We start from the raw sequence: 57,044 nt of genomic DNA, 5'->3' as shown, positions 1-57,044 counted from the left end.
GAACAGGTCGCCGACGGGCTCGGCGATGACCCGCAGGCCGCGATGCCGGGCCGCGGCATGCGCGGCCGGGTCCGGCACCGGGAACGGCAGCCGCGTGCCCTCCCAGGGCCCGTACCGAGACTCCAGCAGGTCGCGAAAGGCGGGCTGGGCGTCGTGGCAGACGCCGAAGCGATCGCACACGGCGGCCCCGCCGCGGCCGGCGGCGCCGCCGACCCGTCCCAGGTGTACCGAATACCCGAGCGACATCGCCTGCATCAGGTGATAGACCGCATGCTGCTGACGCTCGCGCTCCCCGGACGAGAATCGGCGCGCGCGGTCGAAGCGGAACAGCACCACCAGCCCGTACAGGCCGGTGCGGGGATCGCGGTAGCTGGTGCCCAACACCCGCTGGATGTTGAACGGCTCGCAGATGCGGCGATAGATGTCGCAGCGGTAGAACCGGTCGTCGGGGATCAGGTCGGCGACATCCACGGCGGTGTTCGGCCGGCGCACCAGCGCCTCGAACATGGGATTGATGTCCTTGGTCCGCTCCAGGGTCCGCGAGAAACGGCGGTTGAGGCCGACCAGGGTGAGACTGTGGAAACGGTCGGCGTCGACCTCGCCGGTGCCCCAGAGCGCGGCATCGAAGGGGATCAGACGGCCCAGGTCCGACAGCGTGCTCTCGCGGAAATCCGGCAGGGGCACGTTCAGGGCCGACCAGTAGACCTTCCAGACCAGCGCGTTGACGCTGTTGATCGGGCCCGTCTCCTCCATACGGTCATCCCTGGCTTTTATTCGTTGGGCTCCGCCAACATAGCGAAGGCGGCCTGACACGTCCACAGCCCTCAACCCCCCCGCGATACCGCCGATACATACAGGGTCGGGACGGGGCGGAGGCACTATAGGTGATTTTTACTATTGCCGATCCTGCCGCGACCCGCGAAATATGTCTAGATTAACTGGTGGTGCACCGGCTGCCCGTGGCCGGCAACGGTAGGACACAAAACAAGACCCGCACCGCCTCGGTCGACCTTTAATCGGTCTGTGTGAGTGGAGAGAGATATGACCCTTCGCAACAGCGTATTCACCGCTGCCCTCTGCCTGTTTTCCGCCGGTGCCCTCGCGGGTGTCTCCCAGGACCAGGCCAAACGCCTCGGCCAGGAACTGACCCCGCTGGGCGCGACCAAGGCGGGTAACGCCGAGGGCACCATCCCCGCCTGGGACGGCGGTCTCACCGAGGCACCGGCCGCCTGGCAGGGCCCGGGCAACCGCTACATCGAGGCCTTCCCGGACGACGAGCCCAAGTTCGTGATCACCGCGGACAACATGGATCAATACCGGAAGCACCTGACGCCGGGCCAGATCGCCCTGTTCGAGAAGTGGCCCGAGACCTACAAGATGCCGGTCTACGAGACCCGCCGTACCGTGGCCAAGCCGCAGTGGGTCTACGACAAGATCCGCGAGAACGCGGTCACGGGCGAGCTGGTGCACGACGGCGAGGGCGTCGCGGGCGCCACCGGCGGCATCCCCTTCCCGTTCCCGAAGGCCACGAGCAATCCCGCCAAGGCCATGATCTGGAACCACAAGCTGCGCTTCCGCGGGATCGCGGTGCAGGGCATCAACACCCAGATCACGACCACGCCCGGCGGCGACATGAGCCTCAACAAGCTGCAGCAGGACGTGTGGTTCAACTACAACCGCCAGGGCATCGAACCGGAGGATCTGCACAACATCGCCATCTACTTCCTGCAGATCGTGCGCGAGCCGCCGCGTCTGGCCGGCACCATCCTGCTGGTCCACGAGACCATCGACCAGGTCCAGGAACCGCGCGTCGCCTGGACCTACAACCCCGGACAGCGGCGCATCCGGCGCGCCCCGAACGTGGCCTACGACAATCCCGGCACTGCCTCCGACGGCCTGCGCACCAACGACCAGCTCGACATGTTCAACGGCGCCACCGACCGCTACGAGTGGAAGGTACTGGGCCAGAAGGAAATCTACATCCCCTACAACAGCTACGCGGTGCACAACGAGACCGACTACGACAAGATCGTGGGCAAGGACCACGTCAACCAGGACCTGACGCGCTATGAACTGCACCGCGTCTGGGTCGTGGAGGGCAACGTCAAGCCCGGCACCTCGCACATCTACAACAAGCGGGTGTTCTACATCGACGAGGACAGCTGGCACATCTCGGCTGCCGACCACTACGACGCCCGGGGCAACCTCTGGCGCGTGATGGAAGGCCACACCATCCAGAACTACGGGCAGCATTACCAGCAGCCCGTGATGGAGGCCCAGTACGACCTGTTCTCGGACCGTTATCTGCTCATGGGCATGAACAACGACTCGTTCGAGATCCGCCACGACATGGATTTCGACCCGAGCCACTTCAATCCGCGCAACGTGCAGCGGATGTCCGTGAAGTAAGCCGGCACCGGCGACACAGCAGATACACCGGTATTAAAAGACTCTAGAGGAGCAGAGACCATGGAGTTTCGCAGCATCATCCGCCGGGCGGCCGCCTACTGCGGCGCCGGCGCACTCTTGGGGGCCGCGATCCCGGCACAGGCGCTGGACTTCCAGTTCGACGAACTGGACATCAGCATCGAGACCGCGGTGTCGGCGACCACCGGCGTGCGCACCAGCAGCCGAGACAGCAATCTGGTGGGCAAGGCCAACAACCTCGACACCGGCGTCAACGCCGCCAACACCGACCGGGGCGTGTTCTCGGTCAACGGCGACGACGGCAACCTGAACTACGACAAGTGGGACTTCTTCTATAGCCGCGTCGGCATCATCAGCGACATCACCGTCCAGCAGGGCGATTTCGGCGTGTTCCTGCGTCCCAGCTACCTCTGGGACCCGCGCCTGATCCACGACAACTTCGCGGACTCGGGCGACTATGGCCCCGGGCGCACCCGCTCCTACGCCGATCTCCGCCGCAAGAACGACGAGATTACCAACGAGGTCGCGGACAACGCCGAGCTCTACGACGCCTACGTCTTCGGCCGCTTCGAGCTGTTCGACCGCAATGTCGCCTTCAAGATCGGCAAGCAGGTGCTGAACTGGGGCGAATCCACCTTCGTCCAGAACGGCATCAACAGCATCATCGCGGCCAACGCCAACCGCGCCTATCCCGGCGCCGAGGTGAAGGAGATCTTCATCCCGACCTCGATGGCCTGGTTCAGCTTCGACATCACCCGCAACATCGCCTTCGAGGGCTTCTGGCAACTCGAGCACGAAAGCTCCATCCCCTACGCCACCGGCACGTTCTTCTCCACCAACGACCTGGTGACCCCCGGCGCGCAAGACGCCATGCTCTCATTCGGCCGTTGCGACGAGAACCTGCCTTCACAGTTCACCGGCATGTCCCCGAGCTGCGGCGCCACCGGCGGCACCTTCCCGCGGGCGGCGGCGGACGAGCCGGACGACTACAACCAGTTCGGCGGCCGCTTGAGCTTCTACATCCCGCAGCTCAACAACATGGAGCTGTCACTGTATGCCATGCGCTACAACAGCCGCCTGCCGCTGTTTGCCGGTCGGACAGTCTCGGAAGGCAGGGTCGCTCCGCTGCCCGGCGTGCCCACCACACCCGGCCTCCCTTGCACGCCCGGCACTCCCGCCTGCATCGGCCAGGGCACTTCGGGCAACTACCAACTCGTGTACCCCGAACGGATCGACCTGTACGGCATCAGCTTCAACACCTACAGCGATTTCCTGGGCGTCGCCCTGCAGGGCGAGTACAGCGTCAAGAGGGACCAGCCGCTGAACATCGCCGGTCCCGAGCTGATCATGTTCGCCCTGGGTCTGGATGACGCATTCGCTCCCATCTTGTTCTCCACTGGTGACGGCTGTATCACCAGCGTCTGCCGCAGTGAATTCGCCGAGTTCGAGCCGGACACCCGATTCGAGGGCTACGACCGCTTCGACGTCCACCAGGCGGACGTCAGCTTCACCAAGGTCATGGGACCGGGCGACTTCATCAACGTCCTGGGCGCCAACCAGATGGTGCTGGTGGGCGAATTCGCCGCGACCTACGTCGAAGACCTGCCCAGCACCGGCGACCTGCCCTTCGGCGGCTCGGGCGACTACGCGCCCAACCTGATCGAGGCCGCCACCGCCGTCAGCATGCCGGCCCAAGACCGCCGCGCTTACGGCGACGACCTGTCCTGGGGCTACCGCCTGCTGGCCTCCATGCGCTACAACAACGTCTTCAACATCGTGAACGTGGTACCCAGCCTGCGCTTCTTCCACGACGTGGACGGCACTACCCCCTCGCCGCTCGGCAACTTCACCGAGGAGAGCAAGCTTCTGGGCTTCAACGTGACGGTGGAGTATCTGAGCAACCTGGAGTTCGGCGGCGGCTACACCGTGTTCTGGGGCGGCGAGCACTCGACCCTGAGCCAAACGCCGACCTGCGGCCTAGATACCCTGTTGGCGGTGCCCTGCCAACGCGAGAAGGGCGAACTCACCAACAACTTCCGCGAGGACCGCGACTTCGCGAACCTGTTCGTGCGCTACACTTTCTGACCCCCGCTCAACGCGGACCGGTATCGGGCGGGCCCTCGGGCCCGCCCTTTTTCTTGTCCGGCAGCGGCGGCGGCGCCGCGTCGGAATCGATGCTGCGGCGCTCGCCCAGGTACTTCGGCCGCTTGAACAACACAAACAGGTCCAGCACCGCCTTGCCGCGGGCCAGATACTCCCGCGCCTCGGTGCGCAGCGGCTGCCGCGGGTCCTCCTCGGGGCGGGTGTAGGCCACGGCTTCCAGGCCGCGGCGCCGGGCGATGAACACCGCCCGGTAATTGTGGAAGCGCTGGGAGATCACCGTGACCCGTTCCAGGCCGAATATCTCCCGGGCGCGCACCACCGAATCCAGGGTGCGGAAGCCGGCGAAATCGAAGGTCATGGCCTCCGGCGGCACGCCCAACGCCACCAGAGCCTGGTACATCTTGCGCGGTTCGTTGTAGGTCTCGTCCGGGTTGGCCCCCGACAACAACAGATGGCGGACCTTGCCGGCATCGTAGAGCTCGGCCGCGGCCCGCATGCGATGCCGGAACAACAGGTTGCGGTTGCCGCGGCGGGTGTAGGGACTGGTGCCCAGCACCAGCCCGACCTCGTTGACCGGCAGGCGTTGGATATCGTCGTAGACGTGTTCCCGGGCGGCGCCGATCACCCAGGCATTGGCGGCCAACAGCAGAAGCAGCAGCACACCGGCCGCCGTGGCCACGGCCAGCGCCACGGCCCGGATCATGGTCCGGACCGGGCGGACGGCATGCGCCGCCCGCCCGGCTCCGTCGGCCGCGCGATCAGATCAGTCCGGCGAGTTGCCATAGCCACCAGAACAGGATCACGACCTGGATCAGGAACAGCGGGAACCGGACCAGGAACACCATCCAATGGTTCACCGCGATCGCGTGCGACACGAACTGTCCGACCCGCGCGAGCAGGAACCACGGCGCCAGAGCTCGCGTGATCTCGCCGGCCCCCGCGACCTCGGCCGCCAGGATCACCGCCGCGAACACCGGCAGCATCTCCAGGCAGTTGGCGTGCGCGTCGCCGATGCGCTTGATCACGCCCGGATCGGCCACGGCGCGGCCGCGCGTCCAGTCATCCGCCCGCCGCTGGCCGGTCAGGACCAGGACGCCGCGATAGGCGGTGAAGATCACGATGGGCAGCAGCGTGAGCGCGGCAAACCCCACAAGACTCGCGAGTGATGCGTTCATCTCCCTTCCTCCGAATGTTGTTTTTGAATCGCCGTTACGGCGCGCCGTAGCTTAGCAGCTAAAATTCGGAAGGATGAAAATGAAACCACAGAGGCACAGAGAGCACGGAGTGTCTTGAAGTTACTCCGTCTTGCACTCTTCCCGGTTTCTCTGTGTGCCCTGTGTCTCTGTGGTTAATCAACCCAGTTCGGACTTCAGCGGCTCAGGTATTCGATGCCACGCTCGAGACCGGCGAGGGTCATGGGGTACATGCGGTCGCCCATGAGCTCGCGGGTCATCTCGATGGAGGGGGTGTACTCCCAGTGCTTCTCGGGCTCGGGGTTGAGCCAGACGGCCTTGGGGTAGACGTCCAGCAGGCGCTGCAGCCAGACGGCGCCGGCCTCCTCGTTCCAGTGCTCGACGCTGCCGCCGGGATAGGCGATCTCGTAGGGGCTCATGGTGGCGTCGCCGACGATCACCACCTTGTAGTCGGCCGGGTACTTGTGCAGCACGTCGAAGGTGGGGATCTTCTCCGAGTGCCGGCGGTTGTTGTCCTTCCACACGCCCTCGTAGAGGAAGTTGTGGAAGTAGAAGTACTCAAGGTGCTTGAACTCGGTGCGGGCGGCGGAGAACAACTCCTCGCAGACGCGCACGTGCGGGTCCATGGAGCCGCCCACGTCGAAGAACAGCAGCACCTTGACCGCGTTGTGCCGCTCGGGACGCATCTTCAGGTCGAGATAGCCGGCGTTCTTGGCGGTGGAGCGGATGGTGTTGTCCAGGTCCAGCTCCTCGGCCGCGCCCTCGCGGGCGAAGCGCCGCAGCTTGCGCAGCGCCATCTTGATGTTGCGGGTGCCGAGCTCGCGCGAGTCGTCGAGGTTGCGGAACTCGCGCTTGTCCCAGACCTTGACCGCGGAGCGGTTGCGCGAGCCCTCCTGGCCGATGCGGATACCCTCGGGGTTGTAGCCGTAGGCCCCGAACGGCGAGGTGCCGGCGGTGCCGATCCACTTGTTGCCGCCCTCGTGGCGCTCCTTCTGCTCCTCCAGGCGCTTCTTCAGCGTTTCCATGAGCTTGTCCCAGCCGCCCATGGCCTCGATCTGCTTTTTCTGCTCCTCGGTGAGCTCGAGTTGCGCCATCTTGGCGAGCCACTCGTCGGGGATATCGTCGAGCAGACCTTCGGTGGCCTCCTCGATACCCTTGAAGTAGCGGCTGAAGATGCGATCGAAACGATCGAACTGGGTCTCGTCCTTCACCAGCGTGGCGCGGGACAGGTAGTAGAAGTCCTCCACGCTGCACACGGCCACCCGCTTGTCCAGCGCCTCCAGCAGCGTCAGGAACTCGGTGACGGACGGCTTGAGTCCGTACTCGCGCAGCTCGTAGAAAAACTCGATCAGCATGATTCAATAAACCACAGAGGCACAGAGAACACAGAGCAGAAAAACATTAAATGCATAAAGACTCAAAGAAGGCCAAGCGCATCGGCAAGAGCCGGGAGTACCGCCTCTCCGGCAGGTTCCTGCGATTATTTCAGCTTACCTTTGTGTGCTCTGTGTCTCTGTGGTTAGTCTGTCTTATTGACGCCGCGACATGAAGGCGAGGCGTTCGAACATGTGCACGTCCTGCTCGTTCTTGAGCAGGGCACCGTAGAGCGGCGGCAAACTCTGGCGCACATCGGAGGAACGCAGGGCGTCGGCCGGGATGTCCTCGGCCAGCAGCAGCTTGAGCCAGTCCAGCAGCTCGGAGGTGGAGGGCTTCTTCTTGAGGCCCGGCACCTCGCGCAGGTCGTAGAACAGCTCCATCGCCTCCTTGAGAAGTTCCTTCTTGATGTCCGGGAAATGGACATCGACGATCGCCTGCATCGTGTCCTTGTCCGGGAAGGCGATGTAGTGGAAGAAGCAGCGGCGCAGGAAGGCGTCCGGCAGCTCCTTCTCGTTGTTCGAGGTGATCACGATGATCGGACGGTGCTTGGCCTTGACCGTCTTGCGGGTCTCGTAGACGTAGAACTCCATGCGGTCGATCTCGCGCAGGAGATCGTTGGGGAATTCGATGTCGGCCTTGTCGATCTCGTCGATCAGCAGCACCGGCTGCTCGTCGCTCTCGAAGCATTCCCAGAGCGGACCGCGCAGGATGTAGTTGGCGATGTCGTGGACCTTGTCGTCGCCGAGCTGGGAATCGCGCAGGCGCGAGACCGCATCGTACTCGTACAGGCCCTGCTGCGCCTTGGTGGTGGACTTGATGTGCCACTCGAAGAAGGGCTTACCCAGGGCCGCCGCGACTTCCTGCGCCAGCAGGGTCTTGCCCGTGCCCGGCTCGCCCTTGATCAGCAGCGGGCGCTGCAGTGTGGCGGCGGCGTTGACCGCCATCTTGAGGTCGTCGGTCGCTACGTACTTGTCGGTGCCTTCGAATCGCATAGTCATTATCTCATTGAAAAGAAAAACCACAGAGGCACGGAGTCACAGAGACTTTCAATTCTTCTTGGTTACGAATACTCCACCGGCTAAAGCCGGTGGCTTCAGGTTACGGCTCAAAGCCGGATCGGTCGGCCCTACGGCCGACTTTCCCTCTCCCCTCCGGGGAGAGGGTAGGGTGAGGGGGACAGCATCACCAACCCCTCATCCTGACCTTCTCCCCTCAGGGGAGAAGGAACCAAGAAATTACCGCCTGAAGACGGGGGATTTACTGATCCCCTATTCATGACTTTAAATCACAAGCCTTCTTGCTCTGTGCCTCTGTGTCTCTGTGGTTATCTCTTGTCCGCAGCGCGTTGTTCGAGCGCGGCGATGGCGGGCAGGGTCTTGCCCTCCAGGAACTCCAGGAAGGCGCCACCGCCGGTGGAGATGTACGAGATGCGATCCTCGACCTCGAACTTCTCGATCGCGGCCAGGGTATCGCCACCGCCGGCAATCGAGAAGGCCTCGCTCTCGGCCACGGCCTCGGCCAGCGCCTTGGTGCCGGCCCCGAACTGCTCGATCTCGAACACGCCGAGCGGGCCGTTCCAGAGGATGGTGCCGGCATTGCGCAGCAGGGCCGCGATACGGTCGGACGAGGCGGGGCCGAAGTCCAGGATCATCTCGTCGCGCTCGACGTCCTCCACCGGCCGGATCTCGGGGTGCGCCTCGGGCGAGACCTCGGTGGCGCAGACCACATCGCGCGGCAACGGAATCTCGCCGCCACGCGCCCGGATCTCGCGATCGACGTGGCGCGCGGCGCCCACCAGGTCGCGTTCGTAGAGCGAGGCGCCGACATCGTAGCCGGCGGCCGCCAGGAAGGTGTTGGCGATACCGCCGCCGACGATCAGTTCGTCGGCGACATGCGCCAGGTTTTCCAGCAGCTCCAGCTTGGTGGAGACCTTGGAGCCGCCCACGATCACCACCATCGGCCGTTTGGGCTCTTCCAGCGCCGCGGTCAGGGCCTCGACCTCGGCCGCCAGGAGCGGACCGGCGCAGGCGACGGGCGCATAGCGCGCCACGCCCTCGGTCGAGGCCTGAGCGCGATGGGCGGTGCCGAAGGCGTCCATCACGAAAACGTCGCAGAGATCGGCCATGCGGCGCGCCAGCACCTCGTCGTTGGCCTTCTCGCCGACGTTGAAGCGCACGTTCTCGCACATCACGATCTGGCCCGGCTCGACGTCCACGCCGTCCAGCCAGTCGGCAACCAACGGCACGTCGCGCCCGAGCAGGCCGCCCAGGTACTCCGCCACCGGGGCCAGGCTGTGCTCGCGGTCGGGCGCGCCCTCCTTGGGACGGCCCAGGTGCGACATGACCATCACCGCCGCACCGGCATCCAGCGCCTTCCGGAGCGTCGGCACCGAGGCCCGCAGGCGCCCGGCCGAGCTGACCCGGCCGTCGGCGTAGGGCACGTTGAGATCCTGCCGGATCAGGACCCGCTTGCCGGCCAGGTCCACGTCGTCCATCTCCAGGAACGGCAGTGTCTGCGGCCGCAGCCGCTTCTGGTCGTGAACGCCCGCGTGTTCGGTCATGGTTGGTTGCTCCGGGTCATGTCTCTGGCGGCCTGCCCGGGCCGGCGCGCGAAGCTCCAGCGCCACTGGCAGGCTGTGAAACGGAAGACGGAAAACGGGAAACGCAGCCGTGAATCCTACCTGAATGGCTCTCTCGTCAGGACGCGTAACAAGTTGTTCAGCTTGGCGAACAATCGCTCCAGTTCACCGTCCAGCTCGCTGTCCGGTGAACATAGGCCCAAGTCCCTGGCCAACAGGATTTGTGTCTCCAGCTCGGATAAGGAACCGCGGGCAATGCGCACGAAGTTCGCAAAATCCCTTCGGGTGCTTCTGGCCGCTCCTTCCGCAATATTCGAGGGTATGCTGACAGCAGCCCGTCGAATCTGAGCTGTCAATCCAAATCGTTCATCGGCCGGAAACGTCGCCGTCAGGAGGTACACCCGTTTTACCAAACGACGACTTTCCCGCCATACATCCAGGTCGTGATGACGACGCATCCCTGCCTCCATCCCACGTCCTCGGACTCGCTGTGAAGTCCGTCCTCAATGTTTGCGTCTTCCGTCTTCCGTCTTCCGTTTCCCGTTTCCCCCTACCGAATCACGCCCGCGCCAGGGCCAGCGTGGTGTCGAGCATGCGGTTGGAGAAGCCCCACTCGTTGTCGTACCAGGCGCAGACCTTCACCAGGCGGTCGCCGACCACCTTGGTCAGCAGCGAATCCACCGTCGACGAGGCGGGGTCGTGGTTGAAGTCGACCGAGACCAACGGGTCCTGGCAGTAGTTGAGAACGCCCTTGAGCTCGCCCTCGGAGGCGCTCTTGAGCACCTGGTTGACCTCGTCGGCCGTGGTGGCGCGCGACGCGGTGAACGTCAAATCCACCATGGACACGTTGATCGTGGGCACGCGCACGGCGAAGCCGTCGAGCTTGCCGTTGAGGTCCGGCAGCACCAGCCCGACCGCGGCCGCGGCGCCGGTCTTGGTCGGGATCATGCTGTGGGTCGCGGAGCGGGCCCGGCGCAGGTCCTTGTGGTAGACGTCGGTGAGCACCTGGTCGTTGGTGTAGGCGTGCACCGTGTTCATCAGGCCGTGCTCGATGCCGATGGCGTCGTGCAGCGGCTTGACCAGGGGCGCCAGGCAGTTGGTGGTGCAGGAGGCGTTGGAGACCACGTCGTCGTCGGCGGTCAGGCTGTCGTGGTTCACGCCGTAGACGATGGTCGGCAGGTCGCTGCCGGCCGGGGCCGAGATCACCACCTTCTTGGCGCCGCCCTTGAGGTGCGCGGCCGCCTTGTCGCGGGAGGCGAACAGGCCGGTGCACTCGAGCACGATCTCCACGCCGAGCTCGCCCCAGGGCAGCCGGGCCGGATCGCGCTCGGCCAGCACCTTGATCCGGTCGCCGTTGACCACCAGGTGCTCGCCCTCGACCGAGACCTCGCCCGGGAACTTGCCGTGGGCGGTGTCGTAGCGGGTCAGGTGGGCGTTGGTCTCGGCGTCGCCGAGATCGTTGATCGCCACCACCTCGATCTCGTCGGTGCGACCGGCCTCGTAGAGGGCGCGCAACACGTTGCGTCCGATGCGGCCGTAGCCGTTGATCCCGACCTTCACTGCCATGCCTTACTCTCCGAATCTGGTGATTGGTAATTCATGATTCGTGACTCGCGAGAGTGATTGGTGCCAATCACCAATCACGAATCACGTGACTTCTGCCGTCCTGGGCTGTGCCTGGCCGCCCGCCAACACCGAAGTCACGGCCTCGGCCACGCGATCCGCGGTCACGCCCAGGTACTCGTACACGGCCGGCCCCGGGGCCGACTCGCCATAGCAGTCCACGCCCACGACGGCCCCGGCGTCGCCGACATAACCGCGCCACAGGGGCGTGACGCCGGCCTCGACCGCGACCCGCGCGCGCACCGCCGACGGCAGCACCCGCTCGCGGTATTCGGCCGGTTGCGCCGCAAAGACTTCGAGACAGGGCATGGAGACCACGCGCACGCGCCGGCCGTCGGCGGCGAGCCGGTCGGCCGCCTCCAGGGCCAGGCCGACCTCGGAGCCGGTCGCGATCAGGATCGCCTCGGGGCCGCCCTCCGGCTCGCGCAGGATGTAGCCGCCGCGCGCGATGTCCGCGAGCTGCTCGTCGCTGCGGTCGAGGTGCGGCACGTTCTGGCGCGACAGCGCCAGCGCGACCGGGCCGTCCGCGCGCTCGATGCCCGCCCGCCAGGCGGCCGCGGTCTCGACGTCGTCGGCCGGGCGCCACACGTGCAGGTTGGGGATCAGACGCAGGCTGGCCAGGTGCTCCACCGCCTGGTGGGTGGGACCGTCCTCGCCGAGACCGATGGAATCGTGGGTGTAGACCAGGATATTGCGCACCCGCATCAGCGCCGCCAGACGCACGGCATTGCGGGCGTAGTCGGAGAACGTCAGGAACGTGCCCGAGAACGGGACGAACCCGCCGTGCAGGGCGATGCCGTTGCCGATGGCGGTCATCGCGAACTCGCGCACGCCGTAATAGATGTAGTTGCCGGCGTAATCGCCGCCGTGCAGGGTCTGGTGGCCCTTCCAGGCGGTGCAGTTGGAGCCGGACAGGTCGGCGGAGCCGCCCAGTAGCTCCGGCAGGTACGGGGCATAGCCCTCGATCGCGCCCTGCGAGGCCTTGCGCGTGGCCTGCGTCTTGCCCTCGGCCTGCACGCGGGCGACGAAGTCGGCCGCGACGCGTTCCCAGTCGTCCGGCAGCTCGCCGGCGACCCGGCGATCGAATTCCGCCGCCAGCTCGGGGTACTTCTCGCGGTACTGGGTGTGCAGCGCCCCCCATTCGCGCTCCAGGTGCTCGCCGGCGGCGCGCTTGTCCCAGGCGTCGTAGATGGGCTGCGGGATCTCGAACTCGCCGTGCGGCCAGTTCAGCGCCTCGCGGGCGGCCGCGATCTCGTCGTCGCCGAGCGCGGCGCCGTGCACGCCCTCGGTGCCCTGCTTGTTGGGCGACCCCCAGCCGATCACCGTCTTGCAACAGATCAGGGTCGGCTTGTCGGTCTCGCGACGGGCGGTCTCGATCGCGGTCTTGATCTCTTCGGCGTCATGGCCGTCGACATTGCGGATCACCTGCCAGCCGTAGGCCTCGAAGCGGCCCGGCGTGTCGTCGGTGAACCAGCCGGCGACCTCGCCGTCGATGGAGATGCCGTTGTCGTCGTAGAACACGATCAGCTTGCCCAGGCGCAGCGTACCCGCCAGCGAGCAGGCCTCGTGACTGATGCCCTCCATCAGGCAGCCGTCGCCGGTGAAGCAATAGGTGTAATGGTTCACCAGCGGCAGGCCGTCGCGATTGAACTGCGCGGCCAGCGCCGCCTCGGCCACGGCCATGCCCACGGCGTTGGCCAGGCCCTGCCCCAGCGGGCCGGTGGTGGTCTCCACGCCCGGCGTGATGCCCACTTCCGGGTGCCCCGGCGTCTTGGAGTGCAACTGGCGGAAATTCTTGATCTCTTCCAGCGGCAGGTCGTAGCCGGTCAGGTGCAGCAACGCGTACTGCAGCATCGAGCCGTGACCGTTGGAGATCACGAACCGGTCACGGTCCGGCCAATCGGGATTGGCCGGGTTCACCCGGATGAAATCGTTCCAGAGCACCTCGGCGATATCGGCCATGCCCATGGGCATGCCGGGATGGCCGGAATTGGCGCGCTGCACCGCGTCCATGGCAAGCACGCGGATGGCGTTGGCGAGTTCGCGTCGAGCGGGCATGAATCGTCCGGACGGGGGCGGAAAAGGGCGCATATTGTCCATTAAAGCGCCACGCGCGGCAACAAAGCCGGTGTCAGAAATACGCAATCCAGGCGTCATCGAACGCTAATCAAGGCGTCATCGGGCATCGCTAGCGTTGGCCCATCCGGCATCCCAGCCAGCCAACGCAAGCGAGAGGAAACCCGATGACCCGCAATCGAACCCGCCTGGACCTGGCCAAGGTGGTCAAGGACGCCGAGCCGTCCCTGTCCAACAGCGCCAGCCCCAGCTTCGAGAATGTGCTCGAGGCGCGCCTGTCCCGCCGCGACACCCTGCGCGGCGGCCTCGGGCTGGCCACCACCACGCTGTTCGCCGGCGCCGGTCTGTCGGCCTGTGACAGTGACAGCAACGGCAGCAGCGACGGTGGCGGCAGCGCCGGCGGCGACAGCGTACCGACCCTCTCCTTCAGCTCGATCGAGGGCTTCAGCGGTTCGGACGTGCGCGTGCCCGAAGGCTATCTGACGCAGATCCTGATCCCCTGGGGCACGCCGATCCTGGGCGACTTCCCGGCCTTCGAGCCGGACGCCGGCAACACCGCCGCCGAGCAGGCCCAGCAGATCGGACAGAACCACGACGGCATGACCCTGTTTCCCCGTGCCCGCGGCGGCGACAATTCCGAGGGCGGGCTGCTCGTGATCAACCACGAGTACAGCAACGGCACCCTGTACCCGGGCGGCAGCCGCAGCGAGGACGCCCAGGGCCGTCCGACCGACGCCGACCAGGTGCGCAAGGACATCAATGCCCACGGCGTGGCCGTGGTCGAGCTGTCGCGCCAGTCCGACGGCCAGTGGCGCGCCGTCAACACCGGAATGAACCGTCGCATCACCGCGGCGACCCCGATGCGGCTCAGCGGCCCGGCCGCCGGCAGCCCGTTCATGGTCACCGCCTACGACAACAGCGGCATGACCTCGCGCGGCACCGTCAACAACTGCGGCCGCGGCTACACGCCCTGGGGCACCTACCTCGCCTGCGAGGAAAACATCCAGGGCTACCTGACCACGAGCGAGGCCGACCCGCCCCGCTCCAAGGCCCGCTACGGCCTCAGCGAGACCGGCTTCGGCTACCTGTGGAGCGCGGTCGCCGGCGACCCAAGCGAGATCGACGGCGAGTTCGCCCGCTGGGACACCACGCCCACCGGCGCCGACGCCACCCAGGATTACCGCAACGAGGCCAATACCTTCGGCTGGCTGGTCGAGATCGATCCCTACGATCCCTCCAGCACGCCCACGAAACGCACCGCCATGGGCCGTTTCCGCCACGAGGGCGCCCAGCCCGGACTGATCGAGGCCGGCAAGCGCATCGCCTTCTACATGGGCGACGACGCCCGCGGCGAGTACATCTACAAATTCGTGACCGCCGATGCCTGGGATCCCGACAACCCGGACGCGGACATGCTCGACAAGGGCACCCTGTACGCGGCCCGCTTCGACGCCGACGGCACCGGCGAATGGCTGCCGCTGGACTACGCGGCCAACGCCGCGCTGGCCGCGGACTTCGCCGGCCAGGCGGACGTGCTGGTGAACACCCGCGCCGCCGCCGACGCGGTCGGGGCGACGCCCATGGACCGTCCGGAGTGGTCGACCACCGACCCGGTCACCGGCGAGATCTATTTCACGCTCACCAACAACACCAACCGCGACGCCGGCGAGACCGATGCCGCCAATCCGCGCGGCCCCAACACCCACGGCCACGTCATCCGGTTCCGCGAGGACGGCGACGACCCCGCCGCGACCGGCTTCACCTGGGATATCTTCGTATTCGGGGCCAACGCCAATGCCGACCCGGCCTTCAACCTTTCCGGCCTGACCCTGGACAACGAGTTCGGCAGCCCGGACGGCCTGTGGTTCGACCCGCGCGGTGTGCTCTGGATCCAGACCGACAACGGCGCACCGCTGGATTCGGGCACCAACGACCAGATGCTGGCCGTGATCCCGGCCGGGCTGTCCGGCGACCGCACCGTCAACCCGGACACCCAGGCGCAGCTCAAGCGGTTCTTCGTGGGCCCGGCCGGCTGCGAGGTCACCGGCGTCGAACTCACGCAGGACGGCCGCACGCTGTTCGTGAACATCCAGCATCCGGGTGGCGACTGGCCCGACGGCGGCGGCAATCCGGCGCGCTCGGCCACGGTCGTGATCCGGCGCGAGGACGGCGGCGAGATCGCCCTCTAGGGGACTGCCGAGTAGAACAGGACAGGCCTGTTCCGGCATCGCCCCATACGCTTTATTCTCACCCCTCTGCCACGAGGCTTGGGCCCGGTATCCGCCGGGCCCTCATTTATTGTCCGCCGGTCCACGTACCGCGCCGTCCTGCGCTATCATGTCCGCAGGCATTCGCAGAGGCACAAGGACCCGTGCCCGAGGCAGGAACCGATGGATACCGCGTACCCAGACCCGGAACTGGCGCCCGGGGCGCGCCCCGAGTTCTCGATCGACGAGCTCGCCCGCAAGGCCGGCACCACCGTCCGCAATGTGCGGGCCTACCAGGACCGGGGCCTGCTGCCGCCGCCGCAACGCCGCGGGCGCAAGGGCATCTACGACGACGCCCACCTGTCGCGCCTGCGCATCATCGGCCGGTTGCTGGAACGCGGGTACACCCTGGCCAATATCGGCGAACTGATAGAAACCTGGGAAAAGGGCAACAGCATCTCGCAGCTCCTGGGGTTGGAAACGGCCCTGGCGAGCCCCTGGACCGACGAGGTCCCCGACTACATCGACCTGCCCGGTCTGCTGGCGAAGTTCGGCGCCTCCATCAAGGGGCCGGCCCTGGACAAGGCGGTGGCGCTGGACCTGATCCAGCCCGAGGGACCGCGCTACCGGGTCCCGAGTCCGCGCATGCTCTACGCCGGCGCCGAGCTGGTGAAGGCCGGTATCCCGCTGGAGGACATGCTGGACGTGGTGGCCTCGCTGCGCCAGAACGTGGAGGAGGCGGCCAATGTCATGGTCAGGCTCGTCGCCACCCACGTCTTCGACGCCAAGTACGGCGAGGATTTGCCGCCCCCCAAGGACATGGAGGAACTCGCCGACCTGGTCTGGCGCCTGCGGCCGCTGGTGGAGATGGCGGTGCTGCCGGAGGTGGCGCGCGCCATGGAGAAGTCCGCCAACCGCGTGCTGGGGGACCGGCTGGCACAGGTCCTGGAACACATGCACGACCGGTGACGCGCCGGTCCGTCCCCCCGGGGGAATCCCTCTTGAGCACCCTGGAGCGCATCCGCACCGGCGACGTGTCGCTGGCCGTCCGCCGGTGGGGCGACCGCACGCACCCGCCGATACTGCTGGTCCACGGCTACCCCGACAACAGCCGCGTCTGGGACGGCGTCGCCGAGCACCTGGCCGACCGCTACCACGTGGTCGCCTACGACGTGCGCGGGGCCGGCCGCTCCAGCGTGCCCCGCCGCACCCGCGACTACCGGCTGGAATACCTGGCGGCCGATCTCGCCGCCGTGGCCGACGCCGCGACCGCCGACCACCGGCCGGTCCACCTGGTCGGCCACGACTGGGGCTCGATCCAGGCCTGGGACGCGGTGACCGAGCCGCGCCTGGCCGACCGCTTCGCCTCCTTCACCTCGATCTCCGGCCCTTGCCTGGACCATGTCGGCCAGGGACTGCGTGAGGGCCGCGGCAAGGCCGGCGGCCTGTCGCAGTTGCGGCGCTCCTGGTACATCGGCGCCTTCCACCTCCCGTTCCTGGCGCCGTTGGCCTGGCGGACCCTGCTCGCGCGACGCTGGCCGGAGATGATGCAACGCTTGGAGGGCGTGCGCCCGCCCGCCGACGACACCCGCGCCAGCGACGGGGTCCACGGCATCAAGCTGTACCGCGCCAACGTCGCCCGCCGCCTGCTGCACCCGCGCGAACGCCGCACCGACCTACCCGTCCAGCTCGTCGTCCCCACGCGCGACCCGTTCGTCGGCCCGGACCTGACCCGCGGCGTGGCGCGCTGGGCCCCGGACCTGCGCCGCGTCGAGATCGAGGCCGGCCACTGGCTACCCCTGGCGCACCCGGCGGATACCGCCGGGCTGATCGACGGGTTCATCGGCGACCTCGCGGCCCGCCGGTAACCCCGGCCCGGCGGGCGCCGCAAGGGCGCGCGCCATCCGGAAAGAATCCTTTGACCACCATTTTTTATTGTGCCATCGTTCAATGTAACTATTGAGCGCGGCTATCCCGCCGCCAGGAGGCAACGATGAGCACGACAACGGCACGGAACGAGACCGAGGCTTCCGGCGTCGCGGTCATGCCGGAACGGCGCGACCTGCATTTCCTGCCGCCGGCCGACCGCATCCAGGATTGGCACGCCCTGGGTCCGCACATGACCCAGTTCATGAACACCCTGTCCCTGTTCTTCCCGGCGGGCGAGCGGATGTTCATCGACGCGGTGCGCAGCTACCGCGACCAAGTGCCGGACCCGGACCTGAAGAAGGCCGCCACCGCCTTTATCGGGCAGGAGGCCATGCACAGTCGCGAGCACGTGGAATACAACAAGCTCATGGCCGAGGCGGGTCTGCCGGCGGACAAGCTGGACGAATTCGTCTGGGACCTGCTCGACTGGCTCAGGGACAACACGCCCCGGTCCTTCCCCCTCAGCGCCACCATCGCCCTGGAACACTTCACCGCCCTGATGGGCAACGCACTGCTGGACAAGCCCGAGGTGATCGCCGGCTCGCAGGAGGACTACGAGCGCATGTGGCTCTGGCACGCCCTGGAGGAGGTGGAGCACAAGGCGGTGGCCTACGATGTCTACGAGAAGACGATCGGTCGCGGCCCCCTCGCCTACCTGCTGCGCAGCGGCGGCATGGTGAGCGCCACGGTCATCTTCTGGCCGCTGGTGCTGGCGTTCTACCTGCGCATGACCGCCGCCAGCGAGGCCTGCCGGAAGGTCGGCTGGCGCGGGCACCTGAAGGTGGCCAACACCCTGTTCGGGCGTCCCGGCATCTTCCGGCGCCTGATCCCCGAGTGGCTGGGCTACTTCCGCTACAGCTTCCACCCGTGGCAGCAGGACAACAGCCACCACCTGGCCATGATCGACAAGCTCGCCGCGGAGGCCGAGGCCGCCTACGACACCACCCGGCACTGACCGGCGCGTCCGGCCCCGGTCCGGGGCCGGACATCGCCCCCGGCAGCGGCGGGAAGCCGCCGCTACCGCCGGACGATCACGCCGCCTTCCACTTGATGTTGCAGCCCTGACTGGGCGTCTGCATATCCTCGGGCACGATCTCCCCGTCCAGTATGGCGTCCAGGGCCGCACGCAGGTCGGCGCCGGTCACGGGCTCGTCGTTGCCGGGCCGCGAATCGTCGAGTTGACCGCGGTAGGCACATTTGAGGTCCGCGTCGAAGACATAGAAGTCCGGGGTGCAGGCCGCATCGTAGGCCTTCGCCACGCTCTGGGTCTCGTCGTAGAGATACGGGAAGGGATAGCCCTGCTCGGCGGCCACCTGCTTCATCTTGTCGGGCGCGTCGTCGGGATACTCGTCGGCGTCGTTGGCCGAGATCGCGACGAAACCCACCCCGCGGTCGCGGTAATCGTTGGCCAGCCGCACCAACTCCGCATTCACGTGCTTCACATAGGGGCAATGATTGCAGATGAACATGACCACCGTGGCGCGCTCGCCGCGCACGTCGGCGAGCGAGAGCGTGCGCCCGGAGACCGCGTCGGGAAGCGCGAAATCCGGGGCCTTCGTGCCCAGCGGCATCATGTTGGAGGGCGTCAGACTCATGTCCGTCGATTCCGGTTGGGATTGAGGCCGCCAGTCTAACAGCGACTTGCATCCGGGCTCGTTATCTGTACGGTAGTACGCTTATACTAAGTTCATCCGCCTATCCGGATAAGAGGATAATACAGCTATGAGTCGTGGTTACCTGTTCACTTCGGAATCCGTGTCCGAGGGGCACCCGGACAAGCTTTGCGACCAGGTCTCGGACGCCATCCTGGACGCCCATCTGGCGCAGGATCCGATGGCCCGCGTAGCCTGCGAAACCGCCGCCAAGACCGGCATGGTGCTGGTGTTCGGCGAGATCACGTCGACCGCGCAGTTCAACACCGAGCATCTGGTGCGCGACGTCGTGCGCGACATCGGCTATACCGATTCCTCGATGGGGTTCGACGCCAACACCTGCGCCGTGCTGGACATGCTCGGCCAGCAGAGCCCGGACATTAACCAGGGCGTCGACCGGCAGAAGCCGGAGGATCAGGGCGCGGGCGACCAAGGCCTGATGTTCGGCTACGCCTGCGACGAGACCGACGTCCTGATGCCGGCCCCGATCACCTACGCGCACCGGCTCGTGCGCAAGCACTCCGAGCTGCTGAAGGCCGGCAAGCTGGATTGGCTGCGGCCGGACTCCAAGTCGCAGGTCACCTTCCGCTACGAGGACGGCGTGCCGACCGAGATCGACGCCGTGGTGCTCTCCTCCCAGCACGCCGAGGAGATCGGCCAGAAGGATCTCCAGGAAGCGGTCATGGAAGAGATCATCAAGCCCGTGATCGGCGACTGGCTCACCGACGACCCGGTGATCCACATCAACCCGACCGGGCGTTTCGTCACCGGCGGCCCGCTGGGCGACGCCGGTCTCACCGGCCGCAAGATCATCGTCGACACCTACGGCGGCATGGCCCGCCACGGCGGCGGCGCCTTCTCCGGCAAGGACCCGTCCAAGGTCGACCGCTCCGCCGCGTACGCCGCGCGCTACGTGGCCAAGAACGTGGTCGCCGCGGGCCTGGCCAAGAAGTGCGAGATCCAGGTCTCCTACGCCATCGGCGTGGCCGAGCCCACCTCGATCTCGGTCGAGACCTTCGGCACCGGCCGCATCGACGACAACAAGCTCACGGCCCTGATCCGCGAGCACTTCGACCTGCGGCCGTACGGCATCCTCAAGATGCTGGACCTGCAGAAGCCCATCTACCGCGCCACCGCCGCCTACGGCCACTTCGGCCGGGACGACGTCGACCTGCCGTGGGAGCGCACGGACAAGGCCGAGGCGCTGGCGGACGCCGCGGGCATCCAGGCCGCGTGATCGTCGATGCGCGATCCGCGGCCGGCGGGACGCCGCTCCCGCCGGTCGCGGATCACGCCGACCGAATCACGAATCACCAATCACGAATTACCGATTTACGGAGGTAAATCCATATGAGCGCACCTGCCGAAAAGGTCCAGGACTTCGCCGTCGCCGATCCGTCGCTTGCCGGCTGGGGCCGGCGCGAGATGGCGATCGCCGAGACCGAGATGCCCGGCCTGATGGCCCTGCGCGAGGAATTCCGCGATTCGCAGCCGCTCAAGGGCGCGCGCATCGCCGGCTCGCTGCACATGACCATCCAGACCGCGGTGCTGATCGAGACGCTGGCCGAACTCGGCGCCGAGATCCGCTGGGCCTCCTGCAACGTGTTCTCGACCCAGGACCACGCCGCCGCGGCCATCGCCGAGAGCGGCGTGCCCGTGTTCGCGTACAAGGGCGAGACCCAGGACGAGTACTGGGAGTACTGCCACAAAATCATGGAGTGGCACGACGGCGGCGCCCCGAACCGCATCCTGGACGACGGCGGCGACGCCACCCTGCTGGTCAACCTGGGCGCCCAGGCCGAGGAGGACCCCTCGGTGCTCGACAACCCGGGCAGCGACGAGGAGAAGGCCCTGTTCGCCTCCATCCGCAAGCGCCTGAACAGCCAGCCGGGTTACTACGCCAAGCTGAAGGAATCGATCAAGGGCGTCACCGAGGAGACCACCACCGGCGTCCATCGCCTCTACCAGATGGAGCGTGACGGTGAGCTGAACTTCCCGGCGATCAACGTCAACGACTCGGTCACCAAGTCCAAGTTCGACAACCTCTACGGCTGCCGCGAGTCGCTGGTCGACGGCATCAAGCGCGCCACCGACGTGATGGTGGCCGGCAAGGTCGCGATCGTCTGCGGCTACGGCGACGTCGGCAAGGGCTCGGTGCAGTCCCTCGAAGGTCTGGGCGCCAGCGTCTGGGTCACCGAGATCGATCCCATCAACGCCCTGCAGGCGGCGATGGAAGGCTATCGCGTGGTCGACCTGGAGGACCCGGGCGTGGTCGAGGCCGCGGACATCTTCGTCACCGCCACCGGCAACTTCCACGTGATCAATCACGATCACATGAAGCGGATGAAGAACCAGGCCATCGTCTGCAACATCGGCCACTTCGACAACGAGATCGACGTGGCCAGCCTCCGCCAGTACGAGTGGGAAGAGATCAAGCCGCAGGTGGACCACATCACCTTCCCGGACGGCAAGAAGATCATCCTTCTCGCCGAGGGCCGCCTGGTGAACCTGGGCTGCGCCACCGGCCATCCGAGCTTCGTGATGTCCAACTCCTTCACGAACCAGGTGCTGGCGCAGATCGAGCTCTGGCAGCGTCCGGACCAGTACGAGAACAAGGTCTACGTGCTGCCCAAGCACCTCGACGAGAAGGTCGCCAGCCTGCACCTCGGCCGCATCGGGGCCCGCCTGACGAAGCTGACCAAGGAGCAGGCCGACTACATCGGCGTGCCGGTCGACGGGCCGTACAAGCCGGATCATTACCGGTACTGATGTGATCCGTGATCGGTGATTGGTGATCCGTGAACAAGGACGTTCGACGGACACACCGACATCTCGACGTCTGGCGCGACGGGATCGATCTGGTCCGGGCGGTTTACGAATTGACCGCTCACTTCCCGCGGGGAGAACAGTTCGGTCTCGTCGCCCAATTGCGTCGGGCGGCCATCGCGGCACCCTCGAACATCGCGGAGGGCGCCGCTCGCGGCTCCCGCAAGGAGTTCGCGCGCTTCGTGGCGATGGCGCGAGGCTCGGTCGCCGAAGTCGAGACGCAACTGGTGATCGCGGCCGAATTGGGATATTGCGATCATACGGAGACGGTCGACGCGGTACTCAACCGACTCTACGCCAGGCTCAACAGGCTTCACAGCAGATTGATCCATCATGACTAGCGAATCACGAGTCACGAATCACGAATCCCGCTCGTACAGCATCGAGTTCTTCCCGCCGAAGGGCCCGAAGGGCGCGGCCCGCCTGAGCGAGGCCCGCAAGACGCTGGCCGCGCTCGGCCCCGAGTTCTTCTCGGTGACCTTCGGTGCCGGGGGCACCACCCGCTCGGGGACGCTGGAGACGGTCGAGGCCACGATGCGCGAAACCGGCATCGAGGCGGCACCGCACCTCTCCTGCATCGAGGGCACGCGCGATTCCATCCGCGAGCTGATCGACAACTATCGCGCGGCGGGCGTCAAGCGCATCGTCGCCCTGCGCGGCGACATCCCCGAGAACATGGAGAGCCCGGGCGTGTTCAGCTACGCCAACGAGTTGGTGGGTTTCATCCGGGAGGAATACGGCGACGCCTTCCACCTGGAGGTCGGCTGCTATCCCGAGACCCACCCCGAGGCGCCCACGCCCGACGCCGACATCGACAACTTCGTGCGCAAGGTGAACGCCGGCGCCGACTCGGCGATGACCCAGTACTTCTACAACGCCGACGCCTATTTCGACTTCGTCGAGCGCGTCGAGGCGCGCGGCGTGGACATCCCGATCGTGCCCGGCATCATGCCCATCCCCAACTGGGCGCAGATCGCCAAGTTCTCGGCCATGTGCGGCGCCGACATCCCGCGCTGGATCGAGCAGCGGATGAGCGCCTACCACGAGGCGGACGACCAGGACTCGGTGATCGAGTTCGGCGTCGACGTGGTCACCGACCTGTGCGAGCGCCTGCTCGCCGCCGGTGCGCCCGGCCTGCACTTCTACGCCCTCAACCGGGCGGAGCCGACCGCGCGCATCTGGCGCGATCTCAAGCTGCCGGCCGCGGAGAGCGCCCCGCTCGCCACCGCCGGCTGACGATCCCCTGCCGCGGCGCGACACCATCAACGGGGCGGATATCGGTCCGCCCCGTGCTCCTCAAGCGGCCGCTTCTATGTGATAATCATTCTCATTAATTCGAGCATCGACCGACACAATGAGAATGACCGCCCCGCGCATCGCGCTCGCCTGCCTCGTGGCGGGCTCGGCGTGGCTCGCCGGCTGCGCCGACACCGGTAGCGACGACGAGATCACCGTCTACTCGTCCCGCCAGGAACACCTACTCCAGCCCCTGCTGGACCGCTACAGCGAGGAGACCGGCACCCCGGTGCGGCTCGTGACCGACAGCGCCGGCGCCCTGCTCCAGCGGCTCCAGGCCGAGGGCGAGAACACCCCCGCGGACATGCTGATCACGGTGGATGCCGGCAATCTCTGGCAGGCCGCCGACCTCGGCCTGCTGCGGGCGATAGAGTCACCGACCCTGGCGGACAACATCCCCGCCCACCTGCGCGACCCCGAGGGCCGCTGGTACGGCCTGTCGGTGCGCGCCCGCACCATCGTCTACGCCACCGACCGGGTCGACCCGTCCGAGCTGTCGACCTACGCCGCCCTGGCCGGCGACGAGTGGCGCAACCGCCTCTGCCTGCGCACCTCGAAGAAGGTCTACAACCAGTCCCTGGTGGCCATGATGATCGTGCAGCGGGGCGAGGAACGCACCGAGGAGATCGTGCGCGGCTGGGTGGACAACCTGGCGGCGCCGCCCTTCGCCAACGACGTCGCGGTCATGGAGGCGATCCGTGCGGGCCAGTGCGACGTCGGCATCGTCAACAGCTACTACTTCGGCCGCCTGCAGAAGGAGGAGCCGGATATCCCGCTGGCCCTGCACTGGGCCAACCAGGACGCCGAGGGCCGGGCCCGCGGCGTGCACGTGAACATCTCCGGCGGCGGCGTGGTCCGGCACACCGGCAATGCCGAGGGGGCCACCGCACTGCTGGCATGGCTGTCCGCGGGCGAGGCCCAGCACCTGTTCGCGGCGCTCAACCTGGAATTCCCGGCCAATCCGGCGGTGGCCCCGGCCGACCAGGTCGCCGCCTGGGGCGAATTCACCCCCAACCCCATCAACGTCGCCAAGGCGGGCGAGCTCCAGACCGAGGCGGTCAAGCTGATGGACCGGGCCGGGTACCGGTGACGGTCCCGAACGCGGCTTGAGCCGCCCCGCCCGCACCCTGCTGCCGGGACCGCCGCCCGCGGTCCGGCGCGTCCGCGGCAATGCCGCGGGCGGCCGGGCGTGGCTGCTGGCGATGGCGGTCATCGCCCTGCCCGCGGTGCTGCCGCTGGCCGCGGTGGCCACGGGCTTCTGGGGCCCGGACGGCGACGTCGTCGCGCACCTGCGCGAGCACGTACTGCCGCGCGTGGCGGTCAACACCGCGATCCTGGTGACCGGCGTGGTCGTCGGCGCCGGGCTGCTGGGCACGTCGCTGGCGTGGCTGGTGGCGGTGTTCGACTTCCCCGGGCGACGCCTGTTCTCCTGGGCCCTGCTCCTGCCGATGGCGGTGCCGGGCTACGTGATGGCCTTCGTCTATATCGGCCTGCTGGACTACGCCGGTCCGGTCCAGAGCGCCCTGCGTGACTGGCTCGGCGAGGGCGCCGCGTTGCCCCCGATCCGGTCCACGGGCGGCGTGATCGCGGTGATGACCCTGACGCTGTATCCGTATGTCTACCTGATCGCGCGCAATGCCTTCCTCACCCAGGGACGGCGGGCGCTGGAGGTCGGCCGCTCCCTGGGCCTGTCCCCGGCCCGCGGCTTCCTGCGGGTGGCGCTGCCGATGGCCCGCCCCTGGCTGGCCGGCGGCCTGCTCCTGGTGGCCATGGAAACCCTGGCGGACTTCGGCACCGTGGCGGCCTTCAACTACGACACCTTCACCACGGCCATCTACCAGGCCTGGTTCGCGATGTTCTCGCTGGATGCCGCGCTACATCTGGCGGCCTTCCTGATCCTGCCGGTGCTGGCGGTGGTCGCGCTGGAGCGCCGCCTGCGCGGTGGCGCGCGCTACACCCCGACCGACGCCCGTGCCGGGCTGCTGCGACTGCCGGGCCTGCGCGGCTGGCTCGCCGCCGCCGCCGCGGGCGGCGTGCTCACCGTCGCCTTCCTGCTGCCGTTCGCCCAGCTCCTGGTCTGGAGCCTGCCGTCCCTGGCGGCCGTCGATGTCCGTTTCCTGGAGGCCACCGGCAACTCCCTGTTCCTGGCGGCCAGCGGTGCCGTCCTGATCGTCGCCATGGCCCTGCTGCTGAGCTACGCCCACCGGCTGCGCCCGGGTGCCGCCGGCTCGACACTGGCGCGGGTCGCCACCCTCGGCTACGCCCTGCCGGGCCCGGTGCTGGCAGTGGGGGTGTTCGTGCCCCTGGCCCTGCTCAGCAACCGGCTCACCGGCTGGCTGCCGGCGGACTGGGGCACGATCTCGCTGCAGACCACGCTGGCGACGCTGCTGCTGGCCTATGCCGCGCGCTTCCTGGCCGTGGGCCACACCCCCGTGGACGCCAGCATGCAACGCATCACCCCCAGCCTGGACGATGCCGCCGCCAGCCTCGGGGTCACCGGCCTGCGGCGCCTGGCGCGTATCCACCTGCCGATGTTGAAGACGGGCCTGCTCACGGGCGCTACGCTAGTGTTCGTGGATGTCATGAAAGAGATGCCGATCACGCTGATGACCCGTCCCTACGGCTGGGACACGCTCGCCACCCGCGTGTACGAATTCACCGCCGAAGGCCAGTGGGAGCGCGCCGCCCTGCCCGGCGTCGCCCTGGTGCTGGCCGGCCTGCTGCCGGTGGCCCTGCTCACGCTGCGCGCGGACCGGAGGGCGGTATGAGGCTGGAGCTGGAAGGCATCGCGCACGAATACGGCAGCACGCGCGTCCTCGACGACCTATCGCTGACCCTGGAGGCCGGCCGCATCGGCTGCCTGCTGGGTCCGAGCGGCTGCGGCAAGACCACCGCGCTGCGCTGTATCGCCGGCTTCGAGCCGATCCGCGCCGGCGCGATCCGGATCAACGGCGAGACCGTGAGCACGCCGGCCCACACCCTGCCGCCCGAGCGCCGGCGCATCGGCATGGTGTTCCAGGATTACGCACTGCTGCCGCACCTGACGGCGCTGGACAACGTCGCCTTCGGCCTGCACCGCCTACCGCGGCGCCGGCGCCGTGACAAGGCACGCGAGTTCCTGCGGCTGGTGGGCCTAAGCCGTTCCGACGACCGCTATCCCCACCAGCTCTCCGGCGGCCAGCAGCAGCGCGTCGCCCTGGCACGGGCCCTGGCGCCGGAGCCGCGCCTGGTCCTGCTGGACGAGCCCTTCTCCAGCCTGGACGTGGATCTACGCGAGCACCTGGTGCGGGAGGTGCGCGACATCCTCAAGCGCTGCCGGGCGACCGCGCTGATGGTCACCCACGACCAACTCGAGGCCTTCGCGATCGCCGACGAGGTCGGCGTGATGCGCGCCGGCCGCATCGAGCAGTGGGACAGCCCCTACAACCTCTACCACCGCCCCGCGACCCGCTTCGTCGCCGACTTCGTGGGCCAGGGCGCCCTGGTGCGCGGCCGCATCGCCGAGGACGGCGCGGTCGAGATCGAGCTCGGCCGTCTCCAGGGACGCCTGGTCCACCGGCCGCCGACCGACGAGATCAGCGTCCTGCTGCGCCCCGACGACGTGGTCCACGACGACACCAGCCCGCTGCACGCCACCGTCCGCCACAAGGCCTTCCGCGGCGCCGAGATCCTGTACACGCTGGCCCTGCCCTCGGGCGAGCACGTCCTGGCGATGGTCCCCAGCCACCACAACCACGCCATCGGCGAGCGCATCGGCATCCGTCTGGAGACGGACCACATCGTGGCGTTTCCCCGCGACTAGCGCGGCGCAGAGAGACCCGGCGAAGCTTTCCCGGCATTCCCGGTGCGAGGCATCCGCCGGCCCAGCCCGCTCGACACTGGAAACCGCACGCGAAGCGTGCTCAGCGCTTGCGCGCCAACGTCACCCCGTCCGCGATCGGCACCAGCGACAGGTCCACGCGCTCGTCGCCGGCCGCATGGTCGTTGAAGGCACGGATCGCCAGGGTGTCGTCATCGGTGTCGTCGGGGTCGGCCACGCGGCCGTGCCAGAGGGTGTTGTCGACGGCGATCAGACCGCCGGGGCGCAGCAGAGCCAGGCAGCGCTCGTAGTAGTCGACATAGCCGCCCTTGTCGGCGTCGATGAAGGCGAAATCGTAGCGACCCAGGTTGCCGGCGCGCACTTCCGCGTCCAGGGTCTCCAGGGCCGGGGCCAGACGCAGGTCGATGCGGTCGGCGACCGCGGCGCGACGCCAGTAGCGCTGGGCGGTATCCGTGGTATCGGGATCGATGTCGCAGGCCAGCACGTAGCCGTCGGCGGGCAGGGCCAAGGCCGTCACCAGGGCGCTGTAACCGGTGTAGACCCCCACCTCGATGGTCCGCCGGGCCCCGATCAATTGCAGTAGCAGCGCCAGGAACTGACCCTGCTCCGGGGCGATCTGCATGCGGGCGTCGGCGCGCTTCGCGGTCTCCGCGCGCAGTTCGCGCAGCAGGTCCGGCTCCCGCAGGGACACGTCGCGCAGGTAGGTCAGCACGGTCTCCGGCAAACCCAGGGTCTCGGTGGTCATGGCGTCTCCGCATGGCTGCCAGGGGGCGCCCACGATACGATCGCGGCATGTCCGCGTCCATGCGACAAGCACGGCCTCTCACGCTGGTCCAGCTCACCGATCCGCACCTGCTGGCCGACCCCGCCGGCCGGCTCCACGGCTGGCGCGTGGCGGCGGCGTTCGATGCCGTGGCCGCCGCCGCGCGAACGCGCTTTCCGCATCCGGACGCCCTCCTGCTCACGGGCGATCTGGTACACGACGAGTCCGGGGCCGGCTACCGGTGGCTCGCGTCGCGGCTGCGGGGCTGGGCGCCGGTATTCGCGATCCCCGGCAATCACGACGACCCGGCAACCCTGACGGCCGCGCTGCGGCCGGACGCCGGCGTCGGCGAGACCCGCCTGGGCGACTGGCGGCTGCACCTGCTGGACAGCCGTATGCCCGGCCGCGACGACGGCCGCGTCGGTCCGGCACAGCGCGCGCGGCTCCAGGCCGCCCTGACGGCCACGGACAAGCCGGCCCTCGTGGTCGTGCACCACCCGCCCGTCGCGGTCGGCACGGCCTGGATCGACGCGCTCGGCCTGACCGACGGCGAGGCGTTGCGCGCCTTGCTGCGGCAAGGCCCCACCGTACGCGGCGTGGTCGCGGGACACGTGCACCAGGCCGTCGACCGCTGCGTCGATGGCTGGCGGCTGCTCACCACGCCCGCCACCTGCCGGCAATTCCGGCCGGGCAGCCGCGACTTCGCGGAGGACCGGCGGCGGGCGCCGGGCTACCGGGCACTGCGCCTGTACCCGGACGGCCGCCTGACCAGCCGCGTCTTCCGGGTACCGGCGGCCCTCGCCGCCCGCGGATAGGCCGACGGCGGAAATGGCGCGGACCGTCCGCGGACACCTGACCGCCGCGGAATGGCCACCACCGAGAAGCGCGTTGAAGATATGCCGCTAAGCGATTGACTTTCACCCGGATTCGCGGGGTGTTCACAGATGCTGTGGATAACTTTGTGGAAACAATCGGCGAGAATCGCCGAAGCGGGCATGCCGTCAAGGGTTTACGCAATCCGGCGATTTTGTAACCAGTAATTCATAATTATTCAAAAACAATAATTTAACGGACGACCGGGGCTTAGAGCGGAATGCGACAAGACGCTTGACAAGACATCCTGTCACTTGTTTGGCGATTGTGCATAACAGCAAGCGGGGCGAATCCCGCGACAATGCTAGAGTTGCGCCATGAATACCCGACCCAATGTGCTTTGTCTGTCCGGCCACGACCCCAGCGGCGGCGCCGGCATCCAGGCCGACATCGAGGCGGTCGCCGCCCAGGGGGCGCACGCCGCCGTCGTCGTGACCTGCCTGACCCGTCAGGACACGCACAACGCCTACAGCGTGACTCCCCTGGACGACGCGGAGTTCGAGGCCCAGATCCGCACCCTGGAGGCGGACATGCGCTTCGCGGCCTTCAAGGTCGGTCTGGTCGGCAGCCCCGGACAGGTCGACGCGATCGCGGCCCTGGCCTCGCGCCATCCCGACGTGCCGCTGGTCGTGGACCCGGTCCTGCGCGCCGGCGGCGGCGCCACCCTGGCCGCCGATCCGATCGCGCGCGCGCTCAAGGAGCGCCTGTTCGGGCATGCCCTGTGCCTGACCCCGAACGCCGCCGAGGCGACCCTCCTGTGCGACGGCGAGACCGATCCGGACACCTGTGGCGCGCGCCTGAGCACGGGCCACACCCGGGTCCTGCTCACCGGCGGCGACCTGCCGGGCGACGAGATCGTCAACCGGCTCTACCGCGGCGGCGAGTGCGTCGCGCGCCAGACCTGCACCCGCCTGCCGGGCCGTTTCCACGGCTCCGGCTGCACGCTGGCCTCGGCGCTGGCCGCGCGGCTCGCGCAGGGCGAGGATGTGACAAGTGCCGCGGACGCCGCCCAGGACTACACGTGGCGTTGCCTCAAGAACGCGTTCCAGGCCGGCACCGGCCAGTTGATCCCGGACCGCTGCCGCCGTTTCCGATGACAGTGCCGGGCCGCGGCCTGTACGCCATCCTGGACGCCGGTCTGGTGCCGCCCGCGGCGCGCGCGGAGGCGGCCCGGGCCGCCATCGCGGGCGGCGCCGTCATGCTCCAGTACCGGGACAAGACCGCTGACGCACGGACACGCCGCCGCAGCGCCGATACACTGCAGACCTGCGCCCGCGAGGCGGGCATCCCCCTGCTGATCAACGACGACGTGACACTGGCCGCCGCGGTGGGCGCCGCGGGCGTGCATCTGGGGCAAGGCGATGCCGGTATCGCGGCGGCGCGCCGGCACCTTGGCGCCGACGCCATCGTCGGCGTCACCTGCCACGACCGGCTCGAACTGGCGCGCGCCGCCGACGCCGCCGGGGCCGACTATCTCAGCTTCGGGCGCTTCTTCCCCTCGGCCACGAAGCCGGGCGCGCCCGGCGCCGACCCGGCCGTGCTCACCGCCGCCCGCGCGGCCTTCGACCGCCCCATCGTAGCCATCGGCGGAGTGAATGCGGACAATGGGGCGACGCTGCTGGCCGCCGGCGCCGATCTGCTGGCCGTGGCCGGCGCGGTCTTCGCCGCCGGCGACGTGCGCGCCGCCGCCGGCCGCATCACCGATTTGTTCAGGAGATATCCGTGACGCTGGAGCGCTCGAAGCAACTGTTCGCCGACGCCGCCGGGGTGATCCCGGGCGGCGTGAACTCGCCGGTCCGCGCCTTCGCCGGGGTGGGCGGCACGCCGCCGTTCATCGAGCGCGCCGAGGGCGCCTGGCTGCACGACGTCGACGGCAACGCCTATATCGATTACGTCGGCTCCTGGGGCCCCATGATCCTGGGCCACGGCCACCCCGACGTGATCGCGGCCGTGCACGCCGCGGCCGCGAAGGGACTGTCGTTCGGTGCGCCGACCGAGGGCGAGGTGCGCTTGGCCTCGCTGATCCGGGACCTGGTGCCGTCGATCGAGTCCGTGCGCCTGGTCAACTCCGGCACCGAGGCGACCATGACCGCCCTGCGCCTGGCGCGCGGCGTCACCGGCCGCGACAAGGTGATCAAGTTCACCGGCTGCTACCACGGCCACGTCGACGCCCTGCTGGTCAAACCCGGCTCGGGCGCCCTGACCCTGGGCATCCCCGGCTCGCCGGGCGTGCCCGAGGCCGTGGTCCGGGACACCCTGATCGCCGACTACAACGACCTGGATTCCGTGCGCGCCGCCTTCGAGGCGCATCCGGACGAGGTCGCCACCGTGATCGTGGAGCCCGTGGCCGGCAACATGAACTGCGTACCGCCCCGCGAGGGATTCCTGGAGGGCCTGCGCGAGCTGTGCGACGCGCACGGCGCGCTGCTGATCTTCGACGAGGTGATGACCGGCTTCCGGGTCGCACCGGGCGGCGCCCAGCAACGCTTCGGCGTCAGTCCCGACATCACCGCCCTGGGCAAGATCGTCGGCGGCGGCATGCCGGTGGGCGCGGTCGGCGGCCCGCGCCGGATCATGGACCAGTTGGCCCCGGCCGGCGGCGTGTACCAGGCCGGCACCCTGGCCGGCAATCCGCTGAGCACCGCCGCCGGCGCCGCGACCCTGGCGGCCCTGCGCGAGCCCGGTCTCTATGAGCGCCTGGAGGCGAGCGCGCAGCGGCTGACCGACGGCTTCCGGGAAGCCGCCGCCGCGGCCGGCGTGCCGCTGACCACCAACCGCGTCGGCAGCATGTTCGGGCTGTTCTTCACGGAATCCGACACCGTGGCCGGCTTCGACGACGTGGCCGCGTGCGACTCGGACCGCTTCCGGCGCTTCTTCCACGCCATGCTCGAGCGCGGCGTGTACCTGGCCCCCTCGGCGTTCGAGGCCGGTTTCGTCTCCGCCGCCCACGGCGATACCGAGATCGACCGCACCCTGGACGCCGCGCGCGACGCCTTCGCCGCGGTCGCCTGACGGCGCAACCCGATGGATACCGCCTGGCTGCAGGCCATCCCGGTCTGGGTCGAGGCGCATCCCGTGGCCGCGCTGGCGCTGGTGTTCGCGGCCGCCCTGGCGGAATCCCTGTTCCTGGCGGGCCTGCTGGTACCCGGCGCCCTGCTCATGTTCATCGCGGGCATGCTCATCGGCACCGGCAGCCTGCCCGCGATACCGACCCTGGCATGGGCCGTCGCCGGCGCCGTCGCCGGGGACGGCGCCAGCTATGCCCTGGGGCGGTACGGCCGCCGCCGTCCCTGGTTTCGACGCGGCCCGCGCCTGGCACGAACGCTCGCCAGGGGCGAAGCCTTCTTCGCCGCCCACGGCGGCAAGAGCGTGATCCTGGGGCGCTTCGTGGGCCCCTTGCGGGCGGTGATCCCGACCGTGGCCGGGGCCGCCGGCATGTCCTGGCGGCACTTCCTGGTCGCCGACGTGATCGCGGCCATCGGCTGGGCGCCCGTCTACATCCTGCCCGGCGCGGTGTTCGGCGCGTCCCTGGAAATCGCCGCCCGCGTCGCGGGGCGCCTGGCGGTCCTGCTGCTGCTGGCGCTGGCCAGTCTCTGGGGCCTGGTCTGGCTGTCGCACTGGCTGCTGCGCCTGGGGGGCGCCTGGGGCCGCGAGCATGCCCAGGGGCTGCTCGCCTGGAGCCGTCGCCACCGGCGCCTCGGCCTGCTCGGGCCCGCGCTGGCCGATCCACGGCAGCCGGAGATGCCGGCGCTGGCGATCTCGGCCGTGCTGCTGCTGATCGCCGTGTGCGCATTGCAGGCGTTCTTCTGGGGGCTGGGGGCGGACGGCTATCCGCTGCGTGCCGACGCACTCGTGCACCATGCATTGACCCAACTGCATACGCCCTGGTCGGATCGCGCCGCGCGCGTGATCGCCGAGCTGGGATCGCCCGCCGTCTACCTGCCGCTGGCGGTCGCCGTGACTGCGGCCCTGGCCCTGCTGGGCAACTACCGAACGGCCGCGCACTGGGCGGCCGCGGTGACCTTCGCGGGCATCCTCGTGCTCGGCCTGTGGTGGCTGGTGCCGGTGCCACCACCGGCGGTCTACTATCGCGAGATGCCGCTGAGCGCGGTCGGTGCCGGTCACCTGATCCTGGCCGGCACCGTCTACGGCTTCCTCGCCGTGGTCCTGGCCGCACGCCGGCCGCCGAACCACCGCCAGCTCTATTACAGCGCGGCCACCGCCCTGGTCGGCGCCATCGGCCTGGCCCGGCTCTACCTCGGCCTGGCCTGGCTGTCCGACCTGCTGGTCGGCCTGAGCGCGGCCTTCCTGTGGCTGGCGCTGCTCGCCCAGGGCTACCGGCGACAACGGCCGCAGTTCGTGCGCACGCGCCCCGTCCTGAGCATTCTCGGCGCGATCCTGGCGGCGGCCGCCGCCTGGCAACTCGCACAGCCGCTGGACCCGGTCTCGCCGGTGGCCCGGCCGTTGCCGCGCACCATGGTCGAGGATTGGTTCACGGCCGGGTACCGCACGCTGCCCGCGAGCGTGGAGGACCTCGCGGGTCGCCGGCGCGACCCGCTCAACGTCCAGGCCGCCGGCTCGCTGGCGTCCCTCCGGGAGACGCTCACGGACGCCGGCTGGTACGCGCCGCCGGCGCTGACGCCGGCCCGCGCGCTGCGCTGGCTGCAGCCCGACGCCGGCATCGACGCCCTGCCCCTGCTACCGCGCATGCACGACGGGCTCGCCCCCGTCATCACCCGTGTCCGGGCCGGCGGCCCGGATACGCGTTTCGTACTCCGGCTCTGGCCCACCAACCAGGCCCGCGCCCCGGACGGGGCGCCGTTGTGGGTCGGTCAGGCGACGCGCCAGGTCATGGCCCGGCCGCTGCCGCTGACGCACATGCCCGTCGACACCGACACCTACGACGCCGCGCGCACCCTGCTCGCCGCGACCCTCACCGCGGTCCCGCGCGTGGTCCGCCGCCATCCCGACGCCCGGGACCGCGGCGACGGCCGGGTGCTTCTTTTATCGCTTCGTGATTGGTGATTGGTGATTGGTGATTCGTTGGTGACAAGGGAGAGCGCTCTTTACCAATCACGGCCTTCCCGGATCACAACGCCGGCGACGGTCGCCCTCGCCGATCATTCGGGCTAGCATACGCCGCGTTTTCCATTTCACGGACCGAGAACGGCAACGCCCATGAGCCGACCCGCCGCCGTACGTCAGCCGGGGTTCCTGACCCGGATGCGCGCCCGCCTGAACAAGGGCGATTCCTGGCTCACCTACGACCTGCGCAACCTGCTGCCCGGCGATACCGTCGACCAGGACGCGCTCGACGAGATCGAGACCCAGTTGCTTCTGGCCGACGTCGGCGTCGAAGCCACGCGCCGAGTCATGGACCGACTGCAGACGCTCTACGACGGCGGCGCGCTGCGCACGCCGCGCGACCTCGGCAAGGCGTTGCGCGAGCACCTGGGCGCCCTATTGACGCCCTGCGAGGGGCCGCTGGAGATTCCCGAGCACACCCGACCCTTCGTGATCCTCATGGTGGGGGTCAACGGCGCCGGCAAGACCACCACCATCGGCAAGCTCGCGCACAAGCTGCGCGACGAGGGGCTGTCGGTGATGCTGGCCGCGGGCGACACCTTCCGTGCCGCCGCCGTCGAACAACTCCAGGACTGGGGCGCGCGCAACGAGGTACCGGTGATCGCGCAGGGCAGCGGCGCCGATCCGGCGTCGGTGGCCTACGACGCCTATGCCGCGGCCAAGGCGCGCGGCACCGACGTGCTCATCGTGGACACCGCCGGCCGCCTGCACACCCAAGGCAACCTCATGGAAGAGCTGAAAAAGGTCCGCCGGGTGATCGCCAAGCACGATCCCTACGCCCCGCACGAGGTGATGCTGGTGGTGGACGCCACCACCGGCGGCAACGCCCTCCAACAGGCGGTACAGTTCCACGAGGCCGTGGGCCTGACCGGCATCACCGTCACCAAGCTGGACGGCAGCGCCCGCGGCGGCGTGGTATTCGCCATCGCCGAGCGCCTGGCCCTGCCGATCCGCTTCATCGGCGTGGGCGAGGGCGTTGAAGATCTCGGACCGTTTCAGGCCGAGGCGTTCATGGACGCCATGTTCCGTGAATGACCGTGATACGTGATTGGTGATTTGTGATCCGTCGGGAAGAAGGCGGTACGCTCTTTGCCAATCACCAATCACGAATCACCGATCACCACCCATAACCAATGACGGACATCCTGGAATTCCACGAGGTCAGCAAGCGCTACCCCGCCGGCCAGATCGCGCTGGAGGGGGTCTCGCTGCGCCTGGCACGCGGCGAGATGGCGTTCCTGACCGGGCACTCCGGGGCCGGCAAGTCGACCCTGCTGAAACTGATCGGGCTGATCGAACGCCCCACCCGCGGCCAGGTGGTGGTCAACGGCAAGAACCTGGCCCGTATCGGGCGCCGGGGCATCCCCCGGTACCGCCAGCGTCTGGGCCTGATCTTCCAGGAATACAACCTGCTTCACGACCGCTCGGTGTTCGATAACGTCGCCCTGCCGCTGGTGATCCGCGGCCTGCGCCACGCCGACCTGGCGCGCCGGGTGCGCGCGGCGCTGGACACGGTCGGCCTGCTCGCCCACGAGCGCAAGCGGCCGGTGACCCTGTCCGGCGGCGAGCAGCAGCGGGTGGCCATCGCCCGGGCCCTGGTCGGACGGCCCCACATGCTGTTGGCGGACGAGCCCACCGGCAATCTCGACCCGGCGTTGTCGGCCGAGATCATGCGCCTGTTCGAGCGGCTCAACGAGACCGGCACCAGCGTGCTGATCGCCACCCATGACCTCGCGCTGGTGGCCCGCCTGGGCCACCGCCGCATCGACCTCGACCACGGCCGCGTCGTCGCGGGGGCGGCCTGATGGCGCGCGGACGCGGCGATCCCGGCCGTGCCCCCTCGGCGCCGCGGCGGCTGGCGCGCCAGCACGCCCGCGACCTGGTGGACAGCCTCGGCCGGCTCTACCGGGCGCCGCTGTCCAGCCTGCTCACGGCCGCCGTGATCGGCATCACGCTCGTCCTGCCCGCGGCCCTGCACGTGGTCTTCAAGAACCTCGACGCCCTGTCCTACCGCTGGGAGGGGACCGTGCAGGCGTCGCTGTTCCTGGCCGAGGACCTGGACGAGCGCGACGGCCGCCGCCTCGCCGAACGCATCGCCGCGCGCGAGGGCGTCGCCGGCACCGAGTTCGTCTCCCGGGCCGAGGCATTGGCCGAGTTCCGCGAGCTGTCCGGCCTGGGCCCCGCCCTCGACGCCCTGGAGGACAACCCCTTGCCGGCGGTGATCGTGGTCCGGCCCGAGACCGACCGCCCGGCCGCCGACATCGACGCCCTGGTCGACACCCTGGCGGCCGAACCGGGCGTCGCGCGCGCCCAGCTCGACCAGGCCTGGCTGCGGCGGCTGTACGCGATCCTGGACGTGGCCGAGCGCGGCGTGACCCTGCTCGCCGCCCTGCTGGCACTGGCGGTGCTGTTCATCGTCGGCAACACCATCCGCCTGGACATCGAGAACCGCCGCGCCGAGATCGAGGTGATGAAGCTGGTGGGCGCGCCGGACGATTTCATCCGCCGGCCCTTCCTCTACAGCGGGTTCTGGTACGGCCTGGCCGGCGGCCTCCTGGCCTGGCTGCTGCTGGGCATATGCCTGCTCGCCCTGGCCGGGCCGGTGCGCGAACTGGCCGGCCTGTACGGCAGCGACGCCGGGCTCCAGGGCCTGGGTCTGCGCGGCTCGCTCTGGCTGATCGCGGCCGGCGTCGCCCTCGGCTGGCTGGGCTCGGCCGCGACCGTCGCGCGCCGCCTGCGGGCCATCGAGCCCGAGTGATTATCCCTTTCAAGCCAGGAGCTTGCGGGTGGGCGACCGGGGAACTTCCGGCGCCGCGCGTGGTCTCAGGGACGTAGCCAGAACGGGCCCGGATTGGTATCATCGGAGATGTACCAATGGGTCGAAAGTCAAGGGAGGCTTTCAAGACCATGAACGAGACCACCGCACTGACATTGCGAGCCGGACAGTTGCCCGCACCGGCGTCGGGCAGCCTGGATGCCTACATCCAGGCGGTCTCCGGCATCCCGGTGCTGGAGGCCGACGAGGAACAGCGCCTGGCGTACGCGCTGCGCGACGACAGCGACCTGCAGGCGGCACAGACACTGGTGCTGTCCAACCTGCGCTTCGTGGTCCACGTCGCGCGCGGTTACACCGGTTACGGCCTGCCGCTCGCCGACCTGATCCAGGAAGGCAACATCGGCCTGATGAAGGCGGTCAAGCGCTTCGACCCGGACGTGGGCGTGCGCCTGATCTCCTTCGCCGTGCACTGGATCCGCGCCGAAATCCACGAGTACATCCTGCGCAACTGGCGCATCGTCAAGATCGCCACCACCAAGGCCCAGCGCAAGCTGTTCTTCAACCTGCGCAGCGCCAAGAAGCGCCTGGGCTGGATGAACGACGCCGAGGTGAAGGCGGTCGCCGACGATCTCGGGGTCAAGCCCGAGACCGTGTTGCAGATGGAGCGCCGGCTGTCGGGCAACGATGCCTCGTACAACGCCCTGCCGATCCCGGGCGATGACGAGAGCGCCTACGCCCCCGAGGACTACCTGGCCGCGGACGACAGCTTCGACCCGGCCGCGGGGGTGGAGTCCGAGGACTGGCAGACCTACCAGCACGCCAACCTCGGCCACGCCATCGCCGCGCTCGACGACCGCAGCCGCGACATCCTGGAGAGCCGCTGGCTGCGCGAGGACGGCAAGATCGGTCTGGCCGAGCTGGGCGACAAGTACGGCGTATCCGCCGAGCGCATCCGCCAGCTCGAGAACGCGGCGATCAAGAAGCTGCGTGGCGCCATGACCGCGGCCTGACGCCGCGACCGCCGCCGAACCGAGGACCCGGGCCACGGCCCGGGTCTTTTTCGTTGCGCGCCGGCAATGTGCGCCGCGGCGCCGCCACTCGTATAGAATGTCATCACGCACGGGGGTACGGACCGGCTCGCACCAGAGGAGGTCTCCGTGCGTACCACCCTGAACCGGCGTACCCTGCTGCGCGCCCTGGCCGTTCTCCCGATCGCTTCCGGCCTCCGCCTTGGCGACGCCCTGGCGGCACCGGCCAAGGATCTCGGCCCTGCCGCGCCCTTCGATTTCGCACGCCTGATCGAGCGCGCCCGCGCCCTGGCGGACGAACCGCCGCGCGAGACACCGCCGAAACACCCCGACCTGTTGGAACGGATCGACTACGACACCTACCAGACGATCCGCTTCAACCACGAACGCGCGCTCTGGGCGGACACTCCGAGCCCGGTCGAGTTCTTCCACCTCGGCCGTTACGCCAAGCGCCCGGTGGCGATCCACCTGGTGGCGGACGGCGAGGCCCGGCGCCTGCGCTACGACCCGCGCTTCTTCGACACGTCGGAGACGGGCCTGTCCGAACGCCTGCCGGACGACCTCGGCTTCGCCGGTTTCCGTGTCATGAACCCCGGCGGCGAGACCGACTGGCTGGCCTTCCAGGGCGCCAGCTATTTCCGCAGCGCCGGCGAGCTGGATCAGTACGGCCTGTCCGCGCGCGGCATCGCCGTCGACACGGCCCTGCCGGAAACCCCGGAGGCATTCCCCCGCTTCACCGCCTTCTGGCTAGAACGGCCCGCGGCCGACGGCTCCCTGCGCCTCCACGCCCTGCTGGAAGGCGACAGCGTGACCGGCGCCTACCGCTTCGACTGCCGGCCCGGGGACGCCGTGGTCATGGACGTGCGTGCCGAGCTGTTCCAGCGGCGGGCGATCGAGCGCCTGGGCATCGCGCCGCTGACCAGCATGTACTGGTACAGCGAGACCAATCACCGGCGTGCCCCCGACTGGCGGCCGGAAATCCACGACAGCGACGGCCTCGCCCTCTGGACCGGGGCCGGCGAGCGCATCTGGCGGCCGCTGAACAATCCCCCGCGCACCCAGACCACCAGCTACGTCGACCGCGACCCCAGGGGCTTCGGCCTGCTACAGCGTGATCGCGATTTCGATCATTACCAGGACGACGGCGTGTTCTACGATCGTCGCCCCAGCGTCTGGGTCGAGCCGCTGGGCGCCTGGGGCGACGGCGAGGTGCAACTGGTCGAGTTGCCCACCGATGACGAGATCCACGACAACATCGTGGCCTACTGGGTCCCGGCGGCACCGGCCGAGGCCGGTCGCCACTGGCGCTTCGACTATCGGCTGCACTGGGTGGCGGAGGAACCTCATCCCCCGGCGGGCGTGGCCCGCGTGCGGGCCACCCGCATCGGCCGCCCGGGCGTGCCCGGCCAGCACGAGGCGCGCGATCCGGACGGCCGCAAGTTCGCGATCGACTTCAGCGGCGGCCCGCTCGCGGACATGGCGCAGCGTTACGATCTCGATGTCGTCGTGGAAACCTCGCGCGGGCGCATCGACAACCCCTACGCCCTCAAGGTGGTCGGCACCGATCGCTGGCGCGCCGTGTTCGATCTCCACGCCGACGGGGCGGAACCGGTGGACCTGCGCTGCCATGTGCGCCTGGGCGACCGCGCCCTCACCGAAACCTGGCTGTACCAGTATTTCCCGAAGGCCTGGGGGACACCCTCCTGAGACGACGCTGAGACAGAACCACCCTGCCCTTTTGCGGCATGCACCCTCGCCCCTCGGCGACCACCGCGGGACCGCACCGGCTTTTCAGACGCGCGACGGTGGCGCATAATCGCGGCCGCGGCGCCGCCCCCGGCGCCCGATCATCCGCGTCCGACCGCGTCCGCATCCAACGTTTCCGGCCCCGTAGTATGAGCAGCCACCTGCGCAATATCGCCATCGTCGCCCACGTCGACCATGGCAAGACCACCCTCGTCGACAAGCTCCTGCGCCAAAGCGGCACGCTCGACAAGCGCGCCGGCGACACCGAACGGGTGATGGACTCCAACGCCCTCGAGCGCGAGCGCGGCATCACCATCCTGTCCAAGAACACCGCCATCGACTGGCGCGACTGGCATATCAACATCGTCGACACGCCGGGCCACGCCGACTTCGGCGGCGAAGTGGAGCGCGTGCTGTCGATGGCGGACGCGGTGCTGCTGCTGGTGGACGCGGTCGACGGTCCCATGCCGCAGACCCGTTTCGTGACCGCCAAGGCCTTCGCGCGCGGGCTGACCCCGATCGTGGTGATCAACAAGATCGACCGCGAGGGCGCCCGTCCGGAATGGGTGCTCAACGAGACCTTCGAGCTGTTCGACCGCCTGGGCGCCAGCGACGAGCAGCTCGACTTCGTGACCGTCTACGCCTCCGCCCTGGCGGGCTACGCCGGCCTGGAACCGGACGTGCGCGACGGCGACATGACGCCGTTGCTGGAAACGCTGGTCGAGCGCGTGCCGGCGCCCGAGGTCGACCCCGACGGCCCGTTCCAGATGCAGATCTCGTCGCTGGACTACGACACCTATGCCGGCGTCATCGGCACCGGCCGCATCAAGCGCGGCCGCGTGCGCCGCGGCGACGCGGTCACGGTGGTCGGCCGCGACGGCGCCACCCGCAACGCCCGCATCGGCCAGGTCCTGGGCTTCCTGGGCCTGCAACGGCAGGAGATCGAGCAGGCGGAAGCCGGCAATATCATCGCCATCACCGGCATCGACGACCTCGGCATCTCGGAGACGCTCTGCAACCCCGCGGCGCCCGAGGCCCTGCCCCTGCTGTCGGTGGACGAACCCACCATGAGCATGACCTTCGAGGTCAACAAGTCGCCGTTCGCCGGCCGCGACGGACGTTTCCTGACCAGCCGCCAGATCCGCGAGCGCCTGGACCGCGAGCTCAAGACCAACGTCGCCCTGCGGGTCGAGCAGACCGACGACCCCGACCGCTTCGCGGTATCCGGCCGCGGCCTCCTGCACCTGGGCATCCTGATCGAGACCATGCGCCGCGAGGGCTACGAGCTGGCGGTGTCGCGGCCGCAGGCGATCCTGCGCGAGATCGACGGCGAGATCCGGGAGCCCTGGGAGGAACTGATCGCCGAGCTCGACGTCGAGCACCAGGGCGCGGTGATCGAGATGCTGGCCGAGCGCGGCGGCAAGATGCAGGAGATGACGCCGGACGGCGTCGGCCGCCTGCGCCTGATCTACCACATCCCGGCGCGCGGTCTGATCGGCTTCGCCAGCGAATTCGCCTCCGCCACCTCCGGCAGCGGCATCCTGCACCACGTCTTCGACCATTACGGCCCGCAAGTGGACACGGGCGTCGCCCAGCGCCGCAACGGCGTGCTCATCGCCAACGCGCCGGGCAAGGCGCTGGCCTACGCCCTGTTCAACCTGCAATCGCGCGGGCGCATGCTGGTGGCGCCCGGCGATCCGGTCTACGAGGGCATGATCGTGGGCATCCACTCGCGCGACAACGACCTGGTGGTCAACGCCCTCAAGGCCAAGCAGTTGTCGAACGTGCGCGCCGCCGGCAAGGACGACAACGTCGTGCTGACACCGCCGGTGCGCCTGTCGCTGGAGCAGGCCCTGGAATTCATCAACGACGACGAGCTGGTGGAGGTCACGCCCGCCGCGGTGCGCCTGCGCAAGCGTTATCTGACGGAGAGCGAACGCAAGCGTCTCGGCCGCGCGGGTTGATCGGGGCGCCGGCCGCCCCAAGGGTTGGGGCATTCCAACCGCCCAAGGAGCGACCATGGCCAAGCGATCCGTCCTGTTCGTGCTCACCAGCAACGACCAGCTCGGCGACACCGGCAAGCCCACCGGCTATCACCTCGCCGAGGTATCGCACCCTTACTACGTGCTCGCCGAGGCGGGCTACATCATCGAGTTCGCCAGCCCCAAGGGCGGGCCGGTGCCGATGGATCCCGGCAGCGAGGACCGCGAGGACCCCGACAACGCCCGCTTCCTGGAGGACGAGATCGTCCAGAACAAGCTCTCCGGCACCCTAGGCGCGGACCAAGTCGACCCCGAGCGCTACGCGGCCATCTACTATCCCGGCGGCCACGGCACCATGTGGGACCTGCCCGACAACCCCATGCTCGCCGAGACCACCCGCACCGTGTACGAGAACGGCGGCGTGATCGCGGCCGTGTGCCACGGGCCGGCGGCCCTGGTGAACGTGCAGGTCGGCGACGGCCGCTACCTGGTCGACGGCAAGAAGGTGGCGGCGTTCACCGACGACGAGGAACGGGCCGTGGGCCTGGACCGCGTGGTGCCCTTCCTGCTCGCCTCGCGCCTGCGCGAGCGCGGCGCCCATCACCAGGCGGCCCCGGACTTCGAGAAGAGCGTGGCCGTGGACGACCGCCTCGTGACCGGCCAGAACCCGGCCTCCGCGCGCGAGGTCGGCGAACGCCTGCGCGACCTGCTGGAGGAAGCCGCCTGAGACTCAGGCCGGGCTGAAATAACCCGCGGATCGCTTCTTCCGGGAACCGCCCGCCAAGGTTCGTTTCCAGCTCGGCAATTCGGTCGCCGGAGCGCTGCGCGGTCGGCGCCGTGCCGAGCCAAGGCATTTGTTTTATCCGCAGATGGACGCCGATTGACGCGGATTGGCCGGGACTGTCTTTAATCTGCGTCCATCTTCGGATTCATGGCTGCTTCGATTCACCCCGATGCAGCGATTGGGACCACCGAGCCGGAATGAGCTAGAGTATCCGGCTCGCACATCGGCGGAACGGGGCACCCATGCCCGAGCGACAGCGGGCGCTGATCACCGGCGGCGGCAGCGGCATCGGTGCCGCCCTGGCCGACCATCTGGCGGAACGCGGCCTCGACGTGATCGTGACCGGACGCCGCCCCGCCGCGCTCGACGCGGTCTGCGGCCGCGCCCCGGAACGCATCGTCCCGGCGGTCGCCGACGTCGCCACGGCCGCGGGCCGCCGGACCCTGCTGGCGGCCGCCGGGGACGCCCCCGTGGACTACCTGGTGCACAACGCCGGCGTACTGTCGCCAGTCGCCCCCGTGGGCGATATCGACCCCGACGCCCTGCGCGACAACTTGGCGATCAACGTCGAGGCACCGCTGCTGCTCACCCAGACCCTGCTGCCGCGCCTGGCGGACCCGGCACGGGTGCTGCTGGTGTCCTCGGGGGCGGCACACCACCCGATCGCGGGCTGGAGCGCCTACTGCACGGCCAAGGCGGGCCTGGCGATGCTGGGGGAATGTCTCAACCTGGAACTCAACGGCCGCGGCGTATTGACCACCACGGCCCGGCCGGGCGTGGTGGACACGCCGATGCAGGCCGAAATCCGGGATCTGGACGAAACCGAGTTCCCCGGGGTCCGGCGCTTCCGCGAGCTGCACGCCGCCGGCGAACTGCGCGACCCGACCGAGGTCGCGGCCTTCCTGGCCTGGCTTCTCCTCGAATGCGGACCGGGCGCCTATCCGTCCCGGGAATGGGACATCGACGATCCGGACCACCAAAGCCTCTGGCGGGAGACCTGATGCATATCATCATCGTGGGCGCGGGCACGGTCGGCGACAGCCTCGCCGGCCTGGCCCTCAAGCTGGGCCACCAGGTGGTCGTGATCGAGGAGGACGAGACCCGCGCCGAGAACGCGGCCGAAAAGCACGACGCCCTGGTGCTGCACGCCGCCATCGCCGAGGCCGACATCATGGACGAGGCCGGCGCGCGCGACTGCAAGGCCCTGATCGCGACCACCGGCGACGATTCCACCAATCTCATGGCCATGGTCCTGGGGCAGGAATACGGCATCGAGACGCTGATCAGCACCGTCAACCACAAGTACCACGGCCGCCTATTCGAGCGGCTGGGCGTGCGCACGCTGGTCGATCCCGAGGTGATCGTGGCCCAGCACCTGCTCGACCTCGTGCTGCACCCCACCGCCGAGGACGTGACCACGCTGTCGGGACGCGAGCAGATCTACCACCTGCGGCTGGCGGCCGACTCCGGACTGGCCGACCGCGACTTCGGCGAACTCGAATCCGAGGGCCTGCTTCCCGAGGACGTCTACATCGTCTCCATCCACCGCGACGGCGAGGACTTCTTCCCGCGGACCGCCAGCCGGCTGCGGGCCGGCGACGAACTGATCGTGTTCGCGCGTCGCCCCCTGAGCGAGAAGTCCATACAACTGTTCACCGGGCACCGATGACACCCGGCGACGGTGCTCCGCTGGCGCGGGCCGGACCGGTCCTGCGCGGCATCGGCCTGCTGCTGCATGTGCCGGCGGTCATGGCGCTGCTGTCCCTGCCCGTGTGCCTGATCGGCGACGACGGCCGCGGCTGGCAGGCCCTGGCCGTGACGGCGGGCGTGGCCGTCGCGGCCGGCCAGGGCCTCTACTGGCTGTGTCGGGGGGCGCCCGAAACGCGGCGCCATCACGCCATGCTGATCGCGGCGCTGGCCTGGCTGGCCCTGTCCGCGGTCGGCGCCCTGCCCTTCCTGCTGGCGGGATCGGATATCGCGCCGCTGGACGCACTGTTCGAGTCCCTGTCGGCCCATACCGGCACCGGGCTGAGCGTGCTCGCGCCCCAGGAACTGCCCCACCTGCTGCAGTGGTGGCGCAGCCTCGCCCAATGGATCGGCGGCGTCGGCGTGATCGTGCTGCTGCTGGCCGTGCTGCCGCCCAACCGCGGCTCGCTGGAGCTGTACTATTCCGAGGGCCGCGAACAGAAGATCCGCCCCAACGTCACCGGCACGGTGCGCGCGATCTGGTCCCTGTACCTGGGCTACACGGCGGCCGCCGTGGGGCTGCTCTGGCTCGCGGGCGAACCCGCCTGGCGTGCCCTCAACCATGCCATGACCGCGATCGCCACCGGCGGCATGACCATCACCGGCGACAGCCTGGCCAGTGCCACGGACATCGCCAAGCTGGCCTACCTACCGATCCTGATCGCCGGCGCCACCAGCTTCGCGGTGCACTATCGGGTGTGGCGCGAGGGCCGGGTCGCCAGCGGCCTGTTCGGCGGTCTGGAGCAGCGTCTGGGCTGGGGGATACTGTTACTCGGCGTACCGCTGATCGTGTTCCAGAACCACTGGGCGGACGCCGACATCCCGGTGGTGGACAGCGCCCTGCAATGGATCTCCGCGGCGACCACCGCCGGCTTCCAGAGCGCCGACCTCGGCGAATGGCCATTGATCTCGGTGCTCTGGCTGCTGCCGGTGATGACCATCGGCGCCATGGCCGGCTCCACCGGCGGCGGCATCAAGCTGGCACGCCTGGCCATGCTCTACCGGGCGCTGCTCTGGTCGATCCGGACGATCGTGCGGCGGCCCCACGAGGTGCTGCGCTTCGTCTACGACGGCGAGGTGCTCGCCCGGGCCGACGCCGCCGCGCGCGTGCGCGCCGCCACGGTGCTCAGCATCGGCTGGGGCCTGCTGCTGTTCTGCGGCATCCTGGCGCTGGCGCAGGCGGCCCCCGGCTGGACCCTGGAACAGATCATCTTCGAGGCCGCCTCCGCCCAGAACAACGTCGGCCTGACCAGCGGCGTCACCGGTCCCGACGCCCCCGCCGGCGCCAAGATCGTGCTCATGCTGCTGATGTGGATGGGCCGCCTGGAGATCGTGCCCGCCATGGTGCTGCTGGCCCTGTTGCTGAATCGTGGCAAATGAACCACGGAGGCACAGGGGCACAGAGAGCTGGACTTTGCAGCATTAACACAGGGCGTGAAACGCGAACGCCCTATCCTCCATGTCCAGGCTCTCTCCCGCGGGCAAGGGAGAACGGGGAATCCCTTCTTGGCTGTTTACCTTGTTCATCGATCCGCCCATCGAACAAACGACGCATGCGGATCAATGACGCAGGCCAGGGATGTCCGGCCCGCGGCCGCAGGCCGCGAAGCGCCTGACAGAAACGGGCCGATCGGCGCGTACCAAATCCCGGAATGGATTTCGGGTCTTTGGCGAACGATTCAATAGCCTCTGTGCCTTTGTGACTCTGTGGTTAGGACTATTCAGAGGGCGGGGCCGACGTCGTCGTGGAAATCGCGGCCCTCGCGGGTGGCCTTGACGATGCCGGCGCGCACCACGAAATCCCCGAAACGCTCGCCGTCCTCGCGCTCCTCGGCGTAGCGGTGGATCATGGGCGTGAGCTCGGCCAGGATCTCGTCCTCGTCGATGTTCTCGCGATACAGCTTGTTCAGGCGGTCGCCGGTGAACGAAGCGCCCAGGTAGACGTTGTACTTGCCCGGCGCCTTGCCGGTGAACGCGATCTCGCCCAGGTAGGGGCGCGCGCAGCCGTTGGGGCAGCCGGTCATGCGGATCACGATGGGATCGTCCGCCAGGCCGGCCTCGCGCATGACGTCGTCCAGCTTGTCGATCAGCGACGGCAGGTAGCGCTCGCTCTCGGCCATCGCCAGGGCGCAGGTGGGGAAGGCCACGCAGGCCATGGACGCGCGCCGCAGGGCGGTGTTGCGCTCGCCGTTGTCCAGGTCGTACTTGTCGACCACCTGCTGGATGGCGTCCCTGGCCTCGGGCTTGACCTTGGCGATCACCAGGTTCTGGTTGCAGGTCACGCGGATCTCGCCCTCGTGGACCCGGGCCAGCTCGCGCATCGCCTCGGCCAACTTGTAGTCCTCGAAGTCGGCGATGCGGCCGTTCTCGATGAACAGCGTCAGGTGCCAGTCGCCGTCGTCGCCCTCGACCCAGCCGAAGCGGTCGCCGTTGCCGTGGAACTCGTAGGGGCGGGCTTCGCCGAGCTCGAAGCCCGTGCGCTTCACCAGCTCGGACGTCAGCCAGTCCACGCCGCGATCGTCGATGGTGTACTTGAAGCGGGCGTGCTTGCGCTCCACCCGGTCGCCGTAGTCGCGCTGGATGGTCACCAGCTTCTCGACCACGTCCAGCGTCTGGTCGGGGGTGCAGAAGCCGATCACGGTGCCCAGCCGCGGGTAGGTGGCGGGCTCGCCGTAGGTCGCGCCCATGCCGCCGCCGGCGGCGACGTTGAAGCCGACCAGCTCACCGTCCTCCACGATCGCGATCAGGCCGATGTCGTTGGCGAAGACGTCGCTGTCGTTCTCCGGCGGGATCGCGATCGCGATCTTGAACTTGCGCGGCATGTAGGTCTTGCCGTAGATCGGCTCGGCGTCCGGCTCGTCCGACGGCGGCGCGTCCAGCCACATCTCGTCGTAGGCGTGCGAGCGCCACATCAGGTGCTCGCTGATGCGCTTGGACCATTCGTGGACCTCGGCGTGCAACGCCGAACGGTGGGGGTTGGTATTGGCCACCACGTTGCGGTTGACGTCCCCGCAGCCGCCCTTGGCATCCAGGCCCGCCCGGTCCACCGCCTGCAGCAGCGGCTTGAGATTCCTCTTGAGCACGCCGTGGAACTGGAAGGTCTGACGGGTGGTCAGGCGCAGGGTGCCGTTGGCGTACTGGCGCGATATCTCGTCGAGCGCGAGCCACTGGTCCGGCGTGATCACGCCGCCGGGCAGGCGCAGCCGCACCATGAACTGGTAGTGCGGTTCCAGCTTCTGGTGCTTGCGCTCGGAACGCAGATCACGGTCGTCCTGCTGGTAGAAACCGTGGAACTTGGTCAACTGCGTGTCGGCATCCGCCAGGGCGCCGGTGATCTCATCGGCCAGACCCTCGGCGATGGTCCCGCGCAGGTAATTGCTGCGCTCCTTGATGTGCTCGACCTCGGAGTGTTCCGGCTTGATCTCGGGCATGGTTAGCAAAGTTTCCGGTTAGCGGTTTCCGGTTTCCGACGCGGCATGGTCGAGCAAGCGGTTTCCGCTTCTCGGGGAACCGCCATCTGGAAACCGGAAACTGACATTCAATACACGTCGCGCTGGTAGCGCTTCTCCTTCTGCAACCGCTTGACGTAGTCGGCGGCGGCATCGGCGTCCAGCCCGCCCTGATCGGCGACGATGTCGGTCAGGGCCTCGTGCACGTCGTGCGCCATGGCATTGGCGTCGCCGCACACGTAGAAGTAGGCGCCCTCCTCCAGCCAGGCGTACACATCGGCGGCACGCTCGCGCAGCCGGTGCTGGACATACTTTTTCTCCGCCTGGTCGCGGGAGAACGCCACGTCGATACGCGACAGCAGACCGTCCTTGCGCCAGCGCAGCCAGTCGGTCTGGTAATAGAAATCGGTCAGGAAATGCTGGGCGCCGAAGAACAGCCAGTTCTTGCCGCCGGCGCCGATCTCCTCGCGCTCCTCCAGGAAGGCACGGAACGGTGCCACGCCGGTGCCCGGCCCCACCATGATGATGGGCGCGTCCGGGTCCGACGGCAACTTGAAGTTCTTGTTGCGGTCGATGTACACCGGCACGCTGCCGTCCTCGCCCACGCGGTCGGCGAGCTGCGTCGAGGCCACGCCGCCGCGGCTGCGGCCGTGGGTCTCGTAACGCACCGCGGCCACCGTCAGGTGAACCTCGTCGGGATTGGCGCTGTGACTCGACGCGATCGAATACAGGCGCGGCGGCAACTTGCGCAGCAGGCGCACAAAGTCGGCGCCGGCCAGGCCCTTGACCGGGAAGTCCTCGACCAGATCCACGATATGGCGGCCGTCCATGTAGGCCAGAAGTTCGTCGCGGGCGTCGTCGGCGAGCAGCTTGTCCAACTTCGAGGACTCCGCCAGATGGGCGTATTTCTCGATGAAGGGCCGCGTCAGGGTGGTGATCTCGTACTGTCGGGTCAGGGCCTCGTGCAGCGGCACCTCCCCGTCCAGACCGGTCACCGTTTCGTCCGGGCTCAGGTCCAGGGTACCGATCAGCTCGTCGACCACCGCGGGATCGTTCTCCGGCAGGATGCCGAGCGAGTCGCCCGGCTCCCAGCTCATGCCGGAGTCTTCGGTGTCCAGCTCGATGTGGCGCACCTCCTTCTCGGAACCGCGGCCGTTGAGCACGATATTGTTCAACAGCTCGGCTCGGAAGGGGTTCTTGCGGGTGTACGGGTCCTTGTCCCCGCCCGCCGGCGCGCCGGCCCCCGGCATGGGCGTGACGGTCGGATGCGCGGTCGCGCTTTCCTCGACTTCCTTGCCGAAGACCTCGACCACCGCGTCGACCCAGCCCTCGGCGGCCTCGTCGTAATCCACGTCGCAATCCACGCGCTCGTGAACGCGCTCGGCGCCGAGCTGTGCGAGTTGGGCGTCGAAATCCTTGCCGGTCTGGCAGAAATGCTCGTAGCTGGTGTCGCCCAGGGCGAGCACGGAATACTTCAGCCCCTCCAGCTTGGGCGCCTTCTTGCCGTAGATGAACTCGTGCAGTTCCTCGGCGTTGTCGGGCGGATCGCCCTCGCCGTGGGTGGAGACCAGCACCACGAGGTTGGTCTCCTTCTTCAGGTCCTTGGGCTTGTAATCGGCCATGTCCACCAGGGTCACCGCGAGACCGCGGGACTCGGCCTTGGCCGCCAGGTCCTCGGCCACGCCCTCGGCGTTGCCGGTCTGGGAGCCGTAGAGCACGGTGAGCCTGGCGGACTCGCCCGCCTGCGCCGCCGGTTGGGCCGGCTGCGGCTGCTGTACCGCGCCCTCGGCCATCGAGGCGTTGATGCCCGCGAGATAGCCGCTGATCCAGGTAACCTGCATCGGCGTGAGCGACTCGATCAGGCGATTGAGTTGCTCCGCCTGCTCGGCGCTCAGCGGACTGGTATGTTCGGCGATCGGCATGGCCTTCATGGCAACATTCATATAATGGGGGTTCGGGGGCCGCAGAACCCGGCCTCTGCAACGACGGGCGCTAGGATAGCGGCATTCGGATATGTTGAAAACGTATTGCTGATTATTCTTTTATGATTTTTTGGACTAAGAAACCAGCGGGGCCGTCGATATGAGCATGCCGGTCCGGGGCCTCGCCCGCCGCCTGTGGCCGCTCGCCGCGGCCGCGTTGCTATCGGCCTGCGCCGCCACCGCACCCCCCGAGGAAACCAGCGATATCTGCGAGATCTTCCGCGAGAAGGACGGCTGGTACGAAGAGGCCAAGGCCGCGGCGGACCGCTGGGGCACGCCGATCCAGGTCCAGCTCGCCATCATCCACCAGGAATCCAGTTTCCACGGCAAGGCCAAGCCGCCGCGCAACCGCCTTCTCTGGGTGATCCCCTGGACCCGCAGTTCCTCCGCCTACGGCTATACGCAGGCCCTGGATTCGACCTGGGACTGGTACAAGCGCGAATCCGGCAACGGCTGGGCCTCGCGCGACGACTTCGGCGACGCCGCCGACTTCGTGGCCTGGTACGCCAACGTCTCGAACCGGATGCTGGGCATCTCCAAGTGGGACGCCTACAGCCAATACCTCGCGTACCACGAGGGTCAGACCGGCTTCGAACGCGGCACCTATGCCGGCAAGACCTGGCTCAAGCGTGTCGCCAATCGCGTACAGGCCCGCGCCGAGCGCTACGGCGGCCAGTTGCGCGGCTGCCGCGAGGAGCTTGAAAGCGGCGGCTGGTGGCCGTTCTGATAAAAATCCAGCCAACCACAGAGACACAGAGCACACAGAGTCAAGAAAGCGGCCAAAAGCCAAAGGGCAAAAAGTTCGCACCCTTCGTATTCTTTTGGTTCTAGATTCTTACTCTCTCTGTGTCCTCTGTGCCTCTGTGGTTCATTCCCCGGTTATCCGTAGAGAACGGGAATGTGGTGGTCGACCAGCAGCAGCGTGAAGATCGCCATCAGGTAGATGATGGAGTAGCCGAAGGTGCGCATCGCGAGGCCCGGCACGGGCGCGAACTTCAGGCGCACGGCGTAGTAGAGGAACCAGCCGCCCAGGGCCAGTGCTCCCAGCAGGTAGAGCGGCCCGCTCATGCCCACCGCGAACGGCAGCACGCTCACCGCCACCAGCAATACCGTGTACAGCAGGACCTGGGTGCGGGTGTATTCCAGGCCGTGGGTGACCGGGAGCATCGGGATATCCACCTCGGCGTACTCGCGGTGACGCTCGATCGCCAGCGCCCAGAAGTGCGGCGGCGTCCAGATGAACACGATCAGGAACAGCAACAGGGAGTGCGGGTCGATGGTGCCGGTCACGGCGCTCCAGCCCAGCACCGGCGGCGCGGCGCCGGCGGCGCCGCCGATCACGATGTTCTGCGGCGTGGCCCGCTTCAGGTAGAGGGTGTAGATACCCGCATAGCCGACCAGGGTGAGCAACGTCAGCCAGGCGGTCAGGGGGTTCACCAGCTCGTGCAGGATCGCCATGCCGGCCAGGCCGAGGACGACGGCGAAGGTCACCGACTCCGGCATGCCCAGGTTGCCGGTGACCAGCGGGCGCCCGCAGGTGCGCGCCATGCGGGCGTCGGCCTGCCGGTCCAGGATCTGGTTGACGGCCGCGGCGGAGGCGGCCATCAGACCGATACCGGCGGTGCCGAACAGCGAGGGCCCCAGGGGCACGAGGCCCGGCGTCGCCAGGAACATGCCCACGATCGCGGTGAACACGATAAGCATCACCACGCGCGGCTTGCACAACTCGTAATAGTCGGCGAGCCGGCGCGAGAGGGGGCGTGCCAGATCGATGGAGCGTACGCTCACGGCCGCACCCCCGGCGCGGTGCCGGCCCAGGCTGCATGATTGATGGCCATAACCGTCAATAATAACAGGGCGGCGCCCCCGTTGTGGGCCACGGCCACGGCCAGCGGCAGGTGCGCCACCACGGTCGTCACGCCCAGGGCGATCTGCAGGCACAACGCCGCCACCAGCAGGCCGCCCAGCAGGCGCCAGCGGCCGTCGAGGCGACCGCGGGCGAACGCGACGGCGGCCACCCCGAGTAGAACGACGGCCGTGACCAGGGCGCCGATGCGATGAGTCAGGTGGATGGTCGCGCGCGGCACGCTGTCGAGTATCCCGTACTCGTAATTGATGCCGAGCCCGTGCCACAGGGTGAAGGCGGTGGCGAAATCGGTCTCCGGCCACCAGGCGCGCTGGCAGGTCGGAAAATCCGGACAGGCCAGCGCCGCGTAATTCGTCGACGTCCAGGCGCCCAGGAATATCTGGCATATCAGGACCGCCAGACCCACGCCCGCCGCCGCGCGCAGGCCGCGGCCAGCGCTCGCCGCCAACCGCAGATGCCCGCCTTGGCGCAGCAGCATCAGCAGCAACAGCGCCAACACGGTCATGCCACCCAACAGGTGGGCCGTGACCACCAACGGTTTGAGTAGCAGGGTGACGGTCCACATCCCGAGCACCGCCTGGAACACGACCACGCCCAGAAGCAGCGTGGCCAGGGACCGTTGCCGGACCGTCTCCCGCCGCAGCCACGCCATGCCCGCCAGTGCCAGGATCAGGAGCCCCAGGGTACCCGCCAGATACCGGTGCACCATCTCCTTCCAGGCCTTGCCGGTCTCCACGGGACGCTCCGGGAATGCCTGATTGGCGGCGTCGACGGCTTCCCGATGGCCGGGCACCCCGATGTGCCCGTAGCAACCCGGCCAGTCGGGACAGCCGAGCCCGGCGTCCGACAGCCGCACATAGGCGCCCACCGTGACCACCACGAAACACAGGGCCACGGCGAGCAGGGTGATGCGGTAAAAGCTAGTGTTCATGCGAAACGACCGTGAATCGTGAGGCGTGATTCATGATTCGTGTCCCGTTCCAATCACGAATCACCAATCACCAGTCACCCTATGTGTGACAGCTTCAGCAGGTGCTTGATGTCCTTGAACAGGCCGTCGGCGTCGACCGGCGCCGGATAGGTCAATACCCAATTACCCAGCGGATCGACCACGAACACCGTGCCGGGGGCCTGGTCGCCCAATGTCTCGCGCAGTGCCCTACCGCCGCGGTACACGGCCAGATCCGGGTGGTCCTCGATCGGCGGGACCGTACCGCCGTCAGCGAGCACCAGGACACGCTGCACGCGCGTGGAGCGGCGATGCAGCAGAGCCCGCACCTGCCGGGTGGTGGCCAATCCGTCCTGGCAGGCGTCGCCGCAGCGCTCGCCGGTGACCTGCAGGAAGGTCCACTGTTCCGCGAACGCCGGCAGTTCGGCCGTACCGGCGGCCGGCTCGAGCCCCTTCCCGGACAGGGGAACGGCCGGCTCGTTGAGTTCGCCGTGGTGCGTGCGGCCACCCGGCGCCTGTCCCGGGAACGCCGTATAGAGCAGCCATGCCGCGGCCAGGGGGCCGATGAACAACAATGCCACGGCCAGGATCTTGAGCCGCGCTTTAGTGCTTGCCTGCATTGTCTCTTTCCGTATTCAGAACCAAGAACAGCGCCAGCAAGGCCAGCGCCAGGGCATACCACTGGGCCGCATAGCCGTAGTGGCGCATCGGCGGCAGGCCCGCGTCGTCCCAGTCCCGCGGGAATCCGCCGGCGGCATCCTCGGCCAGGAGCAGCAGACCGTCCGCGACCGTCGCGTCGGGGAACTGACAGGCCACCTGTCCGTGGTCGGGGTAATTCAACACCCGCGGCCACGCCGTCTGTGCGCACGCGTCCGGGGCGGCGAGCCGCAGCCCCGGCTCGGGCAGGGCCCGCCAGATGCCGTACGCCGTGACCATCCCCGCCGGTGCCTCGGGCTGCGCGGGATTCGATCGGTCGCGTCCCATCGGGACCCAGCCCCGATCCACCAGCACCAGACGGCCGTCATCGAGCCGCAGCGGCGTCCATACCCGATAGCCGACCCGATCCTCCCATACCTGGTTGTCGAGCAGGAGCTGGCGATCGGTCAGATAGCGCCCGCGCACCCGTACCGTCTCGCCGTAGGCCGAAGCGGGGTCGTCGGCGGGCAGGGCCCGCGGCTCGGCTTGGCGTGCCGCGGCACGCTCGGCTAACATGCGTTCCTTGGCCTGTCCCCGCTGAACCTGCCACGTGCCCAGCCACAACAGCAGCCCCAGGGCGGGGACGATCACCACCCACGCCCACAGGGGCGGGTCGAACCGCAACGCGCCTAGACGCATATGACCACATCCGTCATCGTCGCCTTTCTCTTCGGCATCGTCGCCGCATTGCTGGCCGGGATGGTATTCCTGGTCAAGGACAATGGCTCGCGGCGACGGACCGTCGGCGCGCTGACGCTGCGCATCGGCCTGTCACTGGCCCTGATCGCCTTCCTGGTGGCGGGCTATCTCTTCGGCTGGATACAGCCTCACGGCGTCACGCCGTGATTCGTGATTGGTGATTCGCTGGAAGCGCCGACCGCCAATCACGAATCACGAGTCACCTCACAAAATGTAGACGAAGACGAACAGGCCGAGCCAGACCACGTCCACGAAGTGCCAATACCAGGCCACGGCCTCGAAACCGAAATGGTTCTCGGCCGAGAAATGTCCCGCGATACAGCGCAGCAGGATCACCAGCAGCATGATCGTGCCCAGCGTGACGTGCGCGCCGTGGAAGCCGGTGAGCATGAAGAAGGTCGAACCGTAGATGCCCGAACTCAGGGTCAGGTTCAGGTCCTGGTAGGCGTGGATGTACTCCTCCGCCTGGAAGAACAGGAAGATCGCACCCAGGGCCACGGTGGCCGCCAGCCCAAGATTCAGCTTGAGCCGGTTGTTCTCCTTGAGCCCCCAGTGCGCGATCGTGATGGTCACGCCCGAGGTCAACAGGATGATCGTGTTCAGGAACGGCACGCCCCACGGCGGAATGGTATCGAAGGTACCGCCCACGTTGCCCGGGCCATTGGTCGGCCAGGCCGCCTCGAAGCCTTCCCAGAGATAAGCGTTGGTGGTGAACTCGCTGCCCTCGCCGGCCAGCCACGGCACCGACAGCATGCGCGCGTAGAACAGGGCGCCGAAGAAGGCACCGAAGAACATCACCTCGGAGAAGATGAACCAGGACATGGCCCAGCGGAAGGTCATCTCCTCCTGGTGGCCGTAGGCCCCGGCCTGGTTCTCGCGGATCACGCCGCGGAACCAGATGAAGGTCATCACCAGGATCAGCGCGAGCCCGGCCGCGAAGATGTACGGGCCCACGGTCTCGGCGCCGTTCAGCCAGCTCGCCAGGCCGAGGGCGAACGTGAACATGGCAATGGTCATCACGAACGGCCAGGCGCTCGGTTCCGGGACGTAATACTTGTGTTGCTCGGTCTGGGTCGCCATGAGCGTTTCTTCCTCTCTACCGGGACGCGAGTTGGGTGGCGTCGAAGAACGTATAGGACAGGTTGATGGTATCCACGTATTCGGGCAGATCCGGGTCGACCACGAAGCGCATCGGCATCACCCGGCTCTCGTCGGCCGCCAGGGGCTGCCGGTCAAAACAGAAGCACTCGGTCTTGCGCAGATAGCCCGCGGCATCGGCCGGCCGCACGCTGGGCACGGCCTGACCGACCATGTCGCGGCCGGAGTCGTTGCGCACCCGGAACTCGACGGTCGACAGCTCGCCGGGATGCACCTCCACCTTGCGCTCCACGGCCTCGAAGCCCCAGGCCATGCCCGCGTTGACCGTGGTCACGAACTGGACGGTCACGGTCCGGGCCTCGTCGACGCCGTAGTCGATCTCGCCGGCCTCGGTCAGCATCGCGCTGTTCTTGCCGTTGAGGCCGGTGATGTCGCAGAGCATGTCGTAGAGCGGCACCAGCGCGAAGCCGAAGCCGAACATCGCCACGACCGCCAGCGAGAGCTGGAACAGCAGGTGCCGGTTACCGCGCTTGGCGTCGGTCATTTCGACCCCATGACGATGAAGAACGCGACATAGAACCCGATGGCCACCGCCAGCAGCACCAGCGCCGTGATCACGTTCCGCTTCTTCGGCTCGTTAGGCATGCTGCTCCGCCGCCGAGGTCACTTCCTTCGGATCGATCTTCGGCGGGGTCTCGAAGGTGTGATACGGCGCCGGCGACGGCACGGTCCACTCCAGGCCCCGGGCGCCTTCCCAGACGCGGTCGGTGGCCGCCTGCCCCTTGCCGCGCATGCACTGGATCATGTTGTAGGCGAACGGGAACTGACCGATGAAGAACATGAACGCGCCCACCGACGACACCATGTTGAAGTCGGCGAACTGGGTCGAGTAGTCCGGGATCCGGCGCGGCATGCCGGCCAGGCCCAGGAAGTGCTGCGGGAAGAACAGCACGTTGATCCAGACCGTGCTCCACCAGAAGTGGAACTGGCCGAGCTTCTCGTTGTACATCACGCCGGTCCACTTCGGGATCCAGTAGTAGATCGCCGCGATGATCGAGAACAGCGCGCCGGGCACCAGCACGTAGTGGAAGTGCGCGACCACGAAATAGGAATCGTGGTACTGGAAGTCCACCGGCGTGATCGCCAGCATCAGGCCGGAGAAGCCGCCGATGGTGAACAGGAACACGAAGCCCAGCGCGAACAGCATGGGGGTCTCGAAGCTCATGGAGCCGCGCCACATGGTCGCCACCCAGTTGAACACCTTCACGCCCGTGGGCACGGCGATCAGCATGGTGGAGAACATGAAGAACAGCTCGCCGGCCACCGGCATGCCCACGGTGAACATGTGGTGGGCCCAGACGATGAACGACAGGAACGCGATCGACGCGGTGGCGTACACCATGGAGTCATAGCCGAACAGCGGCTTGCGCGCGAACGTCGGGATGATCATGGAGATAATCCCGAACGCCGGCAGGATCATGATGTAGACCTCGGGATGCCCGAAGAACCAGAAGATGTGCTGGTACATCACCGGGTCGCCGCCGCCGGCCGCCGAGAAGAACGACGTGCCGAAGTAGCGATCGGTGAGCAGCATAGTCACGGCACCCGCCAGGACCGGCATCACCGCGATCAGCAGGTAGGCGGTGATCAGCCAGGTCCACACGAACAGCGGCATCTTGAGCAGGGTCATGCCCGGCGCGCGCATGTTCAGGATGGTGACCACCACGTTGATGGCGCCCGTGATCGACGACACGCCCATCATGTGGATGGCCAGGATCATCAACGGCAGCGAGTCGCCGGACTGCAGCACCAGCGGCGGATACATGGTCCAGCCCGCCGCCGGCGCGCCGGAGTCGATGAACAGGGTCGACAGCAGCAGCGTGAACGCGAACGGCAGGATCCAGAAACCCCAGTTGTTCACGCGCGGCAGCGCCAGGTCGGAGCAGCCGATCATCATCGGCACCATCCAGTTCGCCAGCCCGACGAAGCCCGGCATGATGCCGCCGAAGATCATCACCAGCGCGTGCAGGGTGATCATCTGGTTGTAGAACTCGGGATCCACGTACTGGATGCCGGGCGCGAACAGCTCGGCCCGGATCACCAGCGACATCAGGCCGCCGATGAACAGCATCGTGAACGAGAACACCAGGTACAGGGTGCCCAGGTCCTTGTGATTCGTGGTGCTGATCCAGCGCATGCACCACTTGAAGAACCCGTCCTTCAGGGTGACCGGCCCGTGGTGGTGGTGATCGTCATGGTGCGTATCGGCGGGATTGACGGTGCTCATCGTTTGCTACTCCTGAATCCTCGTTGCCGGCCGGCGGCTCAGCGCTTGGCCGCGATGTCGGCGGGCTGGATCACGTCGCCGGTGTCGTTGCCGAACGCGTTGCGCTCGTAGGTCACCACGGCGGCGA

General features: G+C 68.2%; 51 protein-coding genes (2 of these 51 cut by a window edge). 30 read left to right on the top strand and 21 right to left on the bottom strand.

Features of this window, described 5'->3' with window-relative positions; translation table 11 throughout:
* A protein-coding gene (locus PC39_RS01595) for a helix-turn-helix transcriptional regulator (RefSeq protein ID WP_353251607.1) crosses the window boundary here: on the bottom strand, positions 1 to 753 show its 5' portion. The gene continues 213 nt to the left of window position 1, outside the view; 753 of the gene's 966 nt are visible here — the first part of the coding sequence; its start codon is at positions 751 to 753; its stop codon lies beyond the left edge, outside the window.
* Positions 754 to 1,041: 288 nt separating this feature from the next.
* Here PC39_RS01595 and PC39_RS01590 point away from each other — a divergent pair, with 288 nt between their 5' ends.
* Entirely contained in the window at positions 1,042 to 2,409 is a 1,368-nt protein-coding gene (locus tag PC39_RS01590; protein ID WP_353251606.1) for a DUF1329 domain-containing protein, read from the top strand.
* A 60-nt stretch (positions 2,410 to 2,469) separates the two neighbouring features.
* Positions 2,470 to 4,512, top strand: a complete 2,043-nt coding sequence (locus PC39_RS01585) for a DUF1302 domain-containing protein (RefSeq protein WP_353251605.1) — start codon at positions 2,470 to 2,472, stop codon at positions 4,510 to 4,512.
* Between the two features lie 7 nt (positions 4,513 to 4,519).
* Here PC39_RS01585 and PC39_RS01580 read toward each other — a convergent pair whose 3' ends face one another.
* The 8 genes from PC39_RS01580 to tkt form a co-directional block, all read right to left on the bottom strand.
* Positions 4,520 to 5,233, bottom strand: coding sequence for a SanA/YdcF family protein (locus tag PC39_RS01580; protein ID WP_353251604.1), 714 nt, complete (start codon positions 5,231 to 5,233; stop codon positions 4,520 to 4,522).
* 55 nt (positions 5,234 to 5,288) lie between these two features.
* Entirely contained in the window at positions 5,289 to 5,705 is a 417-nt protein-coding gene (locus PC39_RS01575; protein WP_353251603.1) for an MAPEG family protein, read from the bottom strand.
* Positions 5,706 to 5,899: 194 nt separating this feature from the next.
* Positions 5,900 to 7,078, bottom strand: coding sequence for a vWA domain-containing protein (locus PC39_RS01570; protein WP_353251602.1), 1,179 nt, complete (start codon positions 7,076 to 7,078; stop codon positions 5,900 to 5,902).
* Positions 7,079 to 7,252: 174 nt separating this feature from the next.
* Entirely contained in the window at positions 7,253 to 8,098 is an 846-nt protein-coding gene (locus tag PC39_RS01565; RefSeq protein WP_353251601.1) for an AAA family ATPase, read from the bottom strand.
* Positions 8,099 to 8,424: 326 nt separating this feature from the next.
* On the bottom strand, positions 8,425 to 9,609 hold the full coding sequence (locus PC39_RS01560; RefSeq protein ID WP_353251763.1) for a phosphoglycerate kinase: 1,185 nt from the start codon (positions 9,607 to 9,609) through the stop codon (positions 8,425 to 8,427).
* Between the two features lie 167 nt (positions 9,610 to 9,776).
* Positions 9,777 to 10,136 (bottom strand): four helix bundle protein, encoded by a 360-nt coding sequence (locus PC39_RS01555; protein ID WP_353251600.1) that lies wholly within the window; start codon positions 10,134 to 10,136, stop codon positions 9,777 to 9,779.
* 100 nt (positions 10,137 to 10,236) lie between these two features.
* Positions 10,237 to 11,244: a type I glyceraldehyde-3-phosphate dehydrogenase gene (gap, locus tag PC39_RS01550; RefSeq protein ID WP_353251599.1), complete on the bottom strand. Its 1,008-nt coding sequence runs from the start codon at positions 11,242 to 11,244 to the stop codon at positions 10,237 to 10,239.
* Positions 11,245 to 11,325: 81 nt separating this feature from the next.
* A complete protein-coding gene (gene tkt, locus PC39_RS01545) occupies positions 11,326 to 13,359 on the bottom strand; it encodes a transketolase (protein ID WP_353251598.1) in 2,034 nt (677 codons plus the stop codon).
* Between the two features lie 212 nt (positions 13,360 to 13,571).
* Between tkt and PC39_RS01540 the strand changes: the two genes are divergently transcribed.
* The 4 genes from PC39_RS01540 (at position 13,572) to PC39_RS01525 (ending at position 18,468) form a co-directional block, all read left to right on the top strand.
* A complete protein-coding gene (locus PC39_RS01540; protein WP_502950838.1) occupies positions 13,572 to 15,566 on the top strand; it encodes a PhoX family protein in 1,995 nt (664 codons plus the stop codon).
* Between the two features lie 201 nt (positions 15,567 to 15,767).
* Positions 15,768 to 16,553 (top strand): MerR family transcriptional regulator, encoded by a 786-nt coding sequence (locus PC39_RS01535; RefSeq protein ID WP_353251596.1) that lies wholly within the window; start codon positions 15,768 to 15,770, stop codon positions 16,551 to 16,553.
* A gap of 32 nt (positions 16,554 to 16,585) precedes the next feature.
* The gene (locus PC39_RS01530; RefSeq protein ID WP_353251595.1) at positions 16,586 to 17,452 is read left to right on the top strand and encodes an alpha/beta fold hydrolase; all 867 of its coding nucleotides are present in this window, start codon (positions 16,586 to 16,588) and stop codon (positions 17,450 to 17,452) included.
* Positions 17,453 to 17,577: 125 nt separating this feature from the next.
* Complete coding sequence (locus tag PC39_RS01525; protein ID WP_353251594.1) at positions 17,578 to 18,468, top strand: metal-dependent hydrolase; 891 nt, start codon at positions 17,578 to 17,580, stop codon at positions 18,466 to 18,468.
* A gap of 76 nt (positions 18,469 to 18,544) precedes the next feature.
* On the opposite strand, the gene PC39_RS01520 is transcribed toward PC39_RS01525, so the two are convergent.
* Positions 18,545 to 19,108: a thioredoxin family protein gene (locus tag PC39_RS01520; protein ID WP_353251593.1), complete on the bottom strand. Its 564-nt coding sequence runs from the start codon at positions 19,106 to 19,108 to the stop codon at positions 18,545 to 18,547.
* Between the two features lie 127 nt (positions 19,109 to 19,235).
* Here PC39_RS01520 and metK point away from each other — a divergent pair, with 127 nt between their 5' ends.
* From metK to PC39_RS01485, 7 genes are all read left to right on the top strand, one after another.
* Positions 19,236 to 20,402, top strand: coding sequence for a methionine adenosyltransferase (gene metK / locus PC39_RS01515; protein ID WP_353251592.1), 1,167 nt, complete (start codon positions 19,236 to 19,238; stop codon positions 20,400 to 20,402).
* A 113-nt stretch (positions 20,403 to 20,515) separates the two neighbouring features.
* Positions 20,516 to 21,934, top strand: a complete 1,419-nt coding sequence (gene ahcY / locus PC39_RS01510; protein ID WP_353251591.1) for an adenosylhomocysteinase — start codon at positions 20,516 to 20,518, stop codon at positions 21,932 to 21,934.
* Between the two features lie 29 nt (positions 21,935 to 21,963).
* The gene (locus PC39_RS01505) at positions 21,964 to 22,332 is read left to right on the top strand and encodes a four helix bundle protein (RefSeq protein ID WP_353251590.1); all 369 of its coding nucleotides are present in this window, start codon (positions 21,964 to 21,966) and stop codon (positions 22,330 to 22,332) included.
* Entirely contained in the window at positions 22,325 to 23,227 is a 903-nt protein-coding gene (metF, locus tag PC39_RS01500; protein ID WP_353251589.1) for a methylenetetrahydrofolate reductase [NAD(P)H], read from the top strand. The genes PC39_RS01505 and metF overlap by 8 nt, the downstream gene beginning before the upstream one ends.
* Positions 23,228 to 23,351: 124 nt before the next feature.
* Positions 23,352 to 24,377 (top strand): extracellular solute-binding protein, encoded by a 1,026-nt coding sequence (locus PC39_RS01495; protein WP_353251588.1) that lies wholly within the window; start codon positions 23,352 to 23,354, stop codon positions 24,375 to 24,377.
* Positions 24,378 to 24,489: 112 nt separating this feature from the next.
* Complete coding sequence (locus PC39_RS01490) at positions 24,490 to 26,055, top strand: ABC transporter permease (RefSeq protein ID WP_502950837.1); 1,566 nt, start codon at positions 24,490 to 24,492, stop codon at positions 26,053 to 26,055.
* Entirely contained in the window at positions 26,052 to 27,089 is a 1,038-nt protein-coding gene (locus PC39_RS01485) for an ABC transporter ATP-binding protein (protein ID WP_353251586.1), read from the top strand. The genes PC39_RS01490 and PC39_RS01485 overlap by 4 nt, the downstream gene beginning before the upstream one ends.
* Before the next feature lie 100 nt (positions 27,090 to 27,189).
* Here PC39_RS01485 and PC39_RS01480 read toward each other — a convergent pair whose 3' ends face one another.
* Positions 27,190 to 27,852 (bottom strand): class I SAM-dependent methyltransferase, encoded by a 663-nt coding sequence (locus PC39_RS01480; RefSeq protein WP_353251585.1) that lies wholly within the window; start codon positions 27,850 to 27,852, stop codon positions 27,190 to 27,192.
* Between the two features lie 47 nt (positions 27,853 to 27,899).
* Here PC39_RS01480 and PC39_RS01475 point away from each other — a divergent pair, with 47 nt between their 5' ends.
* From PC39_RS01475 to PC39_RS01405, 15 genes are all read left to right on the top strand, one after another.
* Positions 27,900 to 28,685: a metallophosphoesterase gene (locus tag PC39_RS01475; protein ID WP_353251584.1), complete on the top strand. Its 786-nt coding sequence runs from the start codon at positions 27,900 to 27,902 to the stop codon at positions 28,683 to 28,685.
* Between the two features lie 375 nt (positions 28,686 to 29,060).
* Complete coding sequence (gene thiD / locus PC39_RS01470) at positions 29,061 to 29,840, top strand: bifunctional hydroxymethylpyrimidine kinase/phosphomethylpyrimidine kinase (protein ID WP_353251583.1); 780 nt, start codon at positions 29,061 to 29,063, stop codon at positions 29,838 to 29,840.
* Positions 29,837 to 30,469 (top strand): thiamine phosphate synthase, encoded by a 633-nt coding sequence (thiE, locus tag PC39_RS01465; protein WP_353251582.1) that lies wholly within the window; start codon positions 29,837 to 29,839, stop codon positions 30,467 to 30,469. The genes thiD and thiE overlap by 4 nt, the downstream gene beginning before the upstream one ends.
* A 2-nt stretch (positions 30,470 to 30,471) precedes the next feature.
* Positions 30,472 to 31,755 (top strand): glutamate-1-semialdehyde 2,1-aminomutase, encoded by a 1,284-nt coding sequence (gene hemL, locus PC39_RS01460; RefSeq protein ID WP_353251762.1) that lies wholly within the window; start codon positions 30,472 to 30,474, stop codon positions 31,753 to 31,755.
* 12 nt (positions 31,756 to 31,767) lie between these two features.
* A complete protein-coding gene (locus tag PC39_RS01455; protein ID WP_353251581.1) occupies positions 31,768 to 33,768 on the top strand; it encodes a VTT domain-containing protein in 2,001 nt (666 codons plus the stop codon).
* A 153-nt stretch (positions 33,769 to 33,921) separates the two neighbouring features.
* On the top strand, positions 33,922 to 34,863 hold the full coding sequence (gene ftsY, locus PC39_RS01450; RefSeq protein ID WP_353251580.1) for a signal recognition particle-docking protein FtsY: 942 nt from the start codon (positions 33,922 to 33,924) through the stop codon (positions 34,861 to 34,863).
* 107 nt (positions 34,864 to 34,970) lie between these two features.
* A complete protein-coding gene (gene ftsE, locus PC39_RS01445; RefSeq protein ID WP_353251761.1) occupies positions 34,971 to 35,633 on the top strand; it encodes a cell division ATP-binding protein FtsE in 663 nt (220 codons plus the stop codon).
* A complete protein-coding gene (gene ftsX / locus PC39_RS01440; protein ID WP_353251579.1) occupies positions 35,633 to 36,586 on the top strand; it encodes a permease-like cell division protein FtsX in 954 nt (317 codons plus the stop codon). Before ftsE ends, ftsX begins: the two co-directional genes overlap by 1 nt.
* A gap of 149 nt (positions 36,587 to 36,735) precedes the next feature.
* Entirely contained in the window at positions 36,736 to 37,614 is an 879-nt protein-coding gene (gene rpoH / locus PC39_RS01435) for an RNA polymerase sigma factor RpoH (protein WP_353251578.1), read from the top strand.
* A gap of 147 nt (positions 37,615 to 37,761) precedes the next feature.
* The gene (locus PC39_RS01430) at positions 37,762 to 39,339 is read left to right on the top strand and encodes an OpgD/OpgG family glucan biosynthesis protein (protein WP_353251577.1); all 1,578 of its coding nucleotides are present in this window, start codon (positions 37,762 to 37,764) and stop codon (positions 39,337 to 39,339) included.
* 188 nt (positions 39,340 to 39,527) lie between these two features.
* Positions 39,528 to 41,342, top strand: a complete 1,815-nt coding sequence (typA, locus tag PC39_RS01425; protein ID WP_353251576.1) for a translational GTPase TypA — start codon at positions 39,528 to 39,530, stop codon at positions 41,340 to 41,342.
* A gap of 55 nt (positions 41,343 to 41,397) precedes the next feature.
* On the top strand, positions 41,398 to 42,087 hold the full coding sequence (locus tag PC39_RS01420) for a type 1 glutamine amidotransferase domain-containing protein (RefSeq protein WP_353251575.1): 690 nt from the start codon (positions 41,398 to 41,400) through the stop codon (positions 42,085 to 42,087).
* A 299-nt stretch (positions 42,088 to 42,386) separates the two neighbouring features.
* On the top strand, positions 42,387 to 43,145 hold the full coding sequence (locus PC39_RS01415; protein WP_353251574.1) for an SDR family NAD(P)-dependent oxidoreductase: 759 nt from the start codon (positions 42,387 to 42,389) through the stop codon (positions 43,143 to 43,145).
* Positions 43,145 to 43,813 carry a potassium channel family protein gene (locus tag PC39_RS01410; RefSeq protein WP_353251573.1) on the top strand — a complete coding sequence of 223 codons (669 nt, stop codon included), beginning with the start codon at positions 43,145 to 43,147 and terminating at the stop codon, positions 43,811 to 43,813. Before PC39_RS01415 ends, PC39_RS01410 begins: the two co-directional genes overlap by 1 nt.
* Complete coding sequence (locus PC39_RS01405; protein ID WP_353251572.1) at positions 43,810 to 45,270, top strand: TrkH family potassium uptake protein; 1,461 nt, start codon at positions 43,810 to 43,812, stop codon at positions 45,268 to 45,270. Before PC39_RS01410 ends, PC39_RS01405 begins: the two co-directional genes overlap by 4 nt.
* Positions 45,271 to 45,611: 341 nt before the next feature.
* Here PC39_RS01405 and cysI read toward each other — a convergent pair whose 3' ends face one another.
* Together cysI and PC39_RS01395 are read right to left on the bottom strand one after the other, a co-directional pair.
* Positions 45,612 to 47,321, bottom strand: a complete 1,710-nt coding sequence (gene cysI / locus PC39_RS01400; protein ID WP_353251571.1) for an assimilatory sulfite reductase (NADPH) hemoprotein subunit — start codon at positions 47,319 to 47,321, stop codon at positions 45,612 to 45,614.
* 107 nt (positions 47,322 to 47,428) lie between these two features.
* Positions 47,429 to 49,261 (bottom strand): assimilatory sulfite reductase (NADPH) flavoprotein subunit, encoded by a 1,833-nt coding sequence (locus tag PC39_RS01395; RefSeq protein ID WP_502950836.1) that lies wholly within the window; start codon positions 49,259 to 49,261, stop codon positions 47,429 to 47,431.
* A 160-nt stretch (positions 49,262 to 49,421) separates the two neighbouring features.
* Between PC39_RS01395 and PC39_RS01390 the strand changes: the two genes are divergently transcribed.
* Positions 49,422 to 50,048, top strand: a complete 627-nt coding sequence (locus PC39_RS01390; RefSeq protein WP_353251569.1) for a transglycosylase SLT domain-containing protein — start codon at positions 49,422 to 49,424, stop codon at positions 50,046 to 50,048.
* Between the two features lie 152 nt (positions 50,049 to 50,200).
* On the opposite strand, the gene cyoE is transcribed toward PC39_RS01390, so the two are convergent.
* From cyoE to PC39_RS01370, 4 genes are all read right to left on the bottom strand, one after another.
* Positions 50,201 to 51,109 carry a heme o synthase gene (cyoE, locus tag PC39_RS01385; protein ID WP_353251568.1) on the bottom strand — a complete coding sequence of 303 codons (909 nt, stop codon included), beginning with the start codon at positions 51,107 to 51,109 and terminating at the stop codon, positions 50,201 to 50,203.
* On the bottom strand, positions 51,106 to 52,119 hold the full coding sequence (locus tag PC39_RS01380; protein WP_353251567.1) for a COX15/CtaA family protein: 1,014 nt from the start codon (positions 52,117 to 52,119) through the stop codon (positions 51,106 to 51,108). Before PC39_RS01380 ends, cyoE begins: the two co-directional genes overlap by 4 nt.
* Before the next feature lie 74 nt (positions 52,120 to 52,193).
* Positions 52,194 to 52,757, bottom strand: a complete 564-nt coding sequence (locus PC39_RS01375) for a redox-active disulfide-containing membrane protein (protein WP_353251566.1) — start codon at positions 52,755 to 52,757, stop codon at positions 52,194 to 52,196.
* Positions 52,741 to 53,472, bottom strand: coding sequence for an SURF1 family protein (locus PC39_RS01370; RefSeq protein WP_353251565.1), 732 nt, complete (start codon positions 53,470 to 53,472; stop codon positions 52,741 to 52,743). The genes PC39_RS01375 and PC39_RS01370 overlap by 17 nt, the downstream gene beginning before the upstream one ends.
* Between PC39_RS01370 and PC39_RS01365 the strand changes: the two genes are divergently transcribed.
* Positions 53,473 to 53,679, top strand: coding sequence for a twin transmembrane helix small protein (locus tag PC39_RS01365; RefSeq protein ID WP_353251564.1), 207 nt, complete (start codon positions 53,473 to 53,475; stop codon positions 53,677 to 53,679). It abuts the gene before it with no gap.
* A 57-nt stretch (positions 53,680 to 53,736) separates the two neighbouring features.
* Here the strand turns inward: PC39_RS01365 and PC39_RS01360 are convergent, their stop codons facing one another.
* The 4 genes from PC39_RS01360 to coxB all read right to left on the bottom strand — a co-directional run.
* A complete protein-coding gene (locus PC39_RS01360) occupies positions 53,737 to 54,612 on the bottom strand; it encodes a cytochrome c oxidase subunit 3 (RefSeq protein ID WP_353251563.1) in 876 nt (291 codons plus the stop codon).
* Positions 54,613 to 54,628: 16 nt separating this feature from the next.
* Entirely contained in the window at positions 54,629 to 55,174 is a 546-nt protein-coding gene (locus tag PC39_RS01355; protein WP_353251562.1) for a cytochrome c oxidase assembly protein, read from the bottom strand.
* A gap of 93 nt (positions 55,175 to 55,267) precedes the next feature.
* The gene (gene ctaD / locus PC39_RS01350) at positions 55,268 to 56,917 is read right to left on the bottom strand and encodes a cytochrome c oxidase subunit I (RefSeq protein ID WP_353251561.1); all 1,650 of its coding nucleotides are present in this window, start codon (positions 56,915 to 56,917) and stop codon (positions 55,268 to 55,270) included.
* Positions 56,918 to 56,955: 38 nt separating this feature from the next.
* A protein-coding gene (coxB, locus tag PC39_RS01345) for a cytochrome c oxidase subunit II (RefSeq protein WP_353251560.1) crosses the window boundary here: on the bottom strand, positions 56,956 to 57,044 show its 3' portion. 1,183 nt of this gene lie beyond the right edge of the window; 89 of the gene's 1,272 nt are visible here — the last part of the coding sequence; the start codon falls outside the window, past its right edge — the gene reads right to left on this strand; the stop codon is at positions 56,956 to 56,958.

The organism is Salinisphaera sp. PC39 (genome assembly GCF_040361335.1).
In the GTDB taxonomy this organism is placed as follows: domain Bacteria; phylum Pseudomonadota; class Gammaproteobacteria; order Nevskiales; family Salinisphaeraceae; genus APNM01.
The sequence above is the reverse complement of the archived record's forward strand: the minus strand, read 5'-3'. Positions and strand labels throughout refer to the sequence as shown.

What these genes read in the sequence shown, in the direction of transcription:
- PC39_RS01570 (WP_353251602.1), bottom strand. Translation starts at nt 7,078, where the DNA reads ATGCTGATCGAGTTTTTCTACGAGCTGCGCGAGTACGGACTCAAGCCG.
- PC39_RS01535 (WP_353251596.1), top strand. Translation starts at nt 15,768, where the DNA reads ATGGATACCGCGTACCCAGACCCGGAACTGGCGCCCGGGGCGCGCCCC.
- PC39_RS01355 (WP_353251562.1), bottom strand. Translation starts at nt 55,174, where the DNA reads ATGACCGACGCCAAGCGCGGTAACCGGCACCTGCTGTTCCAGCTCTCG.
- PC39_RS01370 (WP_353251565.1), bottom strand. Translation starts at nt 53,472, where the DNA reads ATGCGTCTAGGCGCGTTGCGGTTCGACCCGCCCCTGTGGGCGTGGGTG.
- PC39_RS01455 (WP_353251581.1), top strand. Translation starts at nt 31,768, where the DNA reads ATGGATACCGCCTGGCTGCAGGCCATCCCGGTCTGGGTCGAGGCGCAT.
- PC39_RS01490 (WP_502950837.1), top strand. Translation starts at nt 24,490, where the DNA reads ATGGCGGTCATCGCCCTGCCCGCGGTGCTGCCGCTGGCCGCGGTGGCC.
- PC39_RS01575 (WP_353251603.1), bottom strand. Translation starts at nt 5,705, where the DNA reads ATGAACGCATCACTCGCGAGTCTTGTGGGGTTTGCCGCGCTCACGCTG.
- ftsX (WP_353251579.1), top strand. Translation starts at nt 35,633, where the DNA reads ATGGCGCGCGGACGCGGCGATCCCGGCCGTGCCCCCTCGGCGCCGCGG.
- ftsY (WP_353251580.1), top strand. Translation starts at nt 33,922, where the DNA reads ATGAGCCGACCCGCCGCCGTACGTCAGCCGGGGTTCCTGACCCGGATG.
- rpoH (WP_353251578.1), top strand. Translation starts at nt 36,736, where the DNA reads ATGAACGAGACCACCGCACTGACATTGCGAGCCGGACAGTTGCCCGCA.
- PC39_RS01380 (WP_353251567.1), bottom strand. Translation starts at nt 52,119, where the DNA reads ATGAACACTAGCTTTTACCGCATCACCCTGCTCGCCGTGGCCCTGTGT.
- cysI (WP_353251571.1), bottom strand. Translation starts at nt 47,321, where the DNA reads ATGCCCGAGATCAAGCCGGAACACTCCGAGGTCGAGCACATCAAGGAG.
- thiD (WP_353251583.1), top strand. Translation starts at nt 29,061, where the DNA reads ATGAATACCCGACCCAATGTGCTTTGTCTGTCCGGCCACGACCCCAGC.
- PC39_RS01410 (WP_353251573.1), top strand. Translation starts at nt 43,145, where the DNA reads ATGCATATCATCATCGTGGGCGCGGGCACGGTCGGCGACAGCCTCGCC.
- PC39_RS01360 (WP_353251563.1), bottom strand. Translation starts at nt 54,612, where the DNA reads ATGGCGACCCAGACCGAGCAACACAAGTATTACGTCCCGGAACCGAGC.
- thiE (WP_353251582.1), top strand. Translation starts at nt 29,837, where the DNA reads ATGACAGTGCCGGGCCGCGGCCTGTACGCCATCCTGGACGCCGGTCTG.
- gap (WP_353251599.1), bottom strand. Translation starts at nt 11,244, where the DNA reads ATGGCAGTGAAGGTCGGGATCAACGGCTACGGCCGCATCGGACGCAAC.
- PC39_RS01365 (WP_353251564.1), top strand. Translation starts at nt 53,473, where the DNA reads ATGACCACATCCGTCATCGTCGCCTTTCTCTTCGGCATCGTCGCCGCA.
- PC39_RS01520 (WP_353251593.1), bottom strand. Translation starts at nt 19,108, where the DNA reads ATGAGTCTGACGCCCTCCAACATGATGCCGCTGGGCACGAAGGCCCCG.
- PC39_RS01480 (WP_353251585.1), bottom strand. Translation starts at nt 27,852, where the DNA reads ATGACCACCGAGACCCTGGGTTTGCCGGAGACCGTGCTGACCTACCTG.
- metK (WP_353251592.1), top strand. Translation starts at nt 19,236, where the DNA reads ATGAGTCGTGGTTACCTGTTCACTTCGGAATCCGTGTCCGAGGGGCAC.
- ahcY (WP_353251591.1), top strand. Translation starts at nt 20,516, where the DNA reads ATGAGCGCACCTGCCGAAAAGGTCCAGGACTTCGCCGTCGCCGATCCG.
- metF (WP_353251589.1), top strand. Translation starts at nt 22,325, where the DNA reads ATGACTAGCGAATCACGAGTCACGAATCACGAATCCCGCTCGTACAGC.
- typA (WP_353251576.1), top strand. Translation starts at nt 39,528, where the DNA reads ATGAGCAGCCACCTGCGCAATATCGCCATCGTCGCCCACGTCGACCAT.
- PC39_RS01390 (WP_353251569.1), top strand. Translation starts at nt 49,422, where the DNA reads ATGAGCATGCCGGTCCGGGGCCTCGCCCGCCGCCTGTGGCCGCTCGCC.
- PC39_RS01475 (WP_353251584.1), top strand. Translation starts at nt 27,900, where the DNA reads ATGTCCGCGTCCATGCGACAAGCACGGCCTCTCACGCTGGTCCAGCTC.
- PC39_RS01395 (WP_502950836.1), bottom strand. Translation starts at nt 49,261, where the DNA reads ATGCCGATCGCCGAACATACCAGTCCGCTGAGCGCCGAGCAGGCGGAG.
- PC39_RS01580 (WP_353251604.1), bottom strand. Translation starts at nt 5,233, where the DNA reads ATGATCCGGGCCGTGGCGCTGGCCGTGGCCACGGCGGCCGGTGTGCTG.
- PC39_RS01585 (WP_353251605.1), top strand. Translation starts at nt 2,470, where the DNA reads ATGGAGTTTCGCAGCATCATCCGCCGGGCGGCCGCCTACTGCGGCGCC.
- PC39_RS01590 (WP_353251606.1), top strand. Translation starts at nt 1,042, where the DNA reads ATGACCCTTCGCAACAGCGTATTCACCGCTGCCCTCTGCCTGTTTTCC.
- PC39_RS01495 (WP_353251588.1), top strand. Translation starts at nt 23,352, where the DNA reads ATGACCGCCCCGCGCATCGCGCTCGCCTGCCTCGTGGCGGGCTCGGCG.
- PC39_RS01485 (WP_353251586.1), top strand. Translation starts at nt 26,052, where the DNA reads ATGAGGCTGGAGCTGGAAGGCATCGCGCACGAATACGGCAGCACGCGC.
- PC39_RS01555 (WP_353251600.1), bottom strand. Translation starts at nt 10,136, where the DNA reads ATGCGTCGTCATCACGACCTGGATGTATGGCGGGAAAGTCGTCGTTTG.
- PC39_RS01420 (WP_353251575.1), top strand. Translation starts at nt 41,398, where the DNA reads ATGGCCAAGCGATCCGTCCTGTTCGTGCTCACCAGCAACGACCAGCTC.
- tkt (WP_353251598.1), bottom strand. Translation starts at nt 13,359, where the DNA reads ATGCCCGCTCGACGCGAACTCGCCAACGCCATCCGCGTGCTTGCCATG.
- ctaD (WP_353251561.1), bottom strand. Translation starts at nt 56,917, where the DNA reads ATGAGCACCGTCAATCCCGCCGATACGCACCATGACGATCACCACCAC.
- PC39_RS01415 (WP_353251574.1), top strand. Translation starts at nt 42,387, where the DNA reads ATGCCCGAGCGACAGCGGGCGCTGATCACCGGCGGCGGCAGCGGCATC.
- PC39_RS01525 (WP_353251594.1), top strand. Translation starts at nt 17,578, where the DNA reads ATGAGCACGACAACGGCACGGAACGAGACCGAGGCTTCCGGCGTCGCG.
- PC39_RS01565 (WP_353251601.1), bottom strand. Translation starts at nt 8,098, where the DNA reads ATGACTATGCGATTCGAAGGCACCGACAAGTACGTAGCGACCGACGAC.
- PC39_RS01375 (WP_353251566.1), bottom strand. Translation starts at nt 52,757, where the DNA reads ATGCAGGCAAGCACTAAAGCGCGGCTCAAGATCCTGGCCGTGGCATTG.
- PC39_RS01405 (WP_353251572.1), top strand. Translation starts at nt 43,810, where the DNA reads ATGACACCCGGCGACGGTGCTCCGCTGGCGCGGGCCGGACCGGTCCTG.